Consider the following 54815-nt stretch of genomic DNA (forward strand, 5'->3'; position numbering starts at 1 on the left):
TCTCATGACTCCATTCCCCGAGCCGAACGACTCACACACAGCCTGGCAAAGAGGGCTGAGCGGCTCATTGCGGCAGGATTCGCGACCTGAACGGTGTGCGGCGCGCGCCGGGCAGCGCCGGGCCGCGGGCGTGCCGGGCAGCGCGTGGTCAGGCAGTGCGCGGTCAGGCGGCGCGCTGCGGCAGCACCCAGCCCGCGCGGGGGAAGTGGCAGGTGTAGCCGTTCGGGATGCGCAGCAGGTAGTCCTGGTGCTCGGGCTCGGCCTCCCAGAACGCACCCTCGGGCTCGATCGTGGTGACCGCGGCGCCCGGCCAGAGGCCCGAGGCATCCACGTCGGCGATCGTGTCGCGGGCGACCTGCTCCTGCTCGGGGCTCAGCGGGAAGATCGCGGAGCGATAGCTCGACCCGACATCGTTGCCCTGGCGATCGAGCGTCGACGGGTCGTGGATCTGGAAGAAGAACGCCAGGATGTCGCGGTACGTCGTCTCCGTCGGGTCGAAGACGATCTCCACCGCCTCGGCGTGGCCGGGGTGGTTGCGGTAGGTCGCGTTCGCGTTCTCGCCGCCGGTATAGCCGACGCGGGTGGCGCGGACGCCGGGCTGACGGCGGATGAGATCTTCCATGCCCCAGAAGCATCCGCCGGCGAGGACGGCGGTCTCGGTGCCGGGTGTGCGGGTGATGGTTCCGGTGTCGGTCATGTGCACGCTCCTTTATCGCTCTTCAAGTCTGACGCACGATTGCGGCGCGGGTGCCATTCTGGAGGAACACACAGGAAGCGCGCTCACGACAGGAGAACGACGATGGATGCCGAAACCTCCGCCCTGCCACGTATCGTCGGCGATGCCTTCACCGCGTCTGCGGCCGATGCCGGCTCCGCGTGGCGGCTCGAGCCTGCCGAACGCGGCCTCGACGCGAACGTCATCGTGCTGCCTGCCGGCGACGAGATCCGTGCGCACACCGGGCCCGAGCTCGACGTCGTCATCGTGGTGCTCGCAGGTTCGGGCACGCTCGAGAGCGACGCGGATGCCATCGCGCTGGAGCCCGGCCGCATCGTCTGGCTCCCTGCCCGTTCGCCCCGTCGGTTCGTCGCCGGCGACGACGGCCTGCGCTACTTCTCGGTGCATCAGCGCAAGCTCGGCCTCAGCATCCGCTCCCGGCCCGAGTGAGCGCCCCGCCCGCCGCGCGCTGGGCGCCCGGCCCGCCGCGCGCTGCGCGCCCGGACCAGAAGGATTTCGTCGGTTTCGGGCGTTCGTAACCGACGAAACCCTTCCCGCATGTTCGAGGGAGCACAACAAACGTGGGCGGCGTGCGGGGAACGCGTAGCGTTCCGCTTATGACTGAGAACCCGATCACTGATGCTCTCGTCCTCATCACCGGCGCCGCACGCGGCATGGGTGAGCTCTACGCCCGGCGTGCCGTCGCCGCGCGAGCCCGCGCCGTTGCGCTGTGGGACATCGACGAGGATGCCGCGACCGCCCTCGCCGCCGACCTCTCCCGCTCTGGCGTCGACGTCCGCGCCTACCGCGTGGATGTCTCGCAGCGTGAAGACATCGTGACCGGCATCGAGCGCGTCCGCGCAGACTTCGGCGCCCCGGATGTCGTGATCAACAACGCCGGCATCGTGCGCGGCACCCCGTTCTGGGAGCACGATCCGCAGCGTGACATCGAGGCGACCATGCGCATCAACACGCTGGCTGCGATGTGGCTGACCCGCGAGGTGCTGCCCGACATGATCGCCGACACGTCCCGCCCGAAGCGCATTCTCAACATCGCGTCGGCCGCGGGAACCCTGGCCAATCCGAACATGAGCGTGTACGCGGCATCCAAGTGGGCGATGATCGGCTGGGGCGAATCCGTCCGTCTCGAGCTGGAGGCGTATGGGCACCAGCACATCCGGGTGACGACGTTCTGCCCGAGCTATGTCTCCACCGGCATGTTCGAGGGAGCGCGCGGTCCGCTGCTGACACCGATCCTCAACCCGCGCACCGCGACGTCAGCGGCGTGGAACGGGATGCTGCGCGGCACGCCCCTGGTGATGCGCCCGTGGACGGTGAAGCTGTCGATGGCGCTGCGCGGTCTGCTGCCCACGAACACCTGGGACTTCCTGGCGCGCTACGTGTTCAAGGTCTACTCGTCGATGGATCAGTTCACCGGACGCCACTGACCTGCCAGTAGTGTTGCTTCCCTGAACTTCTCTCAGGGGGATGCATGTCGGTTGGTCTGCTCGCTGTCGTCGATGACATCCTCAGCGCTGCGCTGAAGGCATCGGCGAAATCCGCCGGAGTCGTGATCGACGACGCCGCGGTGACCCCGCAGTACGTGCAGGGCATCACGCCGGCGCGCGAGCTGCCGGTGGTCCTGAAGATCACGCTGGGGTCGCTGGCGAACAAGTTCCTCATCATCATCCCGGTCGCGCTGCTGCTCACCGCGTTCGCCCCGTGGGTGCTGCCGTTCCTGCTGATCATCGGCGGCACGTACCTGTGCTTCGAGGGCGCAGAGAAGGTGCTGGAGTGGTTCGGCCTCCACCACGGCCACGCGGACGAGGGCGCCCGCAATGAGAACAAGCTCGTGTGGGGTGCGGTGCGCACCGACCTGATCCTCTCGACCGAGATCATGCTCATCTCGCTGTCGAACCTCGATGCGGGGCTCGGCATTTGGATGACGCTGGCGATCCTCGCCGTGATCGCACTGCTGATGACGGGGATCGTCTACGGCGCCGTCGCCCTGCTGGTGAAGATCGACGACATCGGGCTGAAGATGGCGAAGAACGAGTCGCGCCGCGTACGGCACACGGGCGCGCGGATCGTGCGGTCGATGCCAGCGGTGTTCCGCGTGATCAGCGTGGTCGGCACGGTCGCGATGCTCTGGGTCGGCGGGCACCTGCTGCTCGCGAACCTCGGCGAGGTCGGCATCGTCTTCTTCAGCGACCTGCTGCACGGCATCCATGACCTCCTCGCGCCGGCTGGCGCGGTCATCGCATGGATCGGCGAGACTTTCGTCTCGGCCGTCGCCGGGCTCGCGGTGGGCCTGATCGTCGTCGGCGTGGTGCTGCTGATCGGGCGGATGCTGGGCAAGAAGCCTTCGTTCACCGAGGGCGGCGAGTCGCCGGTGAAGGCGGCCGCGCAGCACTGAATCCCTGGGTCAGCCGAGAAGGCCGCCGAGCAGCAGTGAAACCACCATCGCGACGATCACGGAGTTGAAGACGAAAGCGAACAGGACGTTGCTGCGCACAAGCACCCAGGCTTCGCGAGAGCGAATCTTCGCCGAAACTGTCGCGGCCATCGTGGACAGCAGCACCGTCAGCGTCAGGTAGTCGCCGAAGATCATGTCGTCGCCGGTCTCGAGATCGATGTGCACGCGATCGTCCGCAGCATTCACGCGCAGGAACTCCAGCGCGAACGCGTAGACCATCAGGGTCCAGGAGGACGCGACGCACAGAATGCCGAGTGCGACGTGCAGCACGCTCTGCCGGTACTCCGGGCTCTGCGCGATGAGCAGAGTGATGAAGATGGTGATCGCCGCACCGGTCAGTGTCCAACTGGATGCGCCGCCATAGCCGAACAACAACGACCACCAGCGGCGCTTCAGCGCACGTTCGCGGCGCGACGTGGTTCCCAATGCTCGCGGCCCACGACGCGTGTACGTCAGGTGGGTCCACGTCGCGTAGATGACGGCGAACAACGGCCAGGCCATCAGGTAGAACAGCACCGCGGCGTCGAGGTTGCCGGCGCGTCCACCAATGGCGAGCTCACCACTCACCGCGGCGACGGCCACGAGTCCGACGCCCAGGGACACCGATATCAGTGAGCTCCAGTTGGCTCTGGCGGTGTCGCTCACATATCTGGCCATGGCTGGTCAGTATAAGCGGGTGTCGAGCATCCTCACCGCCTCGCGCTTTTGGCGCGAAGCTTTCTGCGCATCTTCTGGCGCTTCTCTTCGAGGGGAACCGCGGTGACAGTCGGCTCGCCGACGTCTCCGTCGTCGTCGCGCGGCTCCGTGAGGAGAACCCATTCGTGGGCGGCGAAGTGGTCGGCTGAGCCGAAACCAGGAACCGAAGCGATATAGCCTCCGCCTGCGGCGTCGGCGCCGAACAGCTCCTGCGATGTGATGACAGACCGTGTCTGCAGCGAACCCGAGTCCAGTTCCCACTGCACCTCGGCGTTCGACAGCCAACTGCGCAGCGCCGCGTGGATCCTGGCCGCCTTCTCATCCGGTACACGGTGGTCGGTGCCGATGAAGGTCGGCCAACTCTCGCCCTCGCCGCCACTGCGCATGAACGGCGAAACATGGATCGCCCAGGGGACACCGTGCTCGTAGATCCACTGGTTGTCCGCGCGCACCTCTGACGCGACGTACACCCGCAGCGCGAGCACGCCGATGGCGATGAGCAGCCAGATGGCGACAGCCACCCAGACCAGCCAGTAGTTCCAGAGATTGCCGATGGTGTCGTCGTCGAACAGGTTGCCCGTCCACCCGTCGCCCGGGTCAGTGACCGTTCCCCAGATCAGGAAGCCGAGCGCAGCGAGCGGCAGACACACCCAGAAGATCGGTGCATGGTAGAGCTCAGTGCGTCCGAAGCCGTTGGGGTCTTCCCACTTGGCGACCTCGGCCACGGATTCCGGCCGCGGCACGTCACGGGAACGTTCGAGCGACGGCGCCGGCCCCCTGTGAGCTCGCGCCCACACTCCTCGAGGATCCCCGGGGAACGATGTGCGATGACCGATCACCTCGCCCTGCCAGCGATCGGTGTCGGTCACGAACGCCATGACTCCGAGGAACGGTGAACCCGCCCGCGTCACGGACCAGAGCTGCCGTTCGAACTTCGCGCGAACCCCGTCGAGATCGAAGCCGGCTCGCTCCACGCCGCCGTGCTCTTCGGCGAGCAGACAGCGTTCGGCGGCGGGGGCGGCGGGGGCGGCATCCGTCTGGAATCTCGTGTGCGGAGCCTCGAAACCGTACACCCGGCACGCCGCGCCTATGGTGAAGCGCTCCAGAGCACGCGTGGGGATCAGATCTGCCAGGCATGCCCGGTGCTGATGTCCTGCGGCGTCCGTGTACTCGACCTCGATGAGCCACACGTCGTGGTTCGCGGCGGCTTCTCGTCGCCGGAGGCTGGAGCGTCTCCGCGTCCGTGGCGGAACAGCGTGCACGGCCACGACCGTCGCCGCGCGCACCGTGCGGTCAAGACGGGGCAGCGGATCCGTCATGCTGCCCTGACCACGTGTGAGGACGATGCGGACGACGATGAAGGTGAGGAACCCACCGATCACCACGCCCATCACGACGTACTCGAGCCAGGGAAGCGCCGCTGTGTCCGGATGCATCGCTGCCTCCTCTCTCTTCGTCAAGAGTCGCGCATCAGGGTCGCTCCCGATCACATACTTGCGCTCGGAACACACAGCGGACGGCGACGGTTGGATCGATCATGACGCTGCAGCTGACGAAGATCGACGTGATCGTCTTCGACGTTCTCGGGACGCTGGTCGACGAGCCGGCCGGGTTGCGGTCCGCCATCAAGGCAACGGTGCCGACGGCGGAGCCGGGGGTGATCGACGCTCTGACCACGCACTGGCAGCAGTACATCGCCGAACAGCAATCCTTGATCGCCTACGGAGATCGATCGTTCGTCGACTCGACCGTGCTCGACACCGAAGCGGCCGAAGTCGTGCTCCGCGAGGCCGCGCAGCACGGGGCCACGACGGACCCCGCGGCCGGCCGGCAGCTCGCGACGGCGTCAGAACGGCTTCCGCCCTGGGCGGATTCCGTGGCAGAGCTGGAACGCATCGCTCAGCAAGTGCCGATCCTCGCCCTCTCGAACGCGGCGCCGGCGACACTGTTCCGCCTCGCCGAGAACACCGGGCTGCGCTGGCACGAGGCCGTGACCGCCGACGCGGTGGGGGCGTACAAGCCCGCGCCCGCCCTCTACCGTCGTGCCATCGAGGTCGCGGACCGCCCGGCGGCGCGCATTCTCATGGTCGCGGCGCACGCATGGGATCTCCGCGCCGCGCAAGTCTCGGGAATGAGTACCTGCTACGTCGCCCGTCCCGTCGGAGATCCGCCGAACGCGTCCGACCGCTTCGACGCCGCTGTATCGGGTCTGGACGAACTCCTCCGGTAAAGTTCGAACCGAACACATACGTGCTCCGGGATCGGTGAAAGTCCGAACCGGCGGTCATAGTCCGCGACTCGCAGCCCCTCCGGGCAGCGATTGAACCGGTGAAATTCCGGTACCGACAGTCACAGTCTGGATGGGAGAAGCACAGGGAGAACGATGGACGTCCTGCGATGGCTCGTCGACGCTTTCAACTCACAATGGATGCTGCCCGGCGGGCAGACGCTGCTCATCCGCGAGGTCATCGGAAATGTCTTCGGACTCGCCAGTGCGCTCGGCGGTATGCGACGCAAAATCTGGGCGTGGCCGGTCGGGATCGTCGGCAACCTGCTGCTGCTCACGGTCTTCCTCGGCAGCATCCTCAGCCCCGAACACGACCTGCCGAACCTGCTCGGGCAGGCGGGGCGCCAGGTGATGTTCATCACCGTCGCGATCTACGGCTGGATCCGCTGGCGGCAGGCGGCATCCGGCACGGGCCAGGTCACTCCGCGCTGGGCATCCACCGGCGCGCGTATCGGCCTAGTGCTGACGCTCGTCATCGGCACGGTGGCGCTGACTCCCCTGTTCCGACTGCTCGGTTCCTACGAGCCGGTCTGGGCGGATGCCTGGACCTTCGTCGGGTCGCTGCTGGCGACGTACGGCATGGCCAAGGGCTGGACGGAATTCTGGCTGATCTGGATCGCCGTCGACGTCGTCGGCGTGCCCCTGCTGTTCAGCGCCGGCTACTTCGCCACCGGATTCATGTACGTCTTCTACGGCGCCTTCACGGCAGTCGGTTTCGTCGTGTGGTGGCGCGCCCAGGCGAACGCAAAGCCGCAGATCGACACGGTCATGCCCGACCCGCGCATCGCAAATGCGGACGACGATAAGGACTGATGTTCGACAGCCCCCGTTGACTCACGCTTGACCATGCCGCGGCGTCACAGTCTGAGATGGGGGTATGAGCCGAAACACGTGGGCATACCTGGGGTCGTACAGCCTCTCTCTTCTAGGCAACGGTGTCGCGGCCGTGCTGTTCCCTCTGCTCGTCCTGGCGAAGACCGGCGACATCCTCGCAGCCGGCATCCTCGCGTCGGTCACGGCGGCGGTAGCAGCAGTCGTCGGGGTGCTCGCCGGTATCGTCATCGATCGTGTGAACCGTCGCACGGTCTCGATCGTCAGCGATGTGCTGTCGGCCGCCTCGATCGCCGCCGTACCCGTCGTCGACGTCCTCTGGGGCCTCAACCTGACCTGGTTCATCGTGCTCGGTATCATCGGCGCGTTCGGCGACATACCGGGCCTGACGGCACGAGACACCCTTCTGCCCCGCTTGGTCCTGCTCAGCGGCCACGGTCGCGAGGCGTTGGATCGTCTGATCGGCATCCGCGAATCTCTGGCCAGCGCGCTGATGCTGATCGGACCGGGCCTCGGCGGACTGCTGGTGTGGCTGTTCGGAGTCAGTTCGACGGCTCTGTTCATCACGGCAGGCCTGAGCCTTGCCGCGGCGTTGGCATCGTTCGCGATGTCGCCTCGCGTGGGAGACATCACCGCGACGGAGCGGAGCGGGGCGAACGCCGGGATCCGGGGGGTGCTCACCGACCTTGTGACGGGGTGGCGCTTCCTGCTCCGGAGCAGGCTGGTCCTCGGCGCGAGCATCGTCACCGCTGTGCTCGTCGCGGTCATCGCCGCCCTCCAGGCGACGATCCTGCCCGCCTACTTCACCGCCTCGAACCTGCCGGAGTTCAGCGGCTTCGCCGCCACCGGCATCGCCGTTGGCAGTCTGGTCAGCGCCGCGCTCTACGCGGCGACGGTCGGCAGAGTCTCGCGACGAGCCTGGTTCGTCATCGGGATGATCGGAGTGGGGATCGGGTTCACGGCGATCGGCACCATGGCGGCACCGTGGATGGTGCTGGCTGCTGCCGTGTTCATCGGTCTGACCTACGGCCCCATGTCGGCCGTACTCGGGGTGGTGACGATCGAGGCGACGCCGGATCCGCTGCGCGGACGCGTGCTCGGCGCTCAGAACGCGCTGCTCATGGCGGCACCCGCTCTGACGTCGGCACCCATCGCTGCGCTCGCCTCCGGCTTCGGGCTGGTCGTCGCCGGTATCGCACTCGCCGCCATGATCGTCCTGATGGTCGTGATCGCGTTGTTCGCCCCTGCTTTCCGGTCCTTGGACACAATGGATCTGACCGCCCACGCAGAAACGGAGTGATCGTGACCTGGAGCACGCAGCAGCTGGCCGATGTCGCCGGGGTGACTCTGCGCTCGATCCGACACTGGCACAGCGTCGGGCTGCTGCCCGAACCCGAGCGGCTGTCGAACGGCTACAAGCAGTACACGTCGTTGCATCTCGTTCTCGTGCTGCGCATCGCACGACTCGCGAATCTCGGCTTCACCCTGGAGGACATCGCCGCGATGCTGGATTCCGAGGAACGGGGGCGCGAGTCCCTCCGTGGGCTCCGCACCGAGATCGATTCGCGGATCGCCGAACTCGTGCGCATCCGCGCCGAGATCGACGAGCTGGTTCGTCTCGGCGCATCGCCAGATCTGTCACCCGAAGCGCTGCTGGCCATGGAAGCGCTCGGCCATGACCCGGTCTCGCGCAATGTCGCGATCGTGCTGGCGCACCTCGTCCCGAAGGACGACAACCTCAGCTTCATCGAGACGGTGAAGGGTGCCGCCGACGAGTTCGCCCCGATCAACCAGGCGATCCTGGAACTGCCCGACACAGCCGATGCGACGGAGATCACGGCGCTGGCCGATCGCGCGGTGACGGCGATCACAGAGTTCTACGCCGAAGCCGACGTGCCGACGTCCGTCGGCGATGCGGCCACGGATCGGATGCACGCCGACACCCTCACGGCCGTCGCGACGGAGGGCATGAACGGCGCACAACGGCGAGTCATGCGCCTGATCGTCGACGGTGTCTTCCGCGGCAGCTGATCGGGTGTCCGGGTCATGCCCGACCCGCGCATAGCAAGTGCGGACGATAATAAGGACTGATGTTCGACAGCCCGCTCTCCGCCTCGGCCTACGAGGTGCTCGGCGTCGACCCCACCGCCACCGCCGAGGAGATCAAGCGGGCGTTCCGCCTGCGCTTGCGGCAGACCCACCCGGATGCCGGCGGCGACGCCTCCGCGTTCATCCAGGTGCAGCGGGCGTGGGAGCTGGTCGGAACGCCCGAAGCGCGCACCTCCTATGACCGCGGCCACGGGTTCGCGACAGCATCCAGCACCACCACCACCGGCTTCGATACGAACACCACGCCGAACTGGAGCGGCTGGAGCGCACCGCCGCCGCGCACCGACTCGCGGCCGAAGGCGCGATCGTACGGACACCCCGGCGGCTGGCGCCGCGAACGCTACCTGGCACTCATCCGCGAGTGGGCGGGTCGTGGCGTCGAACTCGACGACCCGTACGATCCGGCGCTGGTGCGGACCGCCCCGCGGGAGATCCGGCGGATTCTTGCAGACGCCCTCGCCGAGGAGGCGACCGCGAGCACCGTCGCCGACCTCGGCATGGGGTTCACGGTGTGGCACGACGTGGCGACGAGCTCCGATCCGGCCGACAAGCTCGACCACGTCATCCTGAGTCCGTCCGGGCTGTATGGGGTGATGTCGGAGGACTTCGCCGAGGTCGCCCGCTTCCGCCGCGGTGAGGTCATCGGCGAGGGCGTCGATGGACGCGCGCCGGTCGCCACTCTCCTGGCGCGCATGCGCGTCATCGCGCGCGCGGCGAAGGTGCGCTTCGGCGGGGCGATCATCGTCCTCCCCGACGACGACCTCGACCAGGCGGTGACGACACTCGGCAAGGTGCGCGGCACTCCGGTCGTCGTCGTGCGACGCAGCGCGCTGAGCATGGTGCTGCGGCAGGGCGTGCCCGGCGCCCGCGACATCGGCGGCAACGAGCTGTTCGACGTGCGCACGCGGCTGCAGCACAAGGTCCGTTTCGTGTAGCCCGGGCGCTTCGTGTGATCCGTGCACTTCGTGTGATCGGGAGGCCGCTGGCGGTGGTGGGATGAGACCATGAGCACCGTGGACCCGGATGCAGCCCGACGCGATCGGGATCGGCGCACGCCCACCGCCCGCAGTCTCGCGCTGCCGGCCGTCGTCGTGTTCGTCATGCCCGCCCTCGCCGCCTGCGCCCTGTCGCGGATGCTCGCGAACGCGATCAGGTACGACGTCTTCGACGGCGCGAGCGTCGTGGCTTTGGTGCTGGCGTTCCCCGGTTCGGCGGTGACGGTGCTCGCGATCATCCGCTGGGTGACGCTTTCCGCGCGCAATCCGCGACTCCTCGGCATCTCGGCCGCCCTCGGGCTCGTACTGCTCGGGGTCGCCGTCGGCCGGAGCGTCGCCGCCGTGCCGCCGGCCTGGCTGGCACCCCCGTCGCTGACAGCGGAGGTCGCGATCGTCGGCGCGATCGGCATCGGGATGCTGGGCTCTGCCGTGTGGGCACGCCGCAGGCGCATCCGGATGACGGCTCGCGAAGATGCCATCGTGCGGTCATCGGATCCGGTGACCGGCGTCGTCACGGATCGGGGCTACGACGTCCCGAGCGGCGAGGCCAGCGTGCTTCTCGCGACGGTGACGTACGCGTTCGTGGATGCCGCGGGCATCCCTCGCTTCGTCAGGAAGCAGGAGCGCCTGCCGATGAACGACCTCGTCGTCGGCGGCGAGAAGGTCGACCTCTGGTACGACCGGCAGGATGCGTCGAACGAGGCCGGAATCGTCATCCGGCGACGATCGCGGAAATCCGGCGAGCGCTGACCTCGATGCCACCGGCGACTACGATTTCAAGCATGACGAACGAACCGGAGGCCGACGTCTCCATCGGCGGCGAGATGATCCGCCTGGGGCAGTTCCTGAAGTTCGCCGGGCTCCTCGACTCCGGCGGCGATGCCAAAGAGGTGATCATCGACGGCTACGTCAGCGTCAACGGCGAGACCGAGCGACGCCGCGGCCGCCAGCTTCACGACGGCGACCTGGTCACCGTCGAGGGGCGGACGGTTCGCGTTCGGCCGTGAGCGTGAGTGGTCGGAGCGTCTCCGCCGTTCACAGGCGCTGGCTGCCGATCACCGAGAGCATGCGCAGCTTCTCGGAGCTCTGCGATCCGGGAACCGCGGTGTACACGAGCAGCGAATGCGACTGCGCGGGGTCGACCAGCGTCTGACAGGTGAGCTCGATCATCCCGAGCTCCGGATGCGTGAAGTGCTTCACCTCGTTCGGGCGCACCCCGACCTCCTGGCGGCCCCAGTACTCGCGGAACTCGGCGCTCTTCGCCGTCAGCGCTTCGGCGAGGTGCGCCGCGCGCGATGACGGTCCTCGCAGCGCCATCACCTCGCGCAGGCCTGATGCCCACAGGCGCGAGAGCTGCTCGTGATCTTCCGGCGAGTACAGCGTGCGCATGTTCGGATCGGTGAACCACCGATAGCCGATGCTGCGCTCGTCGCCGACCAAGCTGGTCAGGTCGCCCGTGAGCGCGACCCCGAGCGGAGTCTGCCGCAGGGTCTCGCCCAGCTCGGTCACGATCTCGGCCGGGGTGTCCTGGAGGCGGTCGAGAATCCGAAGCAGCCCCGGGCTGATGTGCTCGCTGGATGCGCCGTGCACGGGCGGCTGCTGTCCTGCCAGCCGAAAAAGGTGATCCCGCTCGCTGATCGACAGGTGCAGTCCCTGCGCGATCGACGCGATCATCTGTTCGGATGGCTGCGGACCAGTGCCCCGTTCGAGGCGGGCGTAGTAGTCGGGTGACATGTGGCACAGCGCCGCAACCTCTTCACGGCGAAGACCTGCGGTGCGGCGACGAGGGCCGCGGGAAAGGCCCACATCCTCGGGCTGCAGTGACTCCCTGCGGTGTCGCAAGAATGTCGCCAGCTCCGCGCGGTCGATCTCCATGCTTCCGTTCTACCGTGCCGCGTTCACGGCATCCACTGACTGACGAGTCCTGGATAACCATCGTCCGCAGCGCGAATGTGGACCGTAGAGATTCCGATCAGGCAGAGAGAAAACCTACTGTGGCATCCCGAGACATCGACATCCCCCTACCTGACTTGAAGGGCAAACGAGCCGTCCTCACCGGCGGCAGCGACGGCATCGGCCTGCGTATCGCCCGTCGCCTCGCCGCGGCCGGAGCGGAGATCGTGCTCCCGGTTCGCAACCCGACCAAGGGCGAGGCGGCGGTCGCCGAGATCACCCAGGCGACACCGTCGGCTGAGGTGACCACCCGCGTCCTCGACCTCTCGTCGCTCGATTCGGTGGCGGCACTCGGCGAGACGATGCGCGCCGAAGGGACGCCCATCCACCTGCTGATCAACAACGCCGGTGTCATGACTCCCCCGGAACGGCAGACCACGAGCGACGGATTCGAGTTGCAGTTCGGCACCAACCACCTCGCGCATGTCGCGCTGGTCGCCCAGCTGCTGCCGCTGCTGCGTGCCGGTTCAGCGCGCGTGACGTCTCAGATCAGCATCGCCGCCGACCAGGGCGGCATCAACTGGGACGACCTGCAGTGGCAGCGTTCGTACGACGGCATGCGCGCGTACAGTCAGTCGAAGATCGCGTTCGGCCTGTTCGGTCTCGAACTCGATCGCAGAAGTGCGGCGCACGGGTGGGGGATCTCGAGCAACCTGTCGCATCCTGGTGTCGCACCGACCAGCCTACTGTCGGCACGCCCGGAGGTCGGACGGTCATCCGACACGGTGCAGGTGAAGGTGATCCGCTGGCTGTCGGCGCGGGGTCTCATCGTGGGCACACCCGAATCCGCGTCTCTGCCCGCTCTGTACGCCGCCGCCTCGTCTGATGCGCAGCCGCGGCACCTGTACGGACCGAAGGGGTTCCGTCACCTGGGCGGAGCACCGGCCGAGCAGGAACTGTACTCGCGCCTGCGGAGCGAGAAGGACGCCGCTCGGATGTGGACGATCTCGCAGGAACTCACCGGGGTGCGGTTCCCGGAGGATTGAGATCGTCGCCCCACCTGGACGTCGGCGAGTACGGTTGCGGTGTGGATGCTGCTGACCCGCTGCCCGAAACGCCTGCCCCGGACAACCCGCAGGGCAAGCTCGTGCTGCTGCGGCACGGCGAGACCGAGTGGTCGCGCACCGGGCGCCACACCGGGCTCACCGACATCCCGCTGACCGCGCACGGAGAGGAGCTCGCCCGCGCTGCGGGTGAGCTGGTGCGCGACTACGACTTCCGGCTCGTGCTGAGCTCTCCCCTGCAGCGAGCTCGCCGCACCGCCGAGCTCGCGGGGCTCGACGCCGACATTGATCCGCTGCTCGTCGAGTGGGACTACGGCGGATACGAGGGGCGGACGACGAAGGACATCCGGGCCGAGCTCGGCTACAACTGGTCGACATTCACACACGGCGTGATCCGCGGCGAAACCCCGGGCGAGACCGTCGAAGAGGTCGCGGCTCGCGCTTCACGCGTGCTGACGAGGGTGCTCCCGGCGATGGCCTCCGGCGACGTCGCCGTCGTCGCGCACGGGCACTATCTGCGCATTCTCGCCGCGGTCTTCCTGCGGCAGGCGCCGCGATTCGCAGCATCCATCACGTTCGGCGCCGGATCCGTCTCGGTGCTGGGCTACGACCGCGAACAGCCGGCGATCCTCGCCTGGAACCACGGCCCGCAGCTGCCGATGGAGCCGCCGGCGTCGTGAGGCAGCGTGCCCTCACCCGTTCACGCGCTGTTACCCGGCATTAGGCACGATGGAGGCATGACCGACGGTTACGACTCCGAGTTCCTAGCCACCTCCCTTCCCCTCCCCCGGCCATCCGGAACCATGCGCGACCTCACGTACCCGCGGTTCACGGTGCTGCTCGATCCGCAGCGCCGTCTCGCGGCGGTCACCGCCGTGAACATCGATGGCGCGCGTCTGCAGAGCGTCCCGCGCACCGGGGACTGGCGCCTCGACCCCCGGGTGGATGCCGAAGAGCAGACCGGCCCGGATGTCTACGCGCGCAACGACCTCGACCGCGGGCACCTCGTGCGGCGTCGCGATCCGGGGTGGGGCGACGCCGACGAGGCTCGGGAGGCGACGGAGGCGACGTTCTTCTACCCGAACGCCGCTCCGCAGGCGGCGGGCTTCAATCAGTCGAAGGAGCTCTGGCTCGGGCTCGAGGATCACGTGCTCGCGTACGCCGAAACGACAGATCAGCGCGTCTCCGTCTTCACCGCTCCGGTGCTGGGCGATGACGACCCGCCCTATCGCGGTATCCACGTCCCGCTCCAGTTCTGGAAGGTCGCCGCTTGGCAGGGCGCGGACGGGCTCGCCGCGGCCGGGTTCCTCCTCGATCAGACCGAGCTCGTCGACACGGACCAGGGCATCCTCGCCGCGCCGCCGCTGGGTGCGTTCCGCACCTTCCAGGTACCGATCGACGAGATCGCCGGCATGACCGGGATTGACTTCGGCCCGTTGCCGGGTGCCGATGTGCTCGATGCGCAAGGTGCGCGAGCCCGTGCGTGGCGCGCGCTGAGCGGCGTGGATGACATCATTCTGTGACGCGTTGAGATCGTGATCCTAGGATGAGTCCATGATCGAGTTTCGGCAAGCACTGTCGCGGTCGGATGGCGATCGATGAGCGACGACTTCGACCAGAACTACTGGGAGGGGCACTGGAGCTCAGACGCACAAGGCGGCCATCGCATGCCCCCGCATCCCAGTCTCGAACGCGAGATCCGTGATCTGGCCCCGGGCACAGCGCTGGATGCCGGCAGCGGTGAAGGTGCCGAAGCGGCATGGCTCGCCGACCGGGACTGGCAGGTGATCGCCGCCGATATCTCGACCGAGGCGCTTCGCCGCGCTCAGGCGCCGGGCGAATCGCGAAAACGCATCACATGGTTGCACGCCGATCTCACGACCTGGCAGCCTGCCGAGCCGTTCGATCTCGTCACCACCTTCTACGCCCATCCGACGATCGGCCAACTCGCGTTCTACCGGCGCCTTGCGGATTGGGTGCAGGCCGGAGGCACCCTCCTCATCGTCGGCCACAGCCATTCCCAGGGAGACAGCCATTCGGCCGCCGATCACCCACCGGGGGCGACGGCCGGTGTCGCCGAGGTGACCGCTCTGCTCGACGCCGCGCACTGGACGGTCCACACCGCCGAGGAGCGTGACCGAACGACGGGCGACCCTCGCGGATCTCAGGTCACGTTGCAGGACGTCATCGTACGCGCGACGCGACGCTGACCGCGCCGCCTGGTTGTCATCGATTCGTCCTGCTCCCCTACCAGTGAATGCGCTCGAACTCCGTCCGGAGTCGCTCGCCGCGGCGAGGCGCGGGCGTCGCGCTCGTTGTGATTCTGGGAGGTATCGATGTCTCTACCGGCTTCGCTGTTAGGATCGTCGCTTGGACCGTCGCAAAGCTGAGCGGCGCGGGTCTTCCCGCCTTCGTGGTGGTCGTCGCGACCGTCGTTGTCGGAGCGCTACTCGGAGCCATCAACGGGATCCTCGTGACGTTCGGCAAAGTGCCGCCAATCATTGCGACACTTGGCACCGCAGCGATCTTCCAGACAGCTCTGTTCGCACTCTGGAACAGCAACGACCTCTTCGCGGCCCCAATCGCTCCGATCTTCTCAGGAGAGCGCGTGCTCGGGGTGCCAATGGTCGTCGTCCCCGTGATCATCGTCTACGCGCTCCTCGCTTGGTTCATGTACAAGCGCCCCGCCGGTCGCGAACTGTACGCGACAGGCTCGAACCCCGAGGCCGCGCGCCTCGCCGGCATTCGAGTCAACCGACTGACCTTCCTCGCCTACCTCACCATCGGCGTACTTGTCGGCCTCGCCGGCCTGATCTACGTCGGCCGGGTCGGCGTCGTGCAAGCATCCAGCGGCAACGAGGTGACCCTCCTTGCGATCGCAGCCGTCGTCGTCGGCGGTACTTCCATCCTTGGCGGAGAAGGTTCAGTTCTCCGCACACTCGGTGGTCTCGTTTTCATCGTCGTGCTACAGAACGGGATCGTTCTCGCGGGTGTCCCGCCGCTGTGGAATGGGCTGTTTCACTCTCAGTTCCTTTCGGCAAAGCTGGACCGCGTCGACGAACAGACGGCGCGGGTACCGCGGTACAGCGTGAAGATGTTTCGAGTTAGTGAGAACCCGTCAGGTTTGCGATGGGTCGTGGATGTCCAAAGTCATCGAGTAACGGTCAGCTCGCGCCCAGTAGGTCGTGGACTCAACCGGAGTCCAATCGGCAGTGAATGCAACCCGATGACGAATGAGCGCAACAGCGTCGGCCTCTAGATCCAGTTCCGCGGCCTGCGCGCTCGAAAGCGTTTCGGCGCTGATGGTCTCCCTCGCCCCGATCGGAGCAAATCCCCTCGAGCTCAAGAACTGATACAGCGACGAAGCTCGGTCAACGTCTCCACCCAGACCCTCGCCGATAGTCGGCGACAGGAAGTGAATGAACACGACGCACGGCTCCCCATCGACAAGAAACATACGATGCAACCGGTATGCCGTGGAACCCTCCGGAAGTTCCAATTCCCGACAGACGTGGTCAGGTGCCGTCTCGAGGCGCGCGGGCTCAAGTGTGACTGACTCGACAACGTGGCCACGCTCACGCAGCTCCGTGCCGAGACCGATCATCCGGTTGGCAGCTGACAGTTCGCGACTCCGTACCACCGAGCCGCGCCCCTGATGCCGAGAGATCAATCCGAGCTGCTCCAAGTCGCGGAGCGCGCGACGCACCGGAGACTGCGAGATGCCGAACTGCTTCTGCAGTTCCGCCTCAGAGGGCAACCAGGTGCCAACCACGAGTCGGCCGGACGTGATCTGTCGCTGCAGATCGTCTCGGAGAGTCGCGTACAGCGGTGCTTCTCTTCTCATACTCAGGATACTAAGTACAATTACTGCTCGCGGCAAGAGAAAGTTTTGCGAGTATCCGATTGCACGCGCGCACCGCACCCCAACAGCGCCGGCGTTGGAGGCCCACGGTCGGGGACGACTACGGCGCGATCTGCTGTCGTGCGAGCAGGCCCATTCGAGCCAGGGATGCCGGAGGTACAACCATCCTCATCGACGGTCCCCAGTGTTGATGTTTCAAGGGTGTGAATTCATCCGCTGAGGGGTGGAACATCGTGGCAGACTACGGGCAAACGATTACCCAACCGCGGAGGCATCTCATGTCCAACATCATCATTGCTGCGGGCCAGGTCGAGCCCGTGTTCGGCGACGTATCCGCCAATATTCGGATTACCTCCGACTTGACCGAGCAAGCGGCAGCCTCAGGTGCACGCCTTGTGGTGCTGCCGGAGCTTGTGAGCTCGGGGTACATGATGGGGTCTCGCGAGGAGGCGTACGACCTAGCCGAAGTCCCAGGTGTGGGTCCAGCCACATCCGCGTGGATGGAACTGGCTGCTCGGCTGAACATCATTGTCGTCGCCGGGTTCCCCGAGCGTGACGGCACAGCCCTCTACAACGCCAGCATCATGTGCCTGCCAGACGGCACCCACACTGTGTATCGAAAAGTACATCTCTGGGACGAGGAAGCGCTCTACTTCGAACCCGGCAACGTCGGCTTTCCTGCTGTGCACACTGAGATCGGTCGGATCGGAATGATGATCTGCTACGACGGGTGGTTCGGCGAAAGCTACCGCTCGCTCGTCTTGGCGGGTGCTGACCTGGTTTGTGTCCCAACAAATTGGGTCCCCATACCTGGACAGCAAGAAGGTCAACCAGCGATGGCCACGATCTTGTCCATGGCTTCCGCTCACAGCAACGGCGTAGTGATCGCGGCGGCCGACCGTGTGGGAGTTGAGCGAGGGCAGCCGTTCATCGGCCAGAGCCTCATCGTCTCGCACACGGGATGGCCCGTTGCTGGCCCCGCTAGCCCGACCGATCCCGAGCTCCTCATGGCAAGTGTCGACCTTTCCGACGCTCGTCGAAGCCGAGGCTGGGGCCAGTTCAATAACCCCGTCAAAGACCGGCGGATGGAGGCCTACCTCCTTACGGCATCGCAATGAGGGAAGCCGTAGTCGCCCTGGCATCACAGTTGATTCGGACGGACACTGCTGGGCATGGTGAAGAGAAGGCGGTCAATCTGCTGGCGCCCCTGCTGGCTCGTGCCGGCTTTGACGTCTCGACCGTCCCCTGGTCGCCTGAGCGGACAAGCCTGGTGGCGAGGTGGAACGGGGGCGGCGCGTTCGTCCTATCAGGTCACGTCGATACCGTGCCCTATGGGGACGCCGAGTGGAAGCACGGGCCCTTGTCTGCGGATCAGGATGGTGACCGTCTCTTCGGTCGCGGCAGCAGCGACATGAAGGGAGGGGTGGCAGCGATAGTACTCGCAGCCACCGCGGCCGCCCGTCGTAACGCACGTGGATTCACGGTAGTCCTGACAGCCGGGGAAGAAACGGGTTGCGGCGGAGCACAGACCATACTTGAGACTGGCCTCATGCAGCCTCCCGAGATTCTCATTGTTGGCGAGTCAACGTCGAACGCTGTCCGTCTCGGGCATAAGGGCGCTTCGTGGTTTGAAGTGACAACCTCAGGCTTCTCCGCTCACGGATCACGGCCAGACCTCGGCGTCAACGCGATCGAGCCGTTGGCGGACGCGATCACCGCTCTTCGAGCGGTAGGGCAGGGGGCGGTACACGCTGAGCTCGGCGCGCGAACGACAAGCGTGGGCACCATCAGAGGTGGTAGTCAGACCAACTTGGTTCCCGATCACGCACGAATGACTGTGGATGTACGTCCCGTTCCGGGCGCTTCTTCCGAGCCCGTGCGGACATTGCTAGAGCGATTCGGCCGAGTCGATTCCGTGCTGGAGCTGCCGGCCGTGTGGTCGCCCACAGAATCCCCTGTCACTCAGACGATTGTCGACCTGGTGGCGGCTATCACCGGGCGGCGAGATGACCCCCGCGGCGTGTCTTACTTCACTGATGCCGCTGTTCTCGACCCGAGCCTCAGCCGCAGCTTTATCGTCGGCCCCGGCGACCCTGACCAACCTCACACCACGAATGAGTCGGTGTCGATGCGCCTCCTGGAGCAGGCCGTCTCAATCTACGACGAGCTGCTCGATGCCTGGGATAGAAAGGCTTTTGGTTGAAGTCAGGGTGCGCTGTCTCGGATGACCAACTCGACGGGCAGTAGGACGTCGGATACGTCGTCCTCGTCACCTTCGATTGCACGAAGCAAGATACCGATCGCCGTCTCTACGATCTCCGCGACTGGTTGACGCACCGTTGTCAGCGTAGGGCGAGAGACCGTCGCAATATTGATGTCATCGAAGCCGGTGATGGCGAGGCGACTAGGCACGTCAATTGCAAGCTCCGTAGCGGCATCAAGGGCGCCAAGTGCCAGGAGGTCGTTGGCGCACACGATCGCGTCGATGTCTTCGTCAGCGGAGAAAAGTCGCCTCGCCGCCCCATGCCCGAATTCTCGGGAGAAATCACCTGATTCCATCCGCCCGAGCGCAGTCGGGTCCATCGAACGAGCCCACGTCTCGAAACCCTCGCGGCGTCTTCCCCCGGACCAGTTGTCTGTGTCCGCACCGATGAAGGCGACACGGCGCCGGCCGGTCGCTACCAGATGCGCAGTGACAGTTGCGATACCCGCCGCATCGTCTACTCCGACGAACGGGGCATGCACGGAGGGCGTCCGCTGGTCGAATTGGACAACAGGCATGCGCGCCGCAGCATCGGCCAACGCCTGCGCACTAGCCGATTGAGAGCACGGGCTGATGAGGAGGCCATCGATCTGACGTTCAGCGAGGATGGAGATCCGTTTCGCTTCCGTCACTGGGTCATCGTCAGCGCTGCACAGCAGAAGAGCCAGGTTGTGCCCCTGAAGAACCCGATCGGCATGACCCACGAGCTGAGGGAAGAACGGATTCTCGATCTTGGGAACAACCATTCCGATCGCTCCCGAACGCGAGCGACGCAGCGCTTGAGCAATCGAATGCGGCCGGTAGCCGAGGTTCTCTGCAGTGCGAACCACTACTTCTCGGAGATCCGGTCGCACGGCGCGAACGCCTGAGAGCGCGCGCGAAACGGTCGCTACTGATACCCCAGCCGCCTCGGCCACATCCTTGACGGTTGGACGCCTACTCATCTAGTCAGTCTAGGTCGGTGCATCTCGGTATCGCCGACGTCGTGGCACGACGCTCGTTCTGCGCCACGGCGTCGCGGCCGACTCCCACAGCGAGATCAGAAGGAACGCGAGCAGGCCAATTGACGCGAGCACGATGATGGCTGCGAAAACACCAGGAGTGTTGAATCGGCCCTGCATGGTGGAAAGGTAAACGCCTAGGCCACCGGTCGTCGATGCAAGCGACTCCGCCAAAATGGCTCCGGTTACGGAGAACGTCGCCGACATCTTCAGCGCTGAGAAGAGAGGTGTCAGCGTTGCGGGGAGTTTGATGACCCGGAACGTGCGCCAACGCGAGGCACCCATGGCGCGCGCGAGGTTGATGCTGTCGGTATCGACCGAGCGTAGACCGTCCAAGACGTTGACGAGGACGGGGAAGAACACGATCATCGCCACAACAACGAGCTTCGGCGCGAGTCCGAACCCGAGCCAAATCACTAGCGCCGCCCCGATTGCGACGACCGGGATGGCCTGACTCACGATCATGATCGGGTACAGGAACCGAAACAGCACCCTCGACGATGACATCACGATCGCGAGGATGAACCCCAGGGCCGCGCCGATGATGAATCCGAGAACGAACACTTGGGCGGTCGCCACGATCCCTCGACTGATGGCATCCCAGTCGGTGATGATTGCGGCGAAGGCCGCCCCGGGCGAAGGGAGTACGAACCTTGGAATGCTGAAAATCCGAACCGCCAGGTCCCAGATCAGCACTAGTCCCGCGATGGAGAGTAGAGGGGTGATGATAGTCACCCAGCGTCGTGAACTGCCGCCGGCAAGCTCTGCGTTGATGCTCATGGGTTCAGGTCCCCCGTGTCCAGGTTGCCGCGGCTACGCCCGTAGATGAGATCGAGCGCGCGCTTCTTGAGTGACATGAATGCCTCGGAGGTGAGCATGTCAACCCCGCGAGGCCGTTCCAGGTTGACATCGAGGATTTCGCTGATCCGGCCCGGGCGTGGGGACATAACGACCACCCGGTCGGCGAGGAAGACGGCTTCGTCGATGTCATGAGTGACGAACAAGACAGTGGAGCTCGTCTCTGCCCACACGCGCAGCAGCCATTGCTGCATGTCGAGCCGCGTCTGACTGTCCAGGGCTCCGAAAGGTTCGTCGAGGAGCATGACGTCCTTCGCGAAGGCGAGCGTACGCATGAGGGCCACTCGTTGACGCATTCCCCCGCTCATCGCGTGCGGGAAGTGGTTGAGGAAGTCTCCCAACCCGTAATGCCGTGCCAGCTCTGCTGCTTCTGTGCGTTGCTCTGATGTGACCCGCCCGTGTAACCGTGCCCCCAGGGTGATGTTCTCGAGAGCGCTCAGTGAGGGAACCAACAGGTCCTTCTGGAGCATGTAGCCCACGTGCCCCGGCTTGCCTGTCGTATCCTGGCCGTCGATTTTCACAATCCCGGAACTGGGAGACAAGATCCCGGAGAGGATGTTGAAGAGGGTTGTCTTTCCGCAGCCACTGGGGCCGATGACCGAGACGAACTCGCCGCGACGAATGGTGAGGTTGGTCGGCGCGAGAGCTTGCGTGTCTCCGAAGCGCTGCGAGACCTGGCTCAGCTCCACCTTGGGTGGGAGGGTCGTCTCCGTCATGAAATGACCGTCACCTTCGAAGGACCGAACCAGACGACGTCCTCGCGCTTGACGCCATACAGATGGTTGCCGATGAACGGCTCGACGGCCCAGGCTCCGGTCATCACTGTGGTGTTGTAGGCATCGATATAGCCGAGGTCATAGGAAGAATCCTGGGTCAGGGAGTGGCCGATGTTTCCCAGGCGGTCAAGCAGCACGAGCCCGGTGGGCTCGAGCGCTGACCGGAACTCCGCGTACCAATCGCAGGCGCGCATTCCGGGGCGGGCAGACGAGAGCAACCCTTCATGGATTCTCTCTACTGCATCCAGTGCCTGCTGCTGCGGAACATTTCCACCGCGAATTAGCGTGCGCGTGCAGTCTCCCCACCAGCCGTCCTGGGTGATGGGGTGGACGTCGATAGTGCCCAAGTCGATGTTCCACAGGGGTCGAACGGAGGGCACATCCGTTGGGAAGCAGCTGAGCGTGCCTATACCGAAACCCACCACAGTCGGGGTCCAAACCCCGGTGCCGCCCAGTTCGGTGACTCGTTCGTCGATGGCGTCATGCACCTGCCGTTCTGTCATGCCTGGCTGGACAGACTCCGCAAACTCCTCGGCCACCTGAATAGCGAGACGTTGCGCACGGACGAGACCCTCAGGGGGTTCGTCAGCGAGGGACATGTCAGCGTTCATGCTTGCTCCCGAGTTCCGCTGTCGGCAAGCCACTCGATCAGCTGATCCCACAGCTGTGCGTAGCCGTCCCATTCGATGAATTCAGACGGGAGCCAGTGCGGCCCCATGTCTGTGGCGACGGCGGCGACCCTTCCCTCTCCGGCCTCGCCGACCACGACGAGCGGATGATCTCCTGCCGTTGCGACCACTTCAGCGCCTTCACGAGCCGCGAACCGCTGGTATCCCAGAATTGCGGGCCATTCGCCGGCAAGGCCCGCCGTGACGTCGTGCTCCCCCGACGAGAGAGGACGAACGCCTTCGGGTATCTCCTCGCGATCATCCCCCACCTCCATCAGCACCGGAAGAACTTCAGCGAGGGGTGTCGATCGGTAGTTGGCCTTCGCCTCAATACCTTGGAACGAGAGGTAGCCACCGACCATCAGCAGCGCTCCACCCTCCCGTACCCAATCCGCGAGGACCCGCAGGCGGTTACTCGGTGCTGGCTTGCCCTGGGTGAAGACGGACTGGGTCAGTAGCAACGTGTTGGCGCCGATATCGCTGAGGACCACGACGTCATATTTGTCGAGTTCCTCGGCTGTGTATGGGAAGTCGAGGGAGGCAACGTGGTTGGGCTGGAAGTCAACTGCCCAACCCCTGCTCTCAAGAGCGCGGATGAATGGCCAGGCTCCCTCTTCATAGGCACTCGTGTAGAAGGTGTCGAATCCCTTGGTGTGCACCGACGTGGTGCTCCAAGATTCTCCAGCAAGGAGGACGGTACGGTTCTGCGTCATTTCTTCAATGCCTCATTCGTGAAAAGTTCCTCGACGGGGATTGCCTCGTCGATCAGGTCAAACTCAACGGATACGTCGACCAGGTTCTGCCATACCTCGGCAGACTGCTCGAGGTTCGCAGCAGTTACTTCCTCCCCCTCTTCGCCAAACAAGGCGGCCGTGGCATCCCACTGCAGCTGCGTGAACTCGAGCGTCTGCGCGTCCGGGTACGTATCCATGAAGATCTGGATCGCTTCCTCGGGGTTGTTCCGCGCGTAGTTCAGACCCTTGATCGTCGCCTCCATGAACGACTGAGCGGCCTCAGTGTTGTCGGACAACCACTCCTCGTTCGCAGCGAGCATCAGTACGGGGGCATCCGGCGCGCCGAAGTCCTTCGAGTAGGCAATGGAGTAGTCAGTGACGCCGAGAGACTCGAGTTCACTGCCCTCGGCGTTCGTGATGCCTGTGATGACGTCCACCTGATCTTCGACCAGGAGAGGAACTGTGCTGGAATCTGCAGTGACGAGGGTGACGTCGCTGATGGTCTTCCCGACAGAAGCCAACATCATCGAGAGCTGAGCGTTCGACCACGCGTCGTTGTAGGTCCCTACGAGCTTGCCCTCGAGGTCGGCAGGGTCGATCGGTTCGCTGGTCTTGCTCATGAGACCCCAGTTATTGCTCGTTCCGTACGCCCCGATACCCACCACCGGTACACCCTGCGACCGAGCCGTCACGATATCCACACTGGTTGTGAATGCGATGTCGGCCTCGTCAGTGCCCAGGTACTGCATCGTGGCAGCCACATTCGGCGGTGTCATGATGTCAACATCAAGGCCGGCGTCTTCGTAGAAGCCCTGATCTTTCGCCACCACCCATGGGATCCAGAAGCCATCCGGAACCGGCCACTCCTGCACAAACCTGATCGACGTCAGGGCATCATCATCGCCCGGTTTGTCCGTCTCAGCGGAGCATGCGGCAAGACCCCCGACTACCGCTACGGCGCCGACGACAGCAGCAGCGCGCAAAATTCGCCGACGTGATTGGCCGGTTGTGACTCGTGTCATGATGATGTCCCTTCAGTGGGGCGGCTCGGGAATCCGTCCGCTGGTAATCGATTACCTGATTAAAGCAGGTCGCCTTCGGCCTGCCAATACGTTCATGTTTCAAGTTGATGAACTTCGACCGCCGGGGCTCGAGTAACTACTGCGCGCCGACACGCGAGACCGCGGCCGCCGCGGCATCGGTCGCAAGTCCCATAGCGTGTTCCGCGTCTCCGCCCCCAGCCAGAGCCGCAGCGAGGGTTCCGCAGTACGCGTCCCCCGCTCCTGTCGTGTCAATCACCTGCACATCGCTGCGAGAAGGAACGTGCAGCCCGTTCCAGTCAGAGCCGGCTGCTCCCCTTGTGATCAACATCGAAGGGTGCGAGCCCAAATCCGCCCGTACCTGCGCTGCCTCATGCTCGTTGACGATCAACGGATCAGCGCTCATCACCACGTCCTCCGGTACTGGCCCAAACGGCGACAGGTTCAAGAGAAACCTTGCTCCGGCGGCCTCAGCTCGTTGCGATGCTGCAGTCACGATGGATAGTGGAACTTCCAGTGAAACCACCACAACATCCTCGGGGCCGAGATCATCAAGCGGCTCTAGGTCGCTAGCAGTCAAGGTGGAATTGGCCCCGGGCGACACAACGATGGCGTTCTCACCGTCACCGTTCACAATCACGATTGCCGACCCGGTGGGCACAGCCGGGGTCACGACGACAGAGCTAGTACCGACCCCAACCTCCGACAACCGCCGGCGGTACGCCAGCCCGCCTTCGTCATCTCCCACACGCCCGATCAGGTAGACCGACCCAGCCCTATCCCCCTCCCCCGAGATAAGCCTCGCCGCGGCCATCGCTTGGTTTGCGCCCTTGCCGCCCCAGAGAGTCCGAACGTCACTGCCTCCCACCGTCTCCCCCGGAACAGGATGCCGATCAACAGTTACTACCCGATCCAGATTCAACGAACCGACTACGAACACACGACCCATGCTGATCCCGATCTTGCTCGGGAAACCGAGCGGGTCGAAGACGGCGTTACCTAACTGCAGTCGGGCAATCGATTACCAGGCAGAGTATGCGACGCTGATCGACTCGTCAAGCATCGTCGTCGCTGGTCCTCTGCTGCGAGCAAATTTTGCATCGCTGCGTCCCCGTCCATGCACCGGCAGCTGAACTGGTCGCGTATAAACGATGGCCAATCGTGTCGCGCTTGACCCTTGGGCATCAGCACTCGGAGGCAGCCGGATGAAACACTCCCCCTCATGAGCAGTGCCGCTTCGGGATCACTTGAGGCAGGGCCGAGGGTCCGCCGCGAAGTGAGATTCCTGCCACCAGAGTGAGACGAGCTTGCCAACCCACATTCGGATCGTGTAGGTCCTCGCCGGCGCCCGGCATTCTTCGCAGGTCGTCGTGCTCTCCCACTCAGCGGCGAGGATGGCTTCGCTGAACTCTTCGTTGTAGTCGTAGACGTCTTCGGATGCCCGAGCGTAAAAGCTGAGAGAGCCGAACTTTGATTTGACCTGCTGAACGACGTAGCCCGGAGCGATCGCCGCGAGCTTTCTGTCAAGCCGGTCGAGAAGCGGGTACCAGCCGGAGCTCACATCGATGAGCTCAGGCCCGCCAGGTTCGATGCGAGCAATGATCCGCCGAAGCCCCCGCGGAGCGTTCTCACTCATATCGTCCCGTCCTGATCGACGTTCTCCGCTCTAGACGACTCGAACGGGCTAGTGGTGGCTCACGGGTACCTCGGTTCGATGGGAGCCTACGTACCTTCGTCCGTTTCGTCAGCCACCTCCAGCGGTTCCGCAGGCAGGACCAGTGTGGAATGCTTACGAACCGTTACGGGCCTCTAGGGACGCTCGGGACTGTTGCCGCAGTCGAGAATGCTCACGGAACGCGCGTCCTACGCGCAGACTGCGCATCACGGCCCTGTCGAAGCTAATCATTCCTCGACGACGCCACTCGATAGCGGCGTGACCTCGAAATCCCGTTACCGCCCAAGTGCTCGGCATCACCTTGACCGATCTGGTCCCGGGGAACGCTCCCGATCTTCGAAGTCGCTGAGCACTGTCCCGCCCCTGCGTGACCCACGGTGCGTTGTCCGCCCAGCCGGGAACGATGCGCCGGGATACGACCCGAGATGCAGGTGCCGCACGCACAGCACGCTCCACGATGTCCGCTCTTCTGCCGGAGCGCGTGACGTGGCGCAGGAGCACCGCTTTCTCACGGTACGACGCTTCCGCGACCCCCTTCTCAAATGGCGTTTTCGATACCGTCGCCCCGCTCGATTTCGGCATTCGGATCGCGGTGTACATCGCGGCGCGGTGAACCGCTACGACCGTGACTGCGGTCGATTCCAGTTCCGCCGTCCGGCTTCCACCTCCAATGCCTACGACGAGTCCGATAAGCCCTTCGACCTGCCGGGAGTCGCTCTCGGCGAGTGCAAACAAGCTGAGCGTGACGTCCGGGTGCGTTAGCGTCACGAGCAGGTCAACTGCCGGCGCATACGAGCACGAGGCTCGGAGCCAGCGCGCGTCAGGTCGCTCTTGCCAGCTGTCGATGATCAAGCGCAGGGCAAGGTCGTATTCGCCCGTGTGCATCGTCACCCCGCGTCTCCAAAGGATTCCTGAAATCGACTGTTCGGCGCGATGGCACGCCGACGGGGTGGACAGGAGTTCATCTTCACCGAGGAAGTGCCATCGACGGTGGCGAATGCAAAACCCTCCTCCCCTACTGAACACCTCAGTCGGGTCTCCGTTGCTGCATACCAAGCACGCGGAGCGAGCGCGATCAACAACTTCGCATGTGGCGCAGCGTCGCAGCATCCACCGAACGTGGTGGCAGCGCCGATACAGACGGAAGCGTGCGCGCTCCTTGGCGAAGTACCCGGGAGGCAGCTCACCGATTGCCTCAGTCGCAGATGTGAATCGAGCGTTGGTCGACCCCGAGCTGTTGGCACCAACCGTCCGCTCCAAATAGTGGGTGAGCGCGCTGAGATCGAGCGAGTTGGCGACGGCCAACCTAGCTAGGAAACCGGCGGGCGTCTCCCCGGGCAGCGGAATCACACGACAGGGAAGAGTTCGCATGCCTACCTCGACCTCAGTTCCACACGATGGTTCAGCACATGCGCCCTGATCGCCTTGACCCTCGGAAGCATGCGCCTGGCAGCGGGCGTAAGCACGCAGCCGCCTTGCGTAGCGACCGCGGATCTGCCGATCCAGAGTTCCCGTCCCTGAATTCTCAGGCTGTCGAAGATGCCGTCCACGGCGCGATGCCCTAAAGGGTGCGCGGCGACTACGCGATCGAACAGTATTGCCAGTGCGTACCCACCGAGACCCTGCGACATCAGAACGTTCGCGAGACGAGCGTCAGTGAGCCGCGCAGTGAGCGCGATTCGCCGCGGAAACTGAGGAATCTCGTCATCCAGAAGGTCAGCTGCGCACCCACCTTCGAGGTTTCGCAGTCGCAGCAACTCCGCGGCCGCATCAACTTCGGGTGACCGATACGGCACACCTCGAAGAGTGAGAGTTCCATTCAGCAGGCGTTGCGCGAGCAGGTGCTTGTGCCTCCCCGACAGGGGAATATCTCGGCCGTTTCCGTGCCACCTCCGGTGTCGCACGCAGACCGGGCCGTGCATACGCGCGACTGTGACCTGATCGCCTCCGGCGCACCGTCTGCAGAGAGCCACAGCTGCCGGAATCATGCGACAACTCGGGCATTCGACTTGACGCGTGGCTCCACCATGTCCACAGGCGCGACCGCCGGCTTCGCGGAGCAATGCACCATCCGGAAGCCCACCCAACGCCTCGATCTTCCAGAGGGCGCTTCTCGGTGTCACCCGAATTGGGAGCGTTCGATCCTCGCGTCGCAACGCCAACCAGAGGTCCAACGGCCATCTCTGGTATCGGGACGAGCACCCCTTCCTCCCCGTGCACGCATCCCGGCTCGGGGATATGACGACGGTGCATTCCTGGATCTTCAACGGCACAGCCGCTCAGTACGGTGGACTCTCGCCGCAGTCGACGCGTCACGCGGAATGGATGATCGAGCTCTCCAAGGCCTTCGCGACCGGTCCGGATCGACAGGTCTGGCTGCAGGAGGTCGGAGCGCCATCGATGAACCTGGCCGAGGAAGAGATGCCGGAGTTCGCGACGCGCACCGTCGAGTCCGCACTGACCTCACCGGGACTGTACGGCGTCACCTGGTGGTGCTCGCACGATGTGTCGCGATCACTCGGCGACTACAAGGATCTGGAGTACTCGCTCGGTCTTCTCGACGTGGACAACGCGGTGAAACCGCTCGGCGCCCGGTTCGCTGAACTCGTCGCCGATGCTCGGACGAGCGCAAGCAGCAGAGTCCAGCAGCGTACGGTCGGCGTAGTGGTCGACGTCGACGAGCGCGATCTGCCCACGTCACGAGTCGGTCTCGCGCCCGGTGGAGCCGAGTTCGAGTTGTGGCACGCGCTTCGCGAGCAGGGCAGCCCGGTGACAGTCGTGACCTCGCGCACTGCGTCGGATCCGCAGGCGCTGGCGGATCGAGGCATCACGGCCCTCGAATCGGCGGCATCCGCCCGACCCTGAGACGCGGTCAAGCGACTTCCGTCTGTTCAGTCGCCGTGCAGCGCGTCCAGACGCCCATGGAGGAACGGACGGAGACGGCGGCGTTCATCGACGACGTGGCGGAAGTGATCGTGCGGGTGATCAGCAGCTAGGAGATGACGGATGCTTCGGTCAGGCGGTGCCAGGTGCGATTGTGGTAGACCAGCGGCCCGGCTCCGTGGTCGGGTTCGCGGGTGATGGCGCCCTGCAGGGCCTGGGCGACGACCAGGGTCGATCCGCCGGCCTCGAACCGATTGATGATCGCGGCACGCGTCCACGCCCGAACCCCGTGATACAACGGCTCTCCGGTGGCCAGACGCGTCCAGCTGTCGTGATCGGCGAACCTATCGACGCCGCTGGTGGAAGCGAGCTTGGCGACCTCGAGGTCATCTCCGTCGAGCAGGTGCACGACCACCGATTCCGCCGCCAGGATCGACGGCGCCGCCGAAGACAACTCCGAGACGGAGAAGATCAGCAGGGGCGGGTCGACGCTGACCGACGCCACGGATGTCGCCGTCAGCGCGACCGGACCGTCCGGCCCTTCCGCGGTGATCACCGAGACGGCACCGGGGTGCCCGCGGAAAAGCGCCTTGAAACCGTCGGCGTCGATCGACGACCCGGCGAATCGAGTACTGGTGTCGCCCGCGAAGGTCGGGCTCGGGTCGGTCATGGACATTCGGCCAATGTAGTCTGCGGCGGAGATCCCCGCGTCGTATGTGACGGATCGTGACGCCCCGCCCGCCGTCTCGACTACCCGAGCAGCGTCACCCCGAAGCCGGCGACCACCGTCCGCAGTTCGGCGAGGTAGAGCTGTGCCTGCTCGGTGAGCGGGATCGCAGAGTGGCCGATCCAGCCGATCTCGATGCGTTCCTCGACGTTGAGCGGAACGGCGACGATCTCGGGGTCGAGGTCATCACTGAGGATTCCCGTCGAGATCGTGTAGCCGTCGAGGCCGATCATGAGGCTGAAGATGGTCGCGCGGTCGGAGACGCGGATCTCTTGCTTGGTCGACAACGTGGAGAGGATCTCCTCAGCGAAGTAGAACGAATTGTTCGCCCCCTGGTCGAAGGTGAGCCGCGGAACGTCGGCGAGATCGGCGAGGGTGACGCTCGTCCGCGAGGCGAGGGGGTTCTTGCGGGAGATGAAGACGTGCGGCTCGGCGTAGAAGAGCGGGTGAAACCCGAGGCCGGAGTCGCGGAGCAGTTTGTCGATGACCTTCCGGTTGAAATCGTTGCGATAGAGGATGCCGAGCTCGCTGCGGAGCGTGCGGACGTCCTCGATGATGTCCCAGGTGCGGGACTCCCGCAAAGAGAACTCGTATTCCGCTGCGCCGCTGCCACGCACCATCCGTACGAACGCGTCGACCGCGAACGAATAGTGCTGCGTCGAGACCGCGAGAAGGCGCCGGGACGGCGGCCGGTCGAGGTAGCGCTGCTCGAGGAGCTCTACCTGCTCGACGACCTGCCTGGCGTACCCGAGGAACTCCGCACCGTCGGCGGTGAGTGTCACCCCGCGGGCGGAACGAACGAGAAGAGCACGGCCCACGCGAGCCTCGAGGTCTTTCATCGCGGCGGACATGGTCGGCTGTGCGACGTAGAGCATATCCGCCGCGGCGCTGATCGATCCCTCCGCGGCGACCTCGATGAAGTAGTGGAGCCGCTGCAGCGTGATGCCGTTCGATCCTCGAGCCATACGCAAATCCTATGGGAAGGCATAGCTGAGGTGAGTTCTTCGATATCCCTGCTGTGTCTGCACGATGGGATGCATCGACTTCCGCACGGCCGAGCCCGGCCGATCAGCCCCCGATAGGCCACTCATGACGAACGAATTCACGTTCAGCATCACCACCACCCGGTTCGACGAGGACTACTCGCCGTCGGACAGTTCTCGGGCCACCACGAACTTCGCCAATCTGGCCCGCGGCGAGCACCGCCAGCAGAACCTGCGCAACGCTCTGACGATGATCGACCGCCGATTCAACGACCTCGCGCACTGGGACAACCCGAATCGGGATCGCTACACCGTCGAACTCGAGATCGTCTCCGTTGACCTGCGTTTCATCGCAGAAGACGGTGAGGGCTTCCCCCTGCTCGAGGTCCTGGATATCCAGATCGTCGATCAGCAGACCGGCACCCGCCACCACGGAATCGTCGGCAACAACTTCTCGTCGTACGTCCGCGACTACGACTTCAGCGTGCGGCTTCCGGCGCTCAACGACAAGGCGACCGCGTTCACCGTTCCCGACGACTTCGGCGTTCTGCACGGCAAGCTGTTCCAGCACTTCCTCGATTCCCCGCTGTATCAGGAGCGCTTCGGGGTGCCGCCCGTGATCTGCATCAGCGTTTCGACGAGCAAGACGTATCGCCGCATCGAGAATCACCACCCGGTCCTGGGCGTCGAGTACGAGCAGGATGACTTCTCGCTGACCGACGACTATTTCGGGAAGATGGGGCTGCGCGTCCGGTACTTCATGCCGCCCGGCGGCAAGGCGCCGCTGGCGTTCTACTTCCGCGGTGATCTGCTCACCGACTACTCCAACCTGCAGCTCATCGGCACGATCAGCACGATGGAGACCTTCCAGAAGATCTATCGACCGGAGATCTACAACGCGAATTCCGCCGCCGCGAGCATCTATCGACCAACGCTGGATCAGAACGACTACTCGCGGACCGAGATCGCCTACGATCGCGACGAGCGCAGTCAGCTCGCGGTCACGCAGGGCAAGTACACCGAAGACCACTTCGTGAAGCCGCACGGAAGAGTGCTCCAGCAGTGGGCCTCCAACTACCCCGTTTCCGTCCGATGAGCGCCGGAGAAGCATCGATCATCCACACGTCACTGCCCACATCGATCGTCGGCAGCCTGCCGAAGCCGTCCTGGCTCGCGCAGTCGGAGACCCTCTGGTCGCCGTGGAAACTGGACGGCGACGCGCTGGTCGAGGGCAAGCAGGATGCGCTGCGTCTGGCCGTTCAGGAGCAGCGCCACGGCGGCATCGACATCGTGAGCGACGGGGAGCAGACCCGCCAGCATTTCGTCACGACGTTCATCGAGCATCTCGCCGGGGTGGATTTCGAGCAGCGCGAGACGGTGCGGATCCGTGATCGATACGACGCGAGCGTGCCTACCGTCGTCGGCGCGGTGAGCCTCGCCGAACCCGTGTTCGTTGACGATGCGAAGTTCCTCCGTCAGCAGACCGATCAGCCGATCAAGTGGGCGCTCCCGGGCCCGATGACGATGATCGATACGCTCTACGACCGCCACTACAAGAGCCGCGAGAAGCTGGCATGGGAGTTCGCGACGATCCTCAATCAGGAGGCGAAGGAGCTCGAGGCCGCCGGCGTCGACATCATCCAGTTCGACGAGCCCGCGTTCAACGTCTTCTTCGACGACGTGCAGGAGTGGGGGGTGGCGGCACTGGAGCGAGCGGCAGAAGGTCTGCGCGCGGAAACCGTCGTGCACATCTGCTACGGATACGGGATCAAGGCGAACAACGATTGGAAAGCGACCCTCGGGTCAGAGTGGCGGCACTACGAGACATCGTTCCCGCTTTTGCAGCAGTCCAGCATCGACACGATCTCGCTGGAGAGCCACCACTCTCACGTTCCGATGGAGCTCATCGAACTCATCCGCGGCAAGAAGGTCATGCTCGGTGCCATCGATGTGGCGAGCACGACGATCGAGACCCCGGAGGAGGTCGCCAACACGCTCCGGAAAGCGCTCGAGTTCGTCGATGCTGACTTGCTCGCCCCGAGCACGAACTGCGGCATGGCGCCGTTGTCTCGGGGTGTTGCGCGCGGGAAGCTGAGCGCCCTGAGCGCGGGAGCGGCCATCGTTCGCGAGGAGCTCGCTGCCGCGAAGCGCTAGCTCGTGCGGCTGATCGGATGCGCACTCGCCCGCGCTGGAGCGAGCACCGGGCGCCGCGTGAATCCCTAGGGAACGAGCTGCTGATCCCTGAGGCTCTGAAAGATCTGCAGGAACATCGCTTCGCTGTCGACATAGGTGTGGAACCCGGCGCGTCTCGACTTCGAGGTGTCGGCGATGACGTCGTAGTCCCATGCAAAGACGAAGTCGCCGAATTGCCACGACGACACTTCTGCATAAGAGGTTTTCAACAACCCGTGTTTGGTGACCATCGCATCCCACAGTTCGGCCTTGTCGGCCATCACGTCACTCAGATTCATCGACAGCGGCGGCGCGACCTCGAGATCGAAGAAGGCCGCAATCTTCGGCCACATCGATGACCAGCGGAACATGTCGCCGTTCGTGATGTTGAAAGCCTGGTTTCTACCGGCCGGGCTCGTCGCCGCCCAAACGGTCGCTTCCGCGAGCAAGGCGGAATCCGTCATCTCAATCAGGCTTGTGTACGCGCCTGGTTTTCCCGGAAACCGCAATGGGATGCCGAGCTCTTTGCTCATCGACGCGTAGACCGCGATAACCATGGCGAGATTCATCGGATTTCCCAATCCGATGCCAGCCACCACCGAGGGGCGCAACGCGGACCACGTCCACGATGCATCCGCCTGGCGGTGTTCAAGGAACTGCTGTTGGTCGACGTTGAACTCCGGCGGCATGTGGGGCGGATCATCCTCACGGGCGGGAGTCGCAAACGGTCCCAGGTGGGCGCCATAGACCTTGTAACCCTGCATCAGGCTGATGTGCTCGAGGTTCGTTGCCACGGGTTCGATCGCATCCACGACATTCGTGAGCATCGCCAGGTTGGGTGCTACGAGTTCCGTCCAACTTGGCCTGTCCTGATACGCGGCGTAGAAGACATGCGTGACTTCCGTCAGCTCGGCGAGCTTCGATACAGTGTCTTCCTTGTTCAGCAGATCGACGGCAATATGGCGAACCGAGCCCGTCGTGACGCCTCCGCGCCGCGAAAGTCCGATGATTTTCCAATCTCCGCTTCTGTCGAGGTGCTCGATCAAGTTTCCGCCGATCACGCCTCGTGCTCCGACGACCAACGCAGTTCTCGTAGCCACTACTTATCCTTTCATCGTAAAAATGCGATTTATCGATCTAAGATCTATCACACATCGAAACATTCCGATATAACGATGTCGCGCTACGATGGGCAGATGACGGAGTTCGGCGAAGATCAGTTGGTGCAGGCCTTCAAGGCGCTCGGCCACCCGACTCGCCTGGCCATCCTGGGCTGGCTCAAGGACGGCGATTCATTCCCACCGCAGGACCAACCGGCGGAAACGGTCGGGGTGTGCCTCAAGCACATTCAGGCACGTGCCAACGTGTCGCAGTCGACCGCGTCTCAGTTCATGGCGACGCTGCAACGCGCAGACCTTGTGATCTGCACGCGCATCGGCCAGTTCTCGCACTATCGACGTAATGAGCAAGTCATTGCCAAACTTGGCAAGGCCTTTGGCACTGAGGTCTAAGCGGGGCTTGTCACGGCGAGCGACCTCAGGATGTCGAGTTGCCCGGTATTCCACGCGAGTTCGCTGAGCACGTGCGTGTACAGGCTCAGGATGCTGCGCGGGCTGCGGCCTGTGACGACATCGGCGAGGTCGAGACCCGCGAGGTTCTCTCGTGAGTGCTCGTGGATCTGTCGGCAATGCTCGGTGACGGAGAGGATGCTGTCGGCTTTGCGGGTCTTCCACGAATTCGCGGTCGCGACCGGCAGCCCGAGTTCGGCACGAGGCCTTCCGGTGATGGCTTCGCCGAACCACACTCCCTCGACGTAGGCGGTGTGGCGCACGACACCGAGGAGGGAGGGCCTGCCGGGCGCGGGCGTTGCGCGGGCCTGCCGGTCGGAAAGACCGTCGAGACTGGTCAGGATGAGCCGCCGATACTGCTCGATGCGGGCGTCGAAGTCCTCACGTGGGGTGAAGGCGGAATCCGTGTGGTGGTGGTTCATCTGTGATCTGGGGATGGTGAAGTGTGATTCATGATTTGATCATCGCGAGGCGCGTTGGGAATATGCGAGCCGTGTTCCAGATATGCAAAACATCGAGAAGCGAAGATGGCAGCGGCGGATGAAGCGGTGCTCGAGCGGGTCGGACCTCGGCTGCGGGCCTACCGGCAAGCACTCGGTCTCACGCTGTCTGACCTGACCGCGCAGACCGGCCTCACGGCCAGCACGATGTCGCGTCTGGAGCGATCGCAGATCCATCCGACGCTGGAGCAGTTGCTGCCACTTGCCCGCGTGTACGGAATTCCCCTGGATGAGCTCGTCGCCGCTCCCGCACACGGCGATCCGCGAGTACACCTCCGCCCCGTTCGCAGAGATGGTCTGACGTTCGTGCCGCTGGGAATCAACCGAGGTGAGCTGCAGGCCTTCAAGGTGATCTATCCGGCTGTCGCCGCGCTGCCGCCGGCGAAGTTTTATTCGCACCCCGGACGGGAATGGCTGTACGTGCTGTCGGGAAAGGTGCGACTGGTGCTCTCCGAACAGGCGACAGAGCTGTCAGCCGGCGAGGCGGCAGAGTTCGATACGAAGATTCCGCACTGGATCGGCAACGCCCTCGACGACATTCCCGCCGAGATCATCGCGATCTACGGCAAGCAGGGCGAGCGGATGCACCTCGCTGACGTCTGAGGTGCATCGGGTTGTGTGTCCGCGATGACCTGCTCCACTGGCGGACTCGAGCTCGCACTGTTCGCATCTCCGTAAAAATTGGTCTACTGTTCTTAATCACATGAACAGTTGGGAGTGCGATGCAAGTGGTGGTATCGACGACCTCGGCTACGCCGATCTACGAGCAGATCAAGAGACAGGTTCGGTCATCGATCTTGTCCGGTGCGGTGCAGCCAGGGCAGACTCTGCCCTCCCTGCGACAGCTCGCCGCAGATCTTCGAGTAAGTGTCATCACTGTTACCCGCGCATACAACGACCTCGCGGCGGAGGGGCTCGTGCACAGCGAGCATGGCCGTGGCTTCGTGGTCGTGGACGTCGAGCCAGACGTCGCATCCGCGGCACTACGCGCGCGGGTTGATGACGCGCTTCGCGAAGTGATGACCGCCGCTCGACACGCCCGAATGAGTCTGACCGACATCCACAACCACATCGATGAGATCTGGAGCAAAGATGACTGACTACGTAGCGAAGATCACCGACCTGCACGTCCGACGACAGGCCTTCGAGGTCGACGGGGTCTCACTCACGCTCTCTCGCGGCACCGTCGTGGGCCTCGTCGGTCCAAATGGGGCTGGGAAGACCACGACCATTCGAGCCCTGCTCGGCTTGCTGACCCCCGACTCGGGCGATGTCGAGATCTTCGGTCATTCTGCGGGTGCGCCGCAGGCGCTCGTGCGCACCGGTATCGTGCTCGATCAACCGACCGCCGCCCCGGAGTGGCGTGTGAATTCGCTCGGGCGACGACTCGCACCGTTCTACCCGGGGTGGAACATCGATCGGTTCAGCGAGTTGCTCGGTCTGCTCTCCGTGCCGCCGGATCAGCGCGTAGGCGACCTGTCGCGGGGACAAGGTGTGAAGCTCTCCCTGGCTGTGGCGCTTGCGCAGTCTCCCGAGTTGCTCATCCTCGATGAGCCGTCCAGCGGCCTCGATCCAGCCAGCCGCCGGAACATCGGCGACCTGATCCGCGAGTTCATGCTCGACCCGAATCACACCGTGTTGTTCTCGACCCACATCACGACGGATCTGGACAGTCTCGCCGACGAACTCGTCGTGCTCGTCGACGGCCGTATCGCCTACCAGGGTGCACTCCCCGACGCCGCGGAGGAGTTCGCGATGGCTCGAGGCTCCGGAACCGCCCCCACCGCTCCCCTCATCGGACTGGAACACTCCGGTGACCAATGGTCGGCGCTGATCCGACTGTCCGACTCTGCGGCATTCGGCCAGGAGGTGGTCATCGATTCGGCAAGCATCGATGACATCGTCATCCACCTGGGCGCCAAGCAGCGGGAAGTCGCCGCATGATCGCAGCATTCACCCGCCTGGACCTGTCCTCCTGGTTCCCGCGCACGCAGACTCTCCTCACTCTGCTATTCATCGTCATCGTCGGGGTGCTCCTCCCCGTCCCGGGGATGGCCATCATGGCCTCGGCGCTCGTCACGTCATTGATGGTGTCGGCACCGTTCCTCGGCGATGAGCGGGGGCGGCTGGACACCCTCTACGGAATACTGCCTGTCTCTCGCAGCACTGTCGTGATCGGACGAACGCTGTCGATCATCGCTTACTATCTCGTGGCGGCAACACTGGCGACCATCGTCACCGCCATCACCGCAGTGGTGCGCGGTGGGCAGATCGAGCCCGGACTGCTGCTCATCGCCCACGCCGCCTCACTGGCGTTCGTCGGACTGTCGATGGCACTGCAGTTGCCAGTGCTCTTCCGCATCGGTTACACGCGCGGTCGTTTTATGGCGTACGCCCCGGCGTTCGCGGTCGCGGGAATCGCCTGGCTTCTGCAGGCGACAGGCGCACACGTTCCTGTTGGCGAGGCCTTCGAAGCAGTCCCCGTTGTGGCGATCGCCGGATTCGGCGCATTGATCGGAGTCATCGGGATCATCTGCGCCGTCCTCGTGGCGGCGCGGCTGTATCGCGTCCGGGAACTGTGACGGATGCTCTCTCGCTGAGCGGGCAGCGCTGGATCGGGCATCGAGACGTCAGAACCGTACGCCGGTGATCGCTTCAGCAGCGGACCAGATCGCCTCACCGACGCGGATGGATCGCACCTCATCGGACGAGAACACTCGGCGCGGTGCGCCCCGGAACTCCGCGAGCCCACTCGGTCCCCAATAGTCACCGCTCTGGACGTCCACATCGGTCGCCGCATGCACGATCGGCGCGGCGCCCCCATCCTTGCCCTGCACGAGGAACCGCGTGACGGCGGCGAGGGCGCGGACGGCATCCGAGACCTCGACGACACCGTCGCGGGACGGGGTGAGCGGATCGACCGCATACCCCGGATGCGCGCAGACGGAGAACCGCGAGGACGCGGCCCATCGACGATCGAGTTCGAAGGCGAATGCCATGAGAGCAGCCTTCGATCTGCCGTACTGGCGAAGCGAGGAGCCGCGCCACGGAGCTGTGAGCGCAGGCGGGTCGAGATGGGCGAACCGGTGCGCGAGCGAGCCGACGGACACCACCCTGGCATCCGCTGCGAGGTGCGGCACGAGCTGAGCGACGAGGGCGAAGTGCCCGAGAAGATTCGTACCCATCATCAGGTCGAACCCGTCGCTGGTCCGAGCGTCACGGGACGACGCCTTTACGCCGGCGTTGCAGATGACTGCGTCGAGCTGCTCGTCAACGCTCGCAGCAGCGTGCGCCACGCTGACGAGCGAACCAAGGTCGAGCGGAAGAATGCGCAGGTCTGCCTCTGGCACCCGAGCTCGGATCGCATCGACAGCGGTCTGAGCGCGCTTCGGCGAGCGACATCCCAGCAGCACGCGTGCTCCGCGGGCTGCAAGCTGCTCGGAGCACCAGTATCCGATGCCGGCATTCGCGCCGGTGACCAGGATCGTGCGTCCGCGGAGATCGAGTGGCGAAGGAAGTGGAGCCATCTGCTTGCTACTCCGCCGTGTTCGCGAACTCATCGAGATCGCCCTGGGGCGTGTCAGCCTCGACCAGGGCGCCGAGAAAGCGGATCACTGCGTCGCGATCTTTCGGCATCATGGCTGCCGCAGCGGTGAACCGTCGGGCGTGCTGGCGGCCGATGGTCTCGTGCGCCGAACGCCTCGTGTGCTCGGTGACTTCGATACAGGTTGTTCTGCGGTCGCTCGGATGCGCCACGCGGACGAGGTGTCCGCCGGCAACGAGCCGATCCACCAGCTTCGTTGTCGATGCGCTGGAGATCCCGACCGCTCGGGCGATATCCTTCGGCGTCACGAGTTGTTGCTGCTGCTGGGCACGGATGAGCATGCGAATCGCACGCATATCACTCTCGTTGAGCTTCATATAGCGCTTGGATGCTTCGGATAGCGCTCTCGCTGCCTGCTGCCACTCACGCAGCGCTTCCATCACTCGAACGCATTGATCCAGGTCCGCATCGGACAGATCAGCGCGATCGATGAGATCCGAATCAGTCGCGAAATAGCTCACGTCAGCTCCCGACGGGGCGCTTCGTTCTGATTCGGTCACGATGACAGCATACTCTTTCGTATGCTACGTTGAACTCTCGCCAAGCTAACAAAAGTGAGGGCATACGGTGGAGATGGTCGTTCTCGTCGACAGCGAGGGTTCGCCAGTGGGCGTACAGAGCAAAGAGAGCGTGCACGGCGTCTCCACACCTCGCCACCTTGCGTTCTCCTGCCACGTCATCGATACCGAAGGCCGGCTTCTGGTAACCAGGCGTGCGCTCGGGAAGAGGACCTGGCCCGGCGTCTGGACGAACGCGTTCTGCGGTCACCCGGGTCCGGGCGAGACCTTCGAGGATGCGGTGCACCGCAGGGCCGCTTTCGAACTCGGGCTCACGGTCGACAGCATCGTCTGCGCGCTTCCCGATTTCGGATATGTCGCGCGTGACGCGTCAGGTATCGAAGAGAACGAGCATTGCCCGGTCTTCATCGCACGAGCCACATCGACACTGGCTCCCAATCCGGATGAGGTCGCCGAGATCCAGTGGACGAGCGTGCCAGCATTGGCAGCGGCGACGAAATCCGCGCCCTGGGCGTTCAGCCCATGGCTGACCGCCCATCTGCCTGAGCTTCTCTCGTCCTTCGCAGACCTCACCTCAGAGTCGGCCGATGACGTCTGACTCGACGGGTCGACTCGATGACGTCGCTCTCACGTTCGAGACAAGGCTGCTGGAAGTACTCGCGCAACAGCGGGAACGTTCACGTTCTTTCCCCGCTCCGTACACGCAGCTGTGGGAGTCTTTGGAGCGGATGGCGCGAGGCGGAAAGAAGATTCGCCCGCGGCTGCTGGTGGACGCGTACCAGGCCCTCGGCGGCATCGATGAGCGCGCGGCTGTCGATGCCGCATGCGCGATGGAACTCCTCCACATCGCGCTTGTGATCCACGACGACGTGATCGACAAAGATCTCATGCGCCGCGGCGAGATGAACATCTCCGGGCGATTCGCATCCGAGGCGATGCTGCGCGGCACGAGCAGACGCGACGCGAATGCGTGGGGCGAGGCATCATCGATTCTCGCGGGCGACTTGATGCTCACCCTCGCTCATTCCCTTCTTGCCCGCCTCGACATTCCGAACGGACAACGGCAGTCGGTTCTCGACATCTTCGATGCGACGGTCTTCGAGAGCGCGGCTGGAGAGCACTACGACGTCTGGCTCAGCATGCATCTCGAGCCGACGAACCCGCAGGATGTGCTGGCGATGGTCGACCAGAAGACGGCCGCCTATTCCTTCCAAGCACCTCTCGTGCTCGCCGCGGTTCTTGCCGGCGCCACGACGAGTCTCATAGAAGAACTGACGATCATCGCTCGCCAGATCGGCGTCATCTACCAGCTACGCGATGATGTTCTCGGATTGTTCGGCGACGAGCGCGACACCGGGAAATCCGCTCTCAGTGATCTGCGGGAAGGGAAGGAGACCCTCCTGATCGCCTACGCCCGCTCTGACCCCGCCTGGCGTGAGGTCGAGTCCCTCTTCGGAGACGATGCGCTCAGCGTTGCGGACGGTCATCGCCTTCGAGGTGTCATCGAAGAATCGGGAGCACTCGTGTTCGTGGAATCACTCATCACCGAGCGCTGCGAGAAGGTCTACGAACTAGTCCAGGAAGCCTCTCTGCCAACAGCACTGCGAGAGCTGTTGACCACTTCGACCACCGCCTGCAACTCGCGTATCTCATGAACATCACGGGGCTTGACCTGTACAACACGACCGCGAAAGCAAGCGCGTCGGTCGTCATCCGTCGGTACTCGACTTCATTCGGATGGGCCAGCCGCCTGCTCGACGTTCCCATGCGAGACCACATCGCCCGCATCTACGCACTCGTGCGCATCGCCGACGAGCTGGTCGATGGACCAGCTGAGATCGCGGGAGTCGACAGGGCAATGCGAGGAGTGCTGCTCGACGAACTCGAAGCAGAGACAGAACGGGCCCTCCGCCTCGGTTTCAGCACGAACCTCATCGTGCACGCATTCGCGTTGACGGCGCGCGAACATGACATTGGCATGGAACTGTGCCACCCGTTCTTCGCGTCGATGAGACGAGACCTTGAAGCGACATCTTTCAACGCCGCAGAACTGAACGACTACATCTACGGCTCTGCCGAAGTCGTCGGCCTCATGTGCTTGGCCGTCTTCGAATCCGGATTGATCCGCGAGGATGGCGAGCGCGAGCGATTGAATGATGGCGCCCGTCACCTCGGTGCGGCGTTCCAGAAGGTGAACTTCCTTCGTGACTTTGCTGACGATCATGATGGTCTCGGCCGCGCATATTTTCCTGGTACCGACAAGACATTGACCGAGCGCTCCAAGGCCGACATCGTCGCATCCATCCGGGAACACCTGCGGACCGCAGACGAGTCGATTCCTCTTCTTGCTCCGGGATGCCGGGCATCTGTATGGGCCGCGCGAGCGATGTTCGGCGAGTTGACGGATCGGATCGAGTCGACACCGGTCTTCGTCCTGACGCACACCCGCGTTCGAGTTCCGAACCCCGTCAAGGCACGCATCCTCGTCCGTGCCCTTGGGATGAAGGTGACCCGGTGATCGCATCATCGCGTGTCATCGTGATCGGTGGAGGTGTGACTGGACTCGCCACCGCCTGTCTGCTCGCTCGCGACGGACACCGCGTGACCGTCCTCGAGAAGAACAGCGAGCTCGGCGGCAGAGCCGGAGCGTGGGAAAGAGACGGCTTCACATTCGACACCGGACCCTCCTGGTATCTGATGCCCGAGGTCTTCGACCACTTCTACCGGATGATGGGCACGACGACCGCCGAACAGCTCGATCTGGTGCCGTTGCAGCCCGGCTACCGGGTCTACGGCGAGCCAGCGGGAAAGGCCCCCGAAACTCCAATCGATGTGCATGCCGGCGCGGATGCCGTTGCTGAAGCCTTCGAGGAGCGTGAGAGCGGGGCCGGCGACCAGGCCCGCGCCTATCTCCGATCCTCGACCAAAACATATCGCGCGGCGGTGCGCTCATTCCTCTACAACCCCTTCTCGTCGTGGCGCGACTTCGCGTCCTTGCGGGTTCTCGCGTCCGTCCCTGCGGTTCTCCCCTTGCTGACGCGGTCGCTCTGGACGTTCGTCACCCGCCGCTTCGCCGACAATCGGCTGCGCCAAATCCTCGGCTACCCCGCGGTCTTCCTCGGCACATCGCCGTTCGAGGCGCCGGCGCTCTACCATCTGATGAGCCACATGGATCTGGTGGATGGCGTGAAGTATCCCATTGGCGGCTTCCGGACATTCGTGAGCTCGCTCGTTGACATCGCACGAGAGAAGGACGTCGAACTTCTCACCGACAGCGATGTCACCGCCATCTCGAGCGAGGACGGTGCGGTGCGCTCTGTCCAGTACGCCCGCGGCGGCAAGACGGTCGTGCTCGATGCCGACATCGTGGTTTCGGCGATCGACGAGCACCACACCGAGACAGAGCTGCTCGAGAAGGCCGACCGCTCCTATGCGCCGAAGCGGTGGGACAACCAGGTCTCCGGGCCGAGCGCGGTGCTCATCATGCTCGGCGTGCAGGGTGAGCTTCCGCAACTGCTGCACCACACCCTGTTCTTCTCCGACGACTGGCATGAGAACTTCGACGCGATCTTCGGATCTCCGACGCGCACTCCGGAGGCGCCATCGCTCTACGTCTGCAAGCCGAGCGCGACCGATGACGACGTCGCTCCGGCCGGCCATGAGAACCTGTTCGTGCTCGTTCCGCTCCCACCCGATACGAACATCGGAAATGGCGGGCTCGACAGGTCGGGCGACGAGCTCGTGAACACCATCGCGGACAGCGCGATCGAGCAGATCGCTGCCTGGGCGGATATTCCCGATCTTGCCTCCCGTATCGTCGTGCGACGCACCGTGGGGCCGGCGGACTTCGCCGCGCAGTTCAACACCTTCCGCGGCAGCGCGCTCGGCCCTGCGCATACCCTGCGACAGAGCGCCTTCTTCCGTGGCGTAACCAGCTCGCGCCGCGTCGATGGTCTCTTCTACGCCGGCGCGACCTCAGTGCCGGGCGTTGGCCTGCCCATGTGCCTCATCAGCGCAGAACTGGTGCTGAAACACGTGCGAGAAGACCACTCGCCGGGCCCACTGGAGGAGAGATGAGTGGCGTCTATGCGGCATGCCTGCTCGTCAGCACGGCATGTCTGGTGCTGCTGGACATGCGCTTCGCGTTGGTCTTTCGGCGCCGGCCAGTGGCGAGCACGGTCGCCCTCATCGTCGGCGTCGTGTTCTTCGCCGCGTGGGATGCCGTGGGCATCGGCCTCGGAGTGTTCCGGCACCTCGACTCACGGTGGGCCACCGGCATCCTGCTCGCACCGGAGTTCCCCATCGAAGAGTTGCTCTTCCTGATCTTTCTCACCTACCTGACGCTCATCCTGCTGAGCGGCTTGCAGCGCTGGCGGGAAAGGAAGGACAGTCGATGACATATCTGCTCATGTCGCTGCCCTTCCTCGGCGTCGGCCTCATCGTTTTCGCTATCGGCGCCGTCCACGCGCGTCGTCGCGGCACCGTGCGACGCTACTTCTCCACCTGGGCGGCGGCGACGGCCGCCCTGCTCGTGCTCACGGCGGTGTTCGACAACGTGATGATGTCGGCCGGATTCTTCGACTACGGCACCGACCAGATCGCTGGGCTCCGGCTCGGACTCATGCCGGTGGAGGACTTCCTGTATCCCCTCGCCGGCGCGCTGCTGCTCTCTGGAGTCTGGCAGCTGCTGAACAAACCCCGCGAGACGGCAGGTCACGGCAATGGTTGAGAGCACGTCGCTGATCCGCACCCTTTTCGTCGCATCGCGACCGCTGAGCTGGATCAACACCGCGTACCCGTTCGCCGCGGTCTACCTGCTGACGACGGGGGAGGTCGACCTCGCATTGGTGATCGGCACCATCTTCTTCCTCGTGCCCTACAACCTGGCGATGTATGGCGTGAACGATGTGTTCGATTACGAGTCCGACCTCGCCAACCCTCGTAAGGGCGGTGCCGAGGGCGCGAAGCTCCCGCCCCGGCTGCACCGAGCGACGCTGGTATCGGCGGCGGTGCTGGCTGCACCGTTCGTGGTCGCTCTCGTCATCGTCGGTGGGCAGCGACCGATGTCCTGGGCCGTCCTCGCGGTGAGCCTGTTCGCGGTGCTGGCGTACTCCGTGCGCGGACTCCGTTTCAAAGAGATCCCGGTGCTCGACTCGATCACCTCGAGCACGCATTTCGTCACGCCGGCGCTCTACGCACTCGCGCTCGCAGGGACGACCATCACCCCCGCGATCGTGTTGACCATGGTGGCCTTCTTCTGCTGGGGCATGGCCAGTCACGCCTTCGGGGCCGTGCAGGACGTCGTGCCCGACCGAGAGGCGGGCATCGGCTCGATCGCCACGGCCTTCGGCGCTGCGGCGACGGTCAGGATCGCGGTCGCACTCTGGGCCGTGGCTGGCATCCTCATGCTCTTCACCCCATGGCCTGCGAACCTCGCAGCGATCGCCGCCCTGCCTTACATCATCATCGTCGCGCCGTATCTGAACGTCGACGATGCCCGCTCGGCGGCCGCCAACCGCGCGTGGCGGCGGTTTCTCGCCATCAACTACGGGGTGGGATTCGCCATCACGTTGCTGCTGATCCTCTGCGTCACAGAAGGGCTGTTCTCATGACACACGTGCTCGTCACCGGTGCCACCGGATACATCGGCGGCCGTCTCGTGCCCCAGCTGCTCGAGGCCGGGCACGAGGTGAGCGTGTTCGTCCGCTCCCCCTGGAAGCTCAGGGATGTGCCGTGGCGAGACCGCGTGCGCATCTTCAAGGGTGATCTGGCGGATGCTGTCGCTTCCCGCCGTGCGATGAACGAGGTGGATGTCGCGTTCTATCTGGTGCATTCGATGAGCGCAGGTCGTGACTTCATGCGCTCCGAGGAGGAGGCCGCACGCACCTTCGCCCGATCGGCGGAGGCGGCGGGAGTGAGCCGGATCGTCTACCTCGGTGGACTGCATCCCGAGGGCGACGGGCTGTCAGACCATCTCGCTTCGCGTGCCGCCGTCGGGCGGATCTTCCTGGACTGTCCTGTGCCGGCGATCGTGTTCCAAGCGGGCATCGTGATCGGATCCGGCTCGGCATCGTTCGAGATGATCCGCCATCTCACCGAAGTGCTGCCGTACATGCCCGCGCCGCGCTGGGTGCGCAACCACGTGCAGCCCATCGCCATTCGCAATGTACTGCGCTATCTGGTGCGCGCCGTGACGGTAGAGGAAGAACTCAACCGCACTTTCGACATCGGCGGTCCGGACATCCTGCGCTACGGACAGATGATGAACGGTTACGCGGTCGAGGCCGGGCTTCCGCAAAGACGCATCGCAGCACTGCCCGTACTCACCCCCTGGCTCGCCTCGCAATGGGTGAGTCTCGTCAGCCCTGTTCCACGCCAGCTTGCAATGCCGATCATCGCGTCTCTCCAGAACGACTGCGTCGTTCTGGAGCATGACATCGACGGATACATCCCGCCTCCGAAGGAGGGCCTACTGCGGTATCGCACGGCCGTGCGTCTGGCGCTCACGCGTGAGGCCGAAGGACAGGTCGAGACGAGTTGGCAGAGTGCGACAGTGCCAGGCGCTCCGAGCGATCCGCTTCCCAGTGACCCGGACTGGGCCGGCCACACCGTCTTCACGGACCTGCGGGAGCGGGAGAGCAATGCGTCATCAGACGCCGTATGGGACGTGATCGAAGCGATCGGCGGTTCGAAAGGATGGCATTCCTTCCCGCTGGCATGGGCCGCGCGCGGCTGGATCGATCGACTGGTCGGCGGGGTCGGCATGAGTCGCGGGAGACGGCATCCGTCCAGAGTGAACAGCGGCGACGTCATCGATGTGTGGCGCGTGGAATCCATCGAACGCGGGCGCATGCTGCGACTGCGGGCGGAGATGCGGCTGCCGGGCCGCGCCTGGCTCGAGTTGAGCGTCGAACCGACGGAGACGGGAAGCCGCTACCGCCAGCGCGCGGTCTATTTCCCCAAGGGGCTGTCTGGCCGGTTGTACTGGGCGGTGCTGCTGCCGTTCCACGGCATCATCTTCCCCGGCATGGCCGCCAGCATCCTTCGCGAAGCCGAGCGCTCGATGGAGAAGGCGCGATGAGGCTGTGGTCGATGCATCCTCGCTACTTCGACCGCCAGGCGCTCACGGCATGCTGGCGCGAGGGACTGCTCGCCCAAGCGGTCATCGCTGAGCCCGGCAGGGGATACTCCCGCCATCCCCAGTTGCGACGGTTCCAGCAGACGGACGACCCCCAAGCCGCGATCGGTGATTATCTCGGCGCGATTGTCGACGAGGCGGATGCGCGCGGGTATCACTTCGCGAGAGCGAAGGTTCGGCAGATCGGGACCGGCGAAGACATGACCGTCAACGACGGTCAACTCCTCTACGAGTGGCGGCATCTCCTCACCAAGCTGCAGCAGCGCAGCCCGACCATATGGGGACGCTGGCGATCCATCGCACTCCCAGACCCACACCCGAGCTTCATCGTCGTCGACGGACCGATCGCCGACTGGGAGAAGATCACTCCGCACTCAGACGAGCCTGCGGAGCAGAGAGCTGAGAGTGATTTGGAGGATTCATCAGCATGAGCAGCGCAACCGATCGGGCACCCCGACGCGATACGAAGCCGCCCGCGGCGTCTGGGGTGCATCTGGAGGACGGCTCGCTCGTCCCCGCGGCGACCGAGGCGACACGGCAGGGCCCAGAGCACACCACGCAGCCGATGAGTTACGACGCCGTGCTGCTTTCGGGGTTCGGCGGACCCGAGGGCCAAGATGACGTTCTGCCATTCCTCAGGAATGTCACGCGCGGGCGGGGAATCCCAGACGAACGGCTTGAAGAAGTCGCGCATCATTACCGTGCATTCGGCGGTATCAGCCCCATCAACGAGCAGAACCGCACCCTCAAAAGTGCTCTGCTGGCCGCGCTCGCACAGGCGGGGCTCGACCTACCTGTGTACTGGGGAAATCGCAACTGGGCGCCGTATCTCGATGAGGCGCTCGAACAGGCCGCGCAGGATGGCGTCCGGACGATGATCGCCATCCCGACGAGTGCGTACTCCTCGTATTCGTCGTGCCGTCAGTACCGAGAAGACTGGGCAGATGCCCTCGAAGCGGCCGGATTGCAGCAGACGCTACGGATAGACAAGATCCGCCAGTTCTTCTCGCATCCTGGCTTCATCCAGCCGTTCATCGACGGAGTGCGCGACGGCGTCGCCGCAGCGAAACAGGCCGGCCACGCCTCGTCCGCCATCGAAGTGCTGTTCTCCACGCACAGCATCCCAACCGAGGATGCCGCACGATCCGGCGCAGGCCTGTTCGCCGACGTCGAAGGGGGCGGCTATGCCGCGCAGCATCTCGCCGTCGCAGAGCAGGTCATGACCGAAGCTGCACCGGGGATCTCATGGCAGCTCGTCTACCAGTCGCGTTCCGGCCCGCCGTCTCAGCCCTGGCTCGAGCCCGACGTCAACGATGCGCTGGATACCCTCGATGGCCGCACCGCCGTGCTGATCGTGCCACTGGGTTTCGTCAGCGACCACATGGAGGTCATGTGGGATCTCGATACCGAAGCGCGTGAAACGGCGGCGCGTCTTGGTCTTTGGTTCACTCGAACCCCGACCCCCGGCACGCATCCCGCCTTCATTGCCGCGCTCGTGGACCTCGTGCAGGAACGCGTTTCGGGACGTCCAACGCCGCAGCGCGCGAACACCACGACCATCGGACCGTGGTTCGACGTCTGTCGTCCAGGCTGTTGTGAGAATCGCCGCCTCGGCTTCAAACCCGCCATCGCGGGCCTGCAACCGTAGCGGCCTGCTCGGTGGCGCGACTGGCGGATGCCGACTTGGGCTTACGCCACGGCAGAGCGATCATCAGCGCGCCCAGCAACGAAGCGGGACGCAACAGTTACGATCATGACGACACACGCCGCAACCACAGTTACTGCTGCACAGTTAGGTGGCATCCAAGTTGGCTAGCCCGGATTCCACCGCCATTGACAGTGTTTTCGGGTGCGGGTTCCGCTCGCGATGAAGCGGTAGAGGAAAGATGATCGATATCGACGAGCCCCTGGTGGCCGAACTCCTATCGGAGCAGTTTCGACACTGGAGCACACTGCGCATTCGCGCGGTTCCGCAACAGGGGTGGGACAACCGGACGTTTCGCCTGGGAGATGACCTGTCCGTGCGGTTGCCCAGTGGCGAGGCCTATGCCGCGGCTGTCGAGAAAGAGAAGCGCGCGCTCGAGTTCCTCGATGGGAAGCTTCCGGTGCTTGTCCCCGCTGTCATGGCAGCCGGAACGCCAAGCCAGCACTACCCGCTTCCTTGGTCCGTACGTCGATGGTTGCCCGGTAACACGATCGATGAGAGTTCGCTGATCGACCGGGTCTCCTTGGCCGTCGATCTGGGATCCGTGTTGCGCGCACTGAGATCCCTCCCGACCGGTGCGGGGGTCTCAGCGGGACGACATTCCTTCTACCGCGGCTGTCACCCGAGCGTGTATGGCGATCAAGTGCAGATCGCCCTCGAACGTCTGGGAGACGACGTCGATGCGGAGCGGTGCCGCGAGATCTGGCTAGCCGCGACGACGTCTGCGTGGGAGTCCGAGCCCGTCTGGTTTCACGGAGACGTTTCCACCGGCAACCTCCTTACAGAGGAAGGAAGACTCTCGGCAGTCATCGATTTCGGCACATGTGGGATCGGCGACCCCGCATGTGATCTCGTCATCGCGTGGACCTACTTTGATGGCGAGGCGCGTGCGGCGTTTCGCGAGTCGGTCGCCCTCGATGATGCAACGTGGCAACGCGCCCAAGGATGGGCCCTCTGGAAAGCACTTGCAACCATGTCGGACCAGTCCAGCCCAGACGCCGGGAGAACTCAGCAGCGTGTGCTGGCCGAAGTCCTCTCCACAGCACCCTAGGTGTTCTTCCGATGAGCAATCCTCAGACCCAGTCGAACTACTCAGTGCCTACCCGGTCGTGCTGACATCGATTCAGCCTCCACCGTTTCAAGATTACGTAGAGGCCAAGTTGAGTTGGAACCTACATCAGTTGAAGTCCCCGCCCGGTGCCATGTCCGCGAACCGCGAGTAGTGCCCCTGGAATGCGACGTTGATCGTCGCGGTCGGGCCGTTGCGGTGCTTGGCGACGATCAGGTCAGCCTCGCCGGGGCGCACGTCCTTGTCGTAGACCGAGTCGCGGTGCAGCAGGATAACCATGTCGGCATCCTGCTCGATCGATCCTGACTCGCGAAGGTCGCTGATCTGCGGCTTCTTGTCCTGTCGCGCCTCTGACCCACGGTTCAGCTGCGACAGCGCGATGACGGGAACCTGCAGCTCCTTCGCCAGCAGCTTCAGCGCACGCGAGAACTCCGAGACCTCCTGCTGACGCGACTCGACGCGCTTGCCGCTCGTCATCAGCTGCAGGTAGTCGATCACGACCATCTTCAAGCCCGCGCGCTGCTTCAGCCGTCGGCACTTGGCACGGATCTCGACGAGCGTCATGTTCGGACTGTCGTCGATGTACAGCGGCGCATCATTGATGCGGCCGCGGGTCGACGCGACCGTCGTCCAGTCGCGCGGGTCGAGCGTTCCCTTGCGCATGTGCTGCAGCGGGATCGCCCCTTCGGCGCTGAGCAGGCGCATCGCGATCTCGCTCTTGCCCATCTCGAGCGAGAAGAAGATCGACGGCTGATCGTGGCCGATCGCTGCCGACCGCGCAAAATCCAGAGCCAGCGTTGATTTGCCCATAGCGGGCCTCGCCGCCACGACGATCATCTGACCGCCGTGCAGACCGTTGGTCAGCTCGTCGAGCTCTTTGAACCCGGTGGGCACACCGGTCATCGAGCCGTCGCGACCGCTGGCGGCCTCGATCTCTTCCACCGCAGCATCCACGGCGACGGTCAGCGGAACGTAGTCTTCTGCCGTCTCGGTACCGGTGACCGAGTAGATCTCGGCCTGGGCGTTGTTGACGATGTCGGTCGCGTCGCCCTGGCCGTCGTAGCCGAGCTGCACGATGCGGGTACCGGCATCCACCAGGCGGCGCAGGATCGCGCGCTCCGAGACGATGCTCGCGTAGTAGCCGGCGTTCGCGGCTGTCGGCACGATCGAGGTGAGCGTGTGCAGGTAGTCCGCACCGCCCGCCCGGCCGAGCTCACCGGTCTTGATGAGCTCATCGGTGACGGCGACGACGTCGGTCGGCTCTCCGTGCGAGTACAGCGAGAGGATCGCCTCGAAGATGAGCTCGTGCTTGGGGATGTAGAAATCGGCGCCCTTGAGCGTCTCGATGACGTCAGCGACAGCATCCTTCGACAGCAGCATGCCACCGAGCGCGCTCTGCTCGGCGAGGAAGTCGTGCGGCGGCGTCCGCTCCGGCCTGCGCTGTCCTCCGAGACGTTCGTCCGAGATGTCGGCTATCGACACTGTGCCCCCTCCGGTGCGCTCAAGTGGTGCGGCGAGCAGAGCGCTTTTGTCCCCCGTGCTCTGCGACTGCGGCGTGCTCTGTGATGACGACGAGCCAATCACGCACCACCGACATCTGGTCGCTCGTCAACGCTAGAAGCGGGGTGATCCCCCTGCAACAGCGCCTGTGGATAACTCTGTGGAGAGAATGCGAACAACTTCGGAGTGTCTGTGCAGAACCGATGTGGATAACCCTGTGGTTCAATTCGATCTATGGTGTTTTTATTGCCTGTGACCGGGTCTTTCTATAGTCCCCAGCCTGTGGATGGGAATCGACTTAAATACGTCGTTGAAGGTTGGTCGCTCGTACGGGCCATGTGTACAACCTGGGGAAAGTCAAGTCTTGATTTTTCCGGGCGCGTACACCGCGTTCGCCGCGCGCTGCGGTGCCGGCATCCCCTCGATGACGACAAGAACGCCCTCTGTCCCGAAGGACAGAGGGCGTTCTGAGGCGTCGCGCGTTACTTCGCGGCGACCACCTGAAGGGTGATGACGGCGATGACGTCTTCGTGCAGACGCACGGTCGCCTCGTGGTCACCGGTCGACTTGATCGGCGAGGTGATGGTCACCTTGCGCTTGTCGATGGAGCCCAGCCCCGAAGCCTCGACGGCCTCGGCGACGTGGTCGGTCTTGACCGAGCCGAACAGGCGTCCGCCGGTGCCGGCCTTGACCGTCAGGCGGACCTTCTGGCCCTCGATCGCGTCCTTGAGCGCCACGGCCTCTTCGCGGTCGTGGATGGCGCGCGCCTTGCGGGCGGCCTGGATCGACTCGACCTGCTTGGCGCCACCACGGGTCCACGCCGTGGCGTAGCCCTGGGGGATGAGGTAGTTGCGGGCGTACCCGCTCCTGACCTCGACCACGTCACCAGCGCTTCCGAGCCCGGCGACCTCGTTCGTGAGAATCAGCTTTGCCATTGTCGGTACCCCTTAGCGGCCAGCGCCGGCGTAGGGCAGGAGAGCCATCTCGCGTGCGTTCTTGATCGCCTTGGCGATCAGACGCTGCTCCTGCACCGAGACTCCGGTGATACGACGGGCGCGGATCTTCCCGCGCTCCGAGATGAACTTGCGAAGCGTGGCGACGTCCTTGTAGTCAATGACGCCGACCCGGATCGACTTCGCGGGAGCGGTGGGCTTGCCACCCTTCCGCGGCTTGCGGCGGTCGCCGCTCGACTTTCCAGCCATGGTTATTCCTTATTGATGAGCGGATACCGGATGCGTCGATGAACGATGCATCCGGAGCATCCAGAAGTTGTTTAGAAGGGGGTGTCGTCGCCGAAGCTGCCCGGAGTGCTCCAGGCATCTGCGCTCGTCGAAGAACCGGGGGTCGACCACGGCTCCTCCGACACCTGCTGCTGCTGCGCGGGACGCTGTCCGCCGCCACCGCCGGAAGCGGCGCGCGTGACCTGCGCGGTCGCGTAACGCAGCGACGGGCCGATCTCGTCGATCTCGAGCTCGATGGACGTGCGGTTGTTGCCCTCACGGTCCTGGTAGGAGCGCTGACGAAGACGACCCTGCGCGACAACACGCATGCCCTTCGTCATCGATCCCGCCACGTGCTCGGCGAAGTCGCGCCATACGGACGCGCGGAGGAACAGCGCTTCGCCGTCCTTCCACTCGTTCGCCTGGCGATCGAACGTCCGCGGCGTCGAGGCGATGGTGAAGTTCGCCACCGGCAGTCCGTTCTGCGTGTAACGCAGCTCGGGGTCGGCCGTGAGGTTACCCACCACGGTGATGACTGTTTCGCCGGCCATGTGACTCAGGCCTTCGCAGCCTTGGCAGCCTTGCGGGCAGCCTTCTCTTCGGAGCGCTTGGCCTCAGACGCGATCATGGCCTGGGCCTCTTCGGCGCGCAGAACCTTGGTGCGCATGATCTGCTCGTTCAGCTTGAGCTGACGGTCGAGCTCATGCGTGGCCTCGCTCGTGGCGGTGAAGTTGACGACGGCGTAGATGCCCTCGTTCTTCTTCTGGATCTCGTATGCGAGCCGGCGCTTGCCCCAGACATCGACGTTGTCCACTGAACCGCCATCGTTGGTGATGACCTTCAGGAACTTGTCGAGCGTGGGCGCAACCTGGCGCTCGTCGACCTCAGGGTTCAGAATGACCATGAGTTCGTACTGGTGCGTCACTTACCCACCTCCTTCGGACTTGAACGGTTTCCGAGACTCTCTCGGGAACAGGAGGGTGTGTGCACGTGCCCGTCCTTCTTGCCGCCGAATGCGGCTTGATGGCCAGACAACCACAGCAGTCTACTGCAGTTCCGGGCGTGTCGCGAACGCCTCAGGCCACGGATCCCCGCGAGACGATCCAGTGGTGCGAGAAGGTCGGCTCATGGCGGCGAAGCTTTCGAAGTCCGCGTCCCCGAGAGTCCTGTGCCATCTGGTCGGTAGCGTGGTCGCATGGAATGGATCTCAGACGTCGCCATCGCCGATTGGCTGCGCGAACGGCTCGACGATGAATGGTCCATGCATCACTTCGTGCCGCACGGGTTCGACGCCTACGCACGCGTCTTCCACCCCGCCGAGGTGCGGTCGCTGCCCGATGGTGCGGTGCCGACGACGGACGAGTGGATGCGGATGCCGGATGCTGAGCAGCAGCGCCTGATGGAACTGCTCATCGACGCGCCCGCGTCATGGGCAGACGCCGCCGACGCCTTCGGGACGACCATGCACGAGCTCGCACAGTGGGCGCGCATCGTGGCCACACCGCCAGAAGCCGACTGGCACACCCGGGTCGCGCCCGACGGTCGCGAGTTCACCTCTCCCGACGAAGGGCGGATGCCGGTGGCGACACTGGCCGCGCTCGCCTCGGTCCTCGCGCAGCACACGGGAACCCCGGACGACGGCTTCGTCGGCGTCTGGGAGGGCTGGGGAGGACTGGTCGGCGGCCACGGCGGCAACGGCCGCGCATTCTTCGGGTTCACCGACGAGCCTCGGCGCGAGCCGATGTGGTGGACGATGTGGTGGAGCCGTCAGCGCGCCAACTTCGAGAACCCGTTCCGCAAGGCGACGTGGCACTCCGGCATCCTCTCCGATGAGATCTCGAAGGGTCCGCGGCTCGAACTGCCCGACCGCGATCACGTGCTCTTCTCCGCGGCACCCGTCGCCTTCGCCGATCCGGACTGGGTGCTCGATGCTCCCTGGCGCGATCGCGAAGCCGTAGGTCACGGTTTCTCGCCGTCGGCGCAGCATCCCAGCATCCTGTGGCCTGCGGATCGCGCCTGGGTGATGGTGAGCGAGATCGATGACGACTCGACGATCATCGCCGGGTCGAACGAGCTCATCCAGGCGGTCTGCGCCGACCCCACCCTCGAAGCTCTTCCTCTCCCCGAGGGTTCCACGCTGCTTCCGGACTGATCCCTCTCTCCCCCCGAGCCCGCGAGAATCACTTTGCGACATGAGACTCAGCCCGACAGCAGGATTCTCATGCGGGAAAGTGATTCTCGCGAAAACGAGGAGAGGGAGAAGAGGAGGAGAAGACGCTCAGCGGCGGACGGGGTCCTTGTGGGGGGTCGGCTCGAGCGTGTAGTCGAGCGTTTGGTCAGACCAGGTGTCATCACCGGCGCGGCCGCGGGCCCGGCGCATGCCGAGGATGCCCTGCACCAGCGGGGCGCCGACACCGAGGGCGACCGAGCCGGTGAACGAGCGGTCCTCCGAACCGAGCACGCTCTTGCGATGCCAGGCCGCGCGCAGCGCACCCCCACGGCCGGAGGGCACGAGCTTCGCCGGCAGCGCACCGCCGCGGCGCAGGGCGACGAGCTCCTGAACGCGGCTCCACCAGTCCGACTCCGCAGACGCGTGGAAGTAGTTGTCGTGCATCCAGTCAGACTCCGGATGCCGGAATCGCCGCGCCACGACATCATCGGCACTGCCGAGCAGGCCGCTTCCGACGAAGACCGTGTTCAGCAGCGGCTTTTCAACGCCGAACGTGTCGAGCGCGATGACCGGGATGCCGCGGGCGATCGCCTCAATCGCGGCTGTGGAGCTGACGGTGACCAGCCCCTCGGCACGAGACAGCGCGAGCGCCATCGGCTCGTACGAGAAGACGAGGTTCGCCGGCCGGTTCGCAAGCAGCTCAGCGTAGGCGTCGCGCTCGAGGTGCGTCTCGGCCTCACCCGGGCGAGAGCGCAGCTTCACCACGACCCGACGGTTCGGGCGCGCGGCGGCGGCCCGGCGCAGGATGCCGACCAGCTCCTCGCGCTCGTGCCGCTCAGCGGGCACCAGTGCCTGCGCGGCGAAGACCAGATCGGTGCCACGGCGCTCGCGCTCGGCCACCGCGACGGCGCCGCGGGATGCATCGTGCGAAGCACCGCGTGACGCATCGCCAGCGCCGACAGCATCCACAGCCCCGGCCGTCCCGACGGCACCCGCCCGCGAGCGGGTGAGCGCATCGGCCGACGACGCGGTCCGCGCGTACGGCAGGGTCGCGAGAGCGGTCGGCACCGGCATCCCGATTCGATCGCCCAGCGCCTCGAACGCGCGGATCTCAC

At 64.7% G+C, this 54815-nt stretch carries 61 protein-coding genes, 1 pseudogene and 1 riboswitch (1 of these 63 running past the window's edge); of the genes and pseudogenes, 37 read left to right on the forward strand and 25 right to left on the reverse strand.

Annotated features, from left to right (window positions below; all coding sequences use genetic code 11):
* Positions 1-163 precede the first annotated feature (163 nt).
* Positions 164-697: a peptide-methionine (S)-S-oxide reductase MsrA gene (gene msrA, locus ACTICP_RS05670; RefSeq protein WP_441890371.1), complete on the reverse strand. Its 534-nt coding sequence runs from the start codon at positions 695-697 to the stop codon at positions 164-166.
* A gap of 102 nt (positions 698-799) precedes the next feature.
* On the opposite strand from msrA, the gene ACTICP_RS05675 reads away from it, so the two are divergent.
* The 3 genes from ACTICP_RS05675 to ACTICP_RS05685 all read left to right on the forward strand — a co-directional run bounded on the left by ACTICP_RS05675 (position 800) and on the right by ACTICP_RS05685 (position 3131).
* Complete coding sequence (locus ACTICP_RS05675; protein ID WP_441890373.1) at positions 800-1165, forward strand: cupin domain-containing protein; 366 nt, start codon at positions 800-802, stop codon at positions 1163-1165.
* 167 nt (positions 1166-1332) lie between these two features.
* Positions 1333-2163 carry an SDR family NAD(P)-dependent oxidoreductase gene (locus tag ACTICP_RS05680; RefSeq protein ID WP_441890375.1) on the forward strand — a complete coding sequence of 277 codons (831 nt, stop codon included), beginning with the start codon at positions 1333-1335 and terminating at the stop codon, positions 2161-2163.
* Positions 2164-2207: 44 nt separating this feature from the next.
* A complete protein-coding gene (locus ACTICP_RS05685; protein WP_441890377.1) occupies positions 2208-3131 on the forward strand; it encodes a DUF808 domain-containing protein in 924 nt (307 codons plus the stop codon).
* A 9-nt stretch (positions 3132-3140) separates the two neighbouring features.
* Here the strand turns inward: ACTICP_RS05685 and ACTICP_RS05690 are convergent, their stop codons facing one another.
* Both ACTICP_RS05690 and ACTICP_RS05695 read right to left on the reverse strand, forming a co-directional pair.
* A complete protein-coding gene (locus tag ACTICP_RS05690; protein ID WP_441890379.1) occupies positions 3141-3848 on the reverse strand; it encodes a DUF1345 domain-containing protein in 708 nt (235 codons plus the stop codon).
* Between the two features lie 32 nt (positions 3849-3880).
* A complete protein-coding gene (locus tag ACTICP_RS05695) occupies positions 3881-5323 on the reverse strand; it encodes a hypothetical protein (protein WP_441890381.1) in 1443 nt (480 codons plus the stop codon).
* A 101-nt stretch (positions 5324-5424) separates the two neighbouring features.
* On the opposite strand from ACTICP_RS05695, the gene ACTICP_RS05700 reads away from it, so the two are divergent.
* The 7 genes from ACTICP_RS05700 (at position 5425) to ACTICP_RS05730 (ending at position 11116) form a co-directional block, all read left to right on the forward strand.
* The gene (locus ACTICP_RS05700; RefSeq protein WP_441890383.1) at positions 5425-6117 is read left to right on the forward strand and encodes a haloacid dehalogenase type II; all 693 of its coding nucleotides are present in this window, start codon (positions 5425-5427) and stop codon (positions 6115-6117) included.
* 17 nt (positions 6118-6134) lie between these two features.
* A riboswitch (FMN riboswitch) is annotated at positions 6135-6263 on the forward strand.
* 7 nt (positions 6264-6270) lie between these two features.
* Entirely contained in the window at positions 6271-6987 is a 717-nt protein-coding gene (gene pnuC, locus ACTICP_RS05705; protein WP_441890385.1) for a nicotinamide riboside transporter PnuC, read from the forward strand.
* Positions 6988-7051: 64 nt separating this feature from the next.
* Entirely contained in the window at positions 7052-8305 is a 1254-nt protein-coding gene (locus ACTICP_RS05710) for an MFS transporter (RefSeq protein ID WP_441890387.1), read from the forward strand.
* A 2-nt stretch (positions 8306-8307) separates the two neighbouring features.
* Positions 8308-9036 carry a MerR family transcriptional regulator gene (locus ACTICP_RS05715; RefSeq protein WP_441890389.1) on the forward strand — a complete coding sequence of 243 codons (729 nt, stop codon included), beginning with the start codon at positions 8308-8310 and terminating at the stop codon, positions 9034-9036.
* Positions 9037-9095: 59 nt separating this feature from the next.
* Positions 9096-10049 (forward strand): J domain-containing protein, encoded by a 954-nt coding sequence (locus ACTICP_RS05720; RefSeq protein ID WP_441890391.1) that lies wholly within the window; start codon positions 9096-9098, stop codon positions 10047-10049.
* Positions 10050-10118: 69 nt separating this feature from the next.
* A complete protein-coding gene (locus tag ACTICP_RS05725; RefSeq protein ID WP_441890393.1) occupies positions 10119-10859 on the forward strand; it encodes a hypothetical protein in 741 nt (246 codons plus the stop codon).
* Between the two features lie 32 nt (positions 10860-10891).
* Positions 10892-11116: an RNA-binding S4 domain-containing protein gene (locus ACTICP_RS05730; RefSeq protein ID WP_441890395.1), complete on the forward strand. Its 225-nt coding sequence runs from the start codon at positions 10892-10894 to the stop codon at positions 11114-11116.
* A gap of 28 nt (positions 11117-11144) precedes the next feature.
* Here ACTICP_RS05730 and ACTICP_RS05735 read toward each other — a convergent pair whose 3' ends face one another.
* Entirely contained in the window at positions 11145-11984 is an 840-nt protein-coding gene (locus ACTICP_RS05735; protein ID WP_441890397.1) for a helix-turn-helix transcriptional regulator, read from the reverse strand.
* A 119-nt stretch (positions 11985-12103) separates the two neighbouring features.
* Between ACTICP_RS05735 and ACTICP_RS05740 the strand changes: the two genes are divergently transcribed.
* The 5 genes from ACTICP_RS05740 to ACTICP_RS05760 all read left to right on the forward strand — a co-directional run bounded on the left by ACTICP_RS05740 (position 12104) and on the right by ACTICP_RS05760 (position 16325).
* Positions 12104-13048 carry an SDR family oxidoreductase gene (locus ACTICP_RS05740; RefSeq protein WP_441890399.1) on the forward strand — a complete coding sequence of 315 codons (945 nt, stop codon included), beginning with the start codon at positions 12104-12106 and terminating at the stop codon, positions 13046-13048.
* A gap of 41 nt (positions 13049-13089) precedes the next feature.
* A complete protein-coding gene (locus tag ACTICP_RS05745) occupies positions 13090-13746 on the forward strand; it encodes a histidine phosphatase family protein (protein WP_441890401.1) in 657 nt (218 codons plus the stop codon).
* Between the two features lie 57 nt (positions 13747-13803).
* Positions 13804-14589, forward strand: coding sequence for a DNA/RNA non-specific endonuclease (locus ACTICP_RS05750; RefSeq protein ID WP_441890403.1), 786 nt, complete (start codon positions 13804-13806; stop codon positions 14587-14589).
* A 75-nt stretch (positions 14590-14664) separates the two neighbouring features.
* On the forward strand, positions 14665-15276 hold the full coding sequence (locus tag ACTICP_RS05755; protein WP_441890405.1) for a class I SAM-dependent methyltransferase: 612 nt from the start codon (positions 14665-14667) through the stop codon (positions 15274-15276).
* A 47-nt stretch (positions 15277-15323) separates the two neighbouring features.
* Positions 15324-16325 carry an ABC transporter permease gene (locus tag ACTICP_RS05760; protein ID WP_441890407.1) on the forward strand — a complete coding sequence of 334 codons (1002 nt, stop codon included), beginning with the start codon at positions 15324-15326 and terminating at the stop codon, positions 16323-16325.
* Here the strand turns inward: ACTICP_RS05760 and ACTICP_RS05765 are convergent.
* Positions 16284-16910 (reverse strand): annotated as a pseudogene (locus ACTICP_RS05765) (GntR family transcriptional regulator); the annotation flags it as partial. The gene ACTICP_RS05760 and the pseudogene ACTICP_RS05765 overlap by 42 nt on opposite strands.
* Before the next feature lie 296 nt (positions 16911-17206).
* Between ACTICP_RS05765 and ACTICP_RS05770 the strand changes: the two are divergent.
* On the forward strand, positions 17207-18046 hold the full coding sequence (locus ACTICP_RS05770; RefSeq protein ID WP_441890409.1) for a nitrilase family protein: 840 nt from the start codon (positions 17207-17209) through the stop codon (positions 18044-18046).
* Complete coding sequence (locus tag ACTICP_RS05775; RefSeq protein WP_441890411.1) at positions 18043-19131, forward strand: M20 family metallopeptidase; 1089 nt, start codon at positions 18043-18045, stop codon at positions 19129-19131. Before ACTICP_RS05770 ends, ACTICP_RS05775 begins: the two co-directional genes overlap by 4 nt.
* A 2-nt stretch (positions 19132-19133) precedes the next feature.
* Here ACTICP_RS05775 and ACTICP_RS05780 read toward each other — a convergent pair whose 3' ends face one another.
* The 8 genes from ACTICP_RS05780 to ACTICP_RS05815 all read right to left on the reverse strand — a co-directional run bounded on the left by ACTICP_RS05780 (position 19134) and on the right by ACTICP_RS05815 (position 25904).
* Positions 19134-20135, reverse strand: a complete 1002-nt coding sequence (locus ACTICP_RS05780; RefSeq protein WP_441890413.1) for a LacI family DNA-binding transcriptional regulator — start codon at positions 20133-20135, stop codon at positions 19134-19136.
* 9 nt (positions 20136-20144) lie between these two features.
* The gene (locus tag ACTICP_RS05785) at positions 20145-20972 is read right to left on the reverse strand and encodes an ABC transporter permease (RefSeq protein WP_441890415.1); all 828 of its coding nucleotides are present in this window, start codon (positions 20970-20972) and stop codon (positions 20145-20147) included.
* Positions 20969-21766 (reverse strand): ABC transporter ATP-binding protein, encoded by a 798-nt coding sequence (locus ACTICP_RS05790; RefSeq protein ID WP_441890417.1) that lies wholly within the window; start codon positions 21764-21766, stop codon positions 20969-20971. The genes ACTICP_RS05785 and ACTICP_RS05790 overlap by 4 nt, the downstream gene beginning before the upstream one ends.
* A complete protein-coding gene (locus ACTICP_RS05795; protein ID WP_441890419.1) occupies positions 21763-22509 on the reverse strand; it encodes a M24 family metallopeptidase in 747 nt (248 codons plus the stop codon). Before ACTICP_RS05795 ends, ACTICP_RS05790 begins: the two co-directional genes overlap by 4 nt.
* Positions 22434-23207: a glutamine amidotransferase gene (locus ACTICP_RS05800; RefSeq protein WP_441890421.1), complete on the reverse strand. Its 774-nt coding sequence runs from the start codon at positions 23205-23207 to the stop codon at positions 22434-22436. Before ACTICP_RS05800 ends, ACTICP_RS05795 begins: the two co-directional genes overlap by 76 nt.
* Positions 23204-24211 carry an ABC transporter substrate-binding protein gene (locus tag ACTICP_RS05805; protein ID WP_441890423.1) on the reverse strand — a complete coding sequence of 336 codons (1008 nt, stop codon included), beginning with the start codon at positions 24209-24211 and terminating at the stop codon, positions 23204-23206. The genes ACTICP_RS05800 and ACTICP_RS05805 overlap by 4 nt, the downstream gene beginning before the upstream one ends.
* Positions 24212-24386: 175 nt before the next feature.
* Entirely contained in the window at positions 24387-25217 is an 831-nt protein-coding gene (locus ACTICP_RS05810) for a ribokinase (protein ID WP_441890425.1), read from the reverse strand.
* A gap of 294 nt (positions 25218-25511) precedes the next feature.
* Positions 25512-25904 (reverse strand): hypothetical protein, encoded by a 393-nt coding sequence (locus ACTICP_RS05815; RefSeq protein WP_441890426.1) that lies wholly within the window; start codon positions 25902-25904, stop codon positions 25512-25514.
* A gap of 2277 nt (positions 25905-28181) precedes the next feature.
* Here ACTICP_RS05815 and ACTICP_RS05820 point away from each other — a divergent pair.
* Positions 28182-28808: a hypothetical protein gene (locus tag ACTICP_RS05820; RefSeq protein ID WP_441890428.1), complete on the forward strand. Its 627-nt coding sequence runs from the start codon at positions 28182-28184 to the stop codon at positions 28806-28808.
* Between the two features lie 127 nt (positions 28809-28935).
* On the opposite strand, the gene ACTICP_RS05825 is transcribed toward ACTICP_RS05820, so the two are convergent.
* Together ACTICP_RS05825 and ACTICP_RS05830 are read right to left on the reverse strand one after the other, a co-directional pair.
* Entirely contained in the window at positions 28936-29496 is a 561-nt protein-coding gene (locus tag ACTICP_RS05825) for a flavin reductase family protein (RefSeq protein WP_441890515.1), read from the reverse strand.
* Positions 29497-29576: 80 nt separating this feature from the next.
* Positions 29577-30518, reverse strand: a complete 942-nt coding sequence (locus tag ACTICP_RS05830; protein WP_441890430.1) for a LysR family transcriptional regulator — start codon at positions 30516-30518, stop codon at positions 29577-29579.
* A gap of 124 nt (positions 30519-30642) precedes the next feature.
* Between ACTICP_RS05830 and ACTICP_RS05835 the strand changes: the two genes are divergently transcribed.
* Positions 30643-31632 carry a putative oxygenase MesX gene (locus ACTICP_RS05835; protein WP_441890432.1) on the forward strand — a complete coding sequence of 330 codons (990 nt, stop codon included), beginning with the start codon at positions 30643-30645 and terminating at the stop codon, positions 31630-31632.
* 20 nt (positions 31633-31652) lie between these two features.
* Positions 31653-32690 (forward strand): methionine synthase, encoded by a 1038-nt coding sequence (locus ACTICP_RS05840; protein ID WP_441890517.1) that lies wholly within the window; start codon positions 31653-31655, stop codon positions 32688-32690.
* Positions 32691-32755: 65 nt separating this feature from the next.
* Here ACTICP_RS05840 and ACTICP_RS05845 read toward each other — a convergent pair whose 3' ends face one another.
* Entirely contained in the window at positions 32756-33808 is a 1053-nt protein-coding gene (locus tag ACTICP_RS05845; protein ID WP_441890434.1) for an SDR family oxidoreductase, read from the reverse strand.
* Positions 33809-33904: 96 nt separating this feature from the next.
* On the opposite strand from ACTICP_RS05845, the gene ACTICP_RS05850 reads away from it, so the two are divergent.
* A complete protein-coding gene (locus tag ACTICP_RS05850; protein ID WP_441890436.1) occupies positions 33905-34219 on the forward strand; it encodes an ArsR/SmtB family transcription factor in 315 nt (104 codons plus the stop codon).
* On the opposite strand, the gene ACTICP_RS05855 is transcribed toward ACTICP_RS05850, so the two are convergent.
* Entirely contained in the window at positions 34216-34698 is a 483-nt protein-coding gene (locus ACTICP_RS05855) for a mycothiol transferase (protein ID WP_441890438.1), read from the reverse strand. The two genes, ACTICP_RS05850 and ACTICP_RS05855, sit on opposite strands and share 4 nt — an antisense overlap.
* Positions 34699-34803: 105 nt before the next feature.
* Here ACTICP_RS05855 and ACTICP_RS05860 point away from each other — a divergent pair, with 105 nt between their 5' ends.
* The 4 genes from ACTICP_RS05860 (at position 34804) to ACTICP_RS05875 (ending at position 37358) form a co-directional block, all read left to right on the forward strand.
* Positions 34804-35379 carry a helix-turn-helix domain-containing protein gene (locus ACTICP_RS05860; protein WP_441890440.1) on the forward strand — a complete coding sequence of 192 codons (576 nt, stop codon included), beginning with the start codon at positions 34804-34806 and terminating at the stop codon, positions 35377-35379.
* Positions 35380-35498: 119 nt separating this feature from the next.
* Positions 35499-35876 carry a GntR family transcriptional regulator gene (locus tag ACTICP_RS05865; protein WP_441890442.1) on the forward strand — a complete coding sequence of 126 codons (378 nt, stop codon included), beginning with the start codon at positions 35499-35501 and terminating at the stop codon, positions 35874-35876.
* Positions 35869-36720 (forward strand): ABC transporter ATP-binding protein, encoded by an 852-nt coding sequence (locus tag ACTICP_RS05870; protein WP_441890444.1) that lies wholly within the window; start codon positions 35869-35871, stop codon positions 36718-36720. The genes ACTICP_RS05865 and ACTICP_RS05870 overlap by 8 nt, the downstream gene beginning before the upstream one ends.
* A complete protein-coding gene (locus ACTICP_RS05875; protein WP_441890446.1) occupies positions 36717-37358 on the forward strand; it encodes an ABC-2 transporter permease in 642 nt (213 codons plus the stop codon). The genes ACTICP_RS05870 and ACTICP_RS05875 overlap by 4 nt, the downstream gene beginning before the upstream one ends.
* Positions 37359-37406: 48 nt before the next feature.
* Here the strand turns inward: ACTICP_RS05875 and ACTICP_RS05880 are convergent, their stop codons facing one another.
* Together ACTICP_RS05880 and ACTICP_RS05885 are read right to left on the reverse strand one after the other, a co-directional pair.
* Positions 37407-38303: an SDR family NAD(P)-dependent oxidoreductase gene (locus ACTICP_RS05880; protein WP_441890448.1), complete on the reverse strand. Its 897-nt coding sequence runs from the start codon at positions 38301-38303 to the stop codon at positions 37407-37409.
* A gap of 7 nt (positions 38304-38310) precedes the next feature.
* Positions 38311-38841, reverse strand: a complete 531-nt coding sequence (locus ACTICP_RS05885; protein ID WP_441890450.1) for a MarR family winged helix-turn-helix transcriptional regulator — start codon at positions 38839-38841, stop codon at positions 38311-38313.
* A gap of 112 nt (positions 38842-38953) precedes the next feature.
* Between ACTICP_RS05885 and idi the strand changes: the two genes are divergently transcribed.
* From idi to ACTICP_RS05940, 11 genes are all read left to right on the forward strand, one after another.
* Complete coding sequence (gene idi / locus ACTICP_RS05890) at positions 38954-39496, forward strand: isopentenyl-diphosphate Delta-isomerase (RefSeq protein WP_441890452.1); 543 nt, start codon at positions 38954-38956, stop codon at positions 39494-39496.
* Positions 39486-40553: a polyprenyl synthetase family protein gene (locus tag ACTICP_RS05895; protein ID WP_441890454.1), complete on the forward strand. Its 1068-nt coding sequence runs from the start codon at positions 39486-39488 to the stop codon at positions 40551-40553. Before idi ends, ACTICP_RS05895 begins: the two co-directional genes overlap by 11 nt.
* On the forward strand, positions 40550-41416 hold the full coding sequence (locus ACTICP_RS05900) for a phytoene/squalene synthase family protein (RefSeq protein WP_441890456.1): 867 nt from the start codon (positions 40550-40552) through the stop codon (positions 41414-41416). The genes ACTICP_RS05895 and ACTICP_RS05900 overlap by 4 nt, the downstream gene beginning before the upstream one ends.
* On the forward strand, positions 41413-42975 hold the full coding sequence (gene crtI / locus ACTICP_RS05905; RefSeq protein WP_441890458.1) for a phytoene desaturase family protein: 1563 nt from the start codon (positions 41413-41415) through the stop codon (positions 42973-42975). Before ACTICP_RS05900 ends, crtI begins: the two co-directional genes overlap by 4 nt.
* Positions 42972-43295: a lycopene cyclase domain-containing protein gene (locus ACTICP_RS05910; RefSeq protein WP_441890460.1), complete on the forward strand. Its 324-nt coding sequence runs from the start codon at positions 42972-42974 to the stop codon at positions 43293-43295. Before crtI ends, ACTICP_RS05910 begins: the two co-directional genes overlap by 4 nt.
* Positions 43292-43627 carry a lycopene cyclase domain-containing protein gene (locus tag ACTICP_RS05915; protein WP_441890461.1) on the forward strand — a complete coding sequence of 112 codons (336 nt, stop codon included), beginning with the start codon at positions 43292-43294 and terminating at the stop codon, positions 43625-43627. The genes ACTICP_RS05910 and ACTICP_RS05915 overlap by 4 nt, the downstream gene beginning before the upstream one ends.
* Positions 43620-44510 (forward strand): prenyltransferase, encoded by an 891-nt coding sequence (locus ACTICP_RS05920; RefSeq protein WP_441890463.1) that lies wholly within the window; start codon positions 43620-43622, stop codon positions 44508-44510. Before ACTICP_RS05915 ends, ACTICP_RS05920 begins: the two co-directional genes overlap by 8 nt.
* Positions 44507-45979, forward strand: coding sequence for an SDR family oxidoreductase (locus ACTICP_RS05925; RefSeq protein WP_441890465.1), 1473 nt, complete (start codon positions 44507-44509; stop codon positions 45977-45979). Before ACTICP_RS05920 ends, ACTICP_RS05925 begins: the two co-directional genes overlap by 4 nt.
* Entirely contained in the window at positions 45976-46467 is a 492-nt protein-coding gene (locus ACTICP_RS05930; RefSeq protein ID WP_441890467.1) for a pyrimidine dimer DNA glycosylase/endonuclease V, read from the forward strand. The genes ACTICP_RS05925 and ACTICP_RS05930 overlap by 4 nt, the downstream gene beginning before the upstream one ends.
* Entirely contained in the window at positions 46464-47684 is a 1221-nt protein-coding gene (locus ACTICP_RS05935) for a ferrochelatase (RefSeq protein WP_441890469.1), read from the forward strand. Before ACTICP_RS05930 ends, ACTICP_RS05935 begins: the two co-directional genes overlap by 4 nt.
* A gap of 238 nt (positions 47685-47922) precedes the next feature.
* A complete protein-coding gene (locus ACTICP_RS05940; RefSeq protein WP_441890471.1) occupies positions 47923-48792 on the forward strand; it encodes an aminoglycoside phosphotransferase family protein in 870 nt (289 codons plus the stop codon).
* Between the two features lie 126 nt (positions 48793-48918).
* On the opposite strand, the gene dnaB is transcribed toward ACTICP_RS05940, so the two are convergent.
* The 5 genes from dnaB to rpsF form a co-directional block, all read right to left on the reverse strand.
* Positions 48919-50292, reverse strand: coding sequence for a replicative DNA helicase (gene dnaB / locus ACTICP_RS05945; RefSeq protein ID WP_441890473.1), 1374 nt, complete (start codon positions 50290-50292; stop codon positions 48919-48921).
* 500 nt (positions 50293-50792) lie between these two features.
* The gene (gene rplI / locus ACTICP_RS05950; RefSeq protein WP_441890475.1) at positions 50793-51245 is read right to left on the reverse strand and encodes a 50S ribosomal protein L9; all 453 of its coding nucleotides are present in this window, start codon (positions 51243-51245) and stop codon (positions 50793-50795) included.
* Between the two features lie 12 nt (positions 51246-51257).
* Positions 51258-51512, reverse strand: coding sequence for a 30S ribosomal protein S18 (gene rpsR, locus ACTICP_RS05955; protein WP_071641238.1), 255 nt, complete (start codon positions 51510-51512; stop codon positions 51258-51260).
* Between the two features lie 71 nt (positions 51513-51583).
* Entirely contained in the window at positions 51584-52081 is a 498-nt protein-coding gene (locus tag ACTICP_RS05960) for a single-stranded DNA-binding protein (RefSeq protein ID WP_441890477.1), read from the reverse strand.
* A gap of 5 nt (positions 52082-52086) precedes the next feature.
* The gene (gene rpsF / locus ACTICP_RS05965; RefSeq protein ID WP_441890479.1) at positions 52087-52455 is read right to left on the reverse strand and encodes a 30S ribosomal protein S6; all 369 of its coding nucleotides are present in this window, start codon (positions 52453-52455) and stop codon (positions 52087-52089) included.
* A 270-nt stretch (positions 52456-52725) separates the two neighbouring features.
* On the opposite strand from rpsF, the gene ACTICP_RS05970 reads away from it, so the two are divergent.
* Positions 52726-53682: a hypothetical protein gene (locus tag ACTICP_RS05970; protein WP_441890481.1), complete on the forward strand. Its 957-nt coding sequence runs from the start codon at positions 52726-52728 to the stop codon at positions 53680-53682.
* 126 nt (positions 53683-53808) lie between these two features.
* Here ACTICP_RS05970 and ACTICP_RS05975 read toward each other — a convergent pair whose 3' ends face one another.
* On the reverse strand, positions 53809-54815 hold the 3' portion of the coding sequence (locus ACTICP_RS05975; RefSeq protein ID WP_441890483.1) for a DUF6716 putative glycosyltransferase. The gene runs 412 nt beyond the window's last position; only the last 1007 of its 1419 coding nucleotides appear in the window; its start codon lies off the right edge, out of view — the gene reads right to left on this strand; the stop codon is at positions 53809-53811.

It is taken from the genome of Microbacterium sp. (assembly GCF_052102115.1).
In the GTDB taxonomy this organism is placed as follows: domain Bacteria; phylum Actinomycetota; class Actinomycetes; order Actinomycetales; family Microbacteriaceae; genus Microbacterium.

Excerpts from the sequence above, each read along its gene's own strand:
- ACTICP_RS05755 (WP_441890405.1), top strand. The coding sequence starts at position 14,665 with ATGAGCGACGACTTCGACCAGAACTACTGGGAGGGGCACTGGAGCTCA.
- ACTICP_RS05940 (WP_441890471.1), top strand. The coding sequence starts at position 47,923 with ATGATCGATATCGACGAGCCCCTGGTGGCCGAACTCCTATCGGAGCAG.
- ACTICP_RS05735 (WP_441890397.1), bottom strand. The coding sequence starts at position 11,984 with ATGGAGATCGACCGCGCGGAGCTGGCGACATTCTTGCGACACCGCAGG.
- ACTICP_RS05680 (WP_441890375.1), top strand. The coding sequence starts at position 1,333 with ATGACTGAGAACCCGATCACTGATGCTCTCGTCCTCATCACCGGCGCC.
- ACTICP_RS05800 (WP_441890421.1), bottom strand. The coding sequence starts at position 23,207 with ATGACGCAGAACCGTACCGTCCTCCTTGCTGGAGAATCTTGGAGCACC.
- msrA (WP_441890371.1), bottom strand. The coding sequence starts at position 697 with ATGACCGACACCGGAACCATCACCCGCACACCCGGCACCGAGACCGCC.
- ACTICP_RS05750 (WP_441890403.1), top strand. The coding sequence starts at position 13,804 with ATGACCGACGGTTACGACTCCGAGTTCCTAGCCACCTCCCTTCCCCTC.
- ACTICP_RS05910 (WP_441890460.1), top strand. The coding sequence starts at position 42,972 with ATGAGTGGCGTCTATGCGGCATGCCTGCTCGTCAGCACGGCATGTCTG.
- rpsR (WP_071641238.1), bottom strand. The coding sequence starts at position 51,512 with ATGGCTGGAAAGTCGAGCGGCGACCGCCGCAAGCCGCGGAAGGGTGGC.
- pnuC (WP_441890385.1), top strand. The coding sequence starts at position 6,271 with ATGGACGTCCTGCGATGGCTCGTCGACGCTTTCAACTCACAATGGATG.
- ACTICP_RS05820 (WP_441890428.1), top strand. The coding sequence starts at position 28,182 with ATGACGACGGTGCATTCCTGGATCTTCAACGGCACAGCCGCTCAGTAC.
- ACTICP_RS05775 (WP_441890411.1), top strand. The coding sequence starts at position 18,043 with ATGAGGGAAGCCGTAGTCGCCCTGGCATCACAGTTGATTCGGACGGAC.
- ACTICP_RS05695 (WP_441890381.1), bottom strand. The coding sequence starts at position 5,323 with ATGCATCCGGACACAGCGGCGCTTCCCTGGCTCGAGTACGTCGTGATG.
- ACTICP_RS05710 (WP_441890387.1), top strand. The coding sequence starts at position 7,052 with ATGAGCCGAAACACGTGGGCATACCTGGGGTCGTACAGCCTCTCTCTT.
- ACTICP_RS05760 (WP_441890407.1), top strand. The coding sequence starts at position 15,324 with ATGCGCTCGAACTCCGTCCGGAGTCGCTCGCCGCGGCGAGGCGCGGGC.
- ACTICP_RS05855 (WP_441890438.1), bottom strand. The coding sequence starts at position 34,698 with ATGAACCACCACCACACGGATTCCGCCTTCACCCCACGTGAGGACTTC.
- ACTICP_RS05815 (WP_441890426.1), bottom strand. The coding sequence starts at position 25,904 with ATGAGTGAGAACGCTCCGCGGGGGCTTCGGCGGATCATTGCTCGCATC.
- ACTICP_RS05925 (WP_441890465.1), top strand. The coding sequence starts at position 44,507 with ATGACACACGTGCTCGTCACCGGTGCCACCGGATACATCGGCGGCCGT.
- ACTICP_RS05785 (WP_441890415.1), bottom strand. The coding sequence starts at position 20,972 with ATGAGCATCAACGCAGAGCTTGCCGGCGGCAGTTCACGACGCTGGGTG.
- ACTICP_RS05795 (WP_441890419.1), bottom strand. The coding sequence starts at position 22,509 with ATGGGACGGCTACGCACAGCTGTGGGATCAGCTGATCGAGTGGCTTGC.
- ACTICP_RS05970 (WP_441890481.1), top strand. The coding sequence starts at position 52,726 with ATGGAATGGATCTCAGACGTCGCCATCGCCGATTGGCTGCGCGAACGG.
- ACTICP_RS05685 (WP_441890377.1), top strand. The coding sequence starts at position 2,208 with ATGTCGGTTGGTCTGCTCGCTGTCGTCGATGACATCCTCAGCGCTGCG.
- ACTICP_RS05790 (WP_441890417.1), bottom strand. The coding sequence starts at position 21,766 with ATGACGGAGACGACCCTCCCACCCAAGGTGGAGCTGAGCCAGGTCTCG.
- ACTICP_RS05875 (WP_441890446.1), top strand. The coding sequence starts at position 36,717 with ATGATCGCAGCATTCACCCGCCTGGACCTGTCCTCCTGGTTCCCGCGC.
- ACTICP_RS05865 (WP_441890442.1), top strand. The coding sequence starts at position 35,499 with ATGCAAGTGGTGGTATCGACGACCTCGGCTACGCCGATCTACGAGCAG.
- ACTICP_RS05770 (WP_441890409.1), top strand. The coding sequence starts at position 17,207 with ATGTCCAACATCATCATTGCTGCGGGCCAGGTCGAGCCCGTGTTCGGC.
- ACTICP_RS05935 (WP_441890469.1), top strand. The coding sequence starts at position 46,464 with ATGAGCAGCGCAACCGATCGGGCACCCCGACGCGATACGAAGCCGCCC.
- ACTICP_RS05915 (WP_441890461.1), top strand. The coding sequence starts at position 43,292 with ATGACATATCTGCTCATGTCGCTGCCCTTCCTCGGCGTCGGCCTCATC.
- ACTICP_RS05960 (WP_441890477.1), bottom strand. The coding sequence starts at position 52,081 with ATGGCCGGCGAAACAGTCATCACCGTGGTGGGTAACCTCACGGCCGAC.
- ACTICP_RS05830 (WP_441890430.1), bottom strand. The coding sequence starts at position 30,518 with ATGGCTCGAGGATCGAACGGCATCACGCTGCAGCGGCTCCACTACTTC.
- ACTICP_RS05860 (WP_441890440.1), top strand. The coding sequence starts at position 34,804 with ATGGCAGCGGCGGATGAAGCGGTGCTCGAGCGGGTCGGACCTCGGCTG.
- idi (WP_441890452.1), top strand. The coding sequence starts at position 38,954 with ATGGTCGTTCTCGTCGACAGCGAGGGTTCGCCAGTGGGCGTACAGAGC.
- ACTICP_RS05920 (WP_441890463.1), top strand. The coding sequence starts at position 43,620 with ATGGTTGAGAGCACGTCGCTGATCCGCACCCTTTTCGTCGCATCGCGA.
- rplI (WP_441890475.1), bottom strand. The coding sequence starts at position 51,245 with ATGGCAAAGCTGATTCTCACGAACGAGGTCGCCGGGCTCGGAAGCGCT.
- ACTICP_RS05870 (WP_441890444.1), top strand. The coding sequence starts at position 35,869 with ATGACTGACTACGTAGCGAAGATCACCGACCTGCACGTCCGACGACAG.
- ACTICP_RS05720 (WP_441890391.1), top strand. The coding sequence starts at position 9,096 with ATGTTCGACAGCCCGCTCTCCGCCTCGGCCTACGAGGTGCTCGGCGTC.
- ACTICP_RS05730 (WP_441890395.1), top strand. The coding sequence starts at position 10,892 with ATGACGAACGAACCGGAGGCCGACGTCTCCATCGGCGGCGAGATGATC.
- ACTICP_RS05690 (WP_441890379.1), bottom strand. The coding sequence starts at position 3,848 with ATGGCCAGATATGTGAGCGACACCGCCAGAGCCAACTGGAGCTCACTG.
- ACTICP_RS05810 (WP_441890425.1), bottom strand. The coding sequence starts at position 25,217 with ATGGGTCGTGTGTTCGTAGTCGGTTCGTTGAATCTGGATCGGGTAGTA.
- ACTICP_RS05900 (WP_441890456.1), top strand. The coding sequence starts at position 40,550 with ATGAACATCACGGGGCTTGACCTGTACAACACGACCGCGAAAGCAAGC.
- ACTICP_RS05850 (WP_441890436.1), top strand. The coding sequence starts at position 33,905 with ATGACGGAGTTCGGCGAAGATCAGTTGGTGCAGGCCTTCAAGGCGCTC.
- ACTICP_RS05825 (WP_441890515.1), bottom strand. The coding sequence starts at position 29,496 with ATGACCGACCCGAGCCCGACCTTCGCGGGCGACACCAGTACTCGATTC.
- ACTICP_RS05780 (WP_441890413.1), bottom strand. The coding sequence starts at position 20,135 with ATGAGTAGGCGTCCAACCGTCAAGGATGTGGCCGAGGCGGCTGGGGTA.
- ACTICP_RS05835 (WP_441890432.1), top strand. The coding sequence starts at position 30,643 with ATGACGAACGAATTCACGTTCAGCATCACCACCACCCGGTTCGACGAG.
- ACTICP_RS05930 (WP_441890467.1), top strand. The coding sequence starts at position 45,976 with ATGAGGCTGTGGTCGATGCATCCTCGCTACTTCGACCGCCAGGCGCTC.
- ACTICP_RS05675 (WP_441890373.1), top strand. The coding sequence starts at position 800 with ATGGATGCCGAAACCTCCGCCCTGCCACGTATCGTCGGCGATGCCTTC.
- ACTICP_RS05700 (WP_441890383.1), top strand. The coding sequence starts at position 5,425 with ATGACGCTGCAGCTGACGAAGATCGACGTGATCGTCTTCGACGTTCTC.
- ACTICP_RS05725 (WP_441890393.1), top strand. The coding sequence starts at position 10,119 with ATGAGCACCGTGGACCCGGATGCAGCCCGACGCGATCGGGATCGGCGC.
- ACTICP_RS05895 (WP_441890454.1), top strand. The coding sequence starts at position 39,486 with ATGACGTCTGACTCGACGGGTCGACTCGATGACGTCGCTCTCACGTTC.
- ACTICP_RS05880 (WP_441890448.1), bottom strand. The coding sequence starts at position 38,303 with ATGGCTCCACTTCCTTCGCCACTCGATCTCCGCGGACGCACGATCCTG.